Here is a 57,671-nt window from a genome sequence, read left to right as displayed (position 1 = left end):
GGCCTCACCTACTTTTGCAACTTCGTCTTTTTGTTTTAAAATTTTTACGATTTTCCCCGAAACCGGTGTCGGAACGTCTGAATCTACTTTATCTGTTGCAATTTCTACTACAGAGTCATCTTCTTTTACGTTATCACCTTCATTGAATAACCAAGTGATAATTGTCGCTTCCATAACCCCTTCTCCCATGGAAGGAAGCAATAATTTGTATTCTGCCATTTTTGATTTTTAGATTTTGACAAATATATAAAAAAAATCGGTTTTTTTATGAAATATATAATCTTAGCTGAATTCAATGTAGATATTTTCCCCTACATTCAATCCAAACAGGCTTTTCGCGCCGTTTTTCTTACTTCCTTTATAGATCGTAAGCTCCAATAACTGACTGTCATTGAAAATAGCGGCTGACTGCCCGTGAAATTCTGTCTCTCTTTCCCAGTCTGAAACTACTTCCGTATGGCTGGAAAATATCCTCGAAAGACTCAAGTTTCTGAATTTTATGGTAAAACCGTTGTATGCTTTGCTGATATTTTCAAAGAAATCTTTGTTGATATTTGAGATTATATTTCCGAAATTATCAATATAGGTAACCTCACCAATGATCATTCCCTCAGACTCATTATAAACGGCCCTTGGAAACATTAATTGCTTTGCGGTATCTATTTTTCTTCCGATAACTTCAGGAAGACCTCCATTGGCCAAATGTACGGCTGCCGGAACAAAAATGTCTGTGGAAGTAAAGTCGATGATATCATCAAAACGATTATTTAGCGTGAGTTCATAGATGGCTTCAGGTTTAATATCAAAAAATATAAGGCTCAAAAGCCCGTTGTCTGATGCCAGAAAGTAAGAACCGTCTGCTTTATAAATAATATTTTTCCTTGATTTATGGTAAAAACTATCCACAGAAAGAATATGAATACTTCCTTTTGGAAAGTATTTGTAAGCGTTTCTTACAATGTATGAGGTCTGTATAAGATTGAATGCCTGGATGTCGTGGGTTATATCAATAATATTAACCTCTGGATTTAGAGACAGAATCTTGCCTTTCACAGCGGCAACTCTGTAATCTAAATTTCCGAAATCCGAAGTAAGGGTAATAATTGACATGAGCAATTTTATAGAATAGTGTAGTATTGCAAAGTTATTTAAAATAAAAAGAAAGCCCGAAAGATTGTTGAAAAGAATTTAATATAAATTTGAAAAAAAGCTTTAATTTTAAAATCTAAAAATAAAAATATTGCATGTTTGAATTAAAATATGATTTGGAAGATATTGATGCGAAAATCTTCTATGGAGTTAGTAACCAATATTTCAACTTAATAAAATCAAGCTTTCCAACCCTTAAGATTACAGGAAGAGATCACGTTATCTTTGCCATGGGAAATCAGGAGGTTTTAGATATATTAAAGCAAAAACTGGACGATATTGTAAAGTTTATCTCTAAAAACAACTCAATAGGACTGAAAGATGTTGAAAATATTCTCAATATTAAAGATGAAAATGAGAAGCAGCTTATCTTCGATCAGGATATTATTGTAAAAGGGGTAAACGGGAAAATTATTAAGGCTAAGACAACCAATCTTAAAAAACTGGTAAAGGAGACCGAGAAAAAAGATATGGTTTTTGCCATTGGTCCTGCCGGAACCGGAAAGACATATACCAGTGTGGCATTGGCCGCAAGAGCTTTAAGGGATAAAGAAGTGAAAAGGATTATCCTGACAAGACCGGCTGTAGAAGCGGGGGAGAGCCTTGGATTTTTACCTGGAGACCTTAAAGAGAAGCTGGATCCGTATTTACAGCCTTTATATGATGCTCTTCGTGATATGATTCCTCATGAAAAGCTAGAGGGATTCATGGAGAAAAAAGTAATTGAGGTTGCTCCATTGGCTTTTATGAGAGGACGTACCCTTGATGATGCCTTTGTGATTCTTGATGAAGCGCAAAACACTACGCATGCTCAAATGAAAATGTTCCTGACAAGGATGGGAATGAATGCCAAGTTTATCATTACAGGAGACCCAAGCCAGATTGACCTTCCGAAAAATCAGCAATCAGGTTTGAAAGAAGCCATGAGGATTCTGAACGGAGTAAATGAGATTGGTTTTGTGCATCTTACAGAGGAAGATGTGGTAAGACACCCTGTTGTTAGAAAAATTATCCTTGCCTATAATGATGAGGATAAAAGAGTAAGAAATGACTAGTCTCAAATGAGTAAAAGCTTCTATTAACCTTTCATTAACCTATAGTTTACTTTAAAAAGTTTGTTAATTTGAAAAAAATAATTAGCTTTGCTGTCCTTAAAATATAACTAATAACAATGAAAAAACTTTTACTTACTGCAGCAGTCGCTGTACTGGGAATTTCTGTAAATGCACAAGAATTCAAATTCGGACCTAAGGCTGGATACTCTTTATCAATGCTTAAAGCAAGTGGAGAAGGGAAAACTTACAATTTCGATGCAAAGTCTACTTTCTACGCAGGAGCTATGGCTGAATATAAATTCAATGATAAGTTTGCTGTACAGGGAGAAGTTTTATACTCTCCAATAGGTGGTAAACAAGAAGAAGCGGTTTCTTATAACTTAATGGGTGTTGACGTTACAGGTACTGAAAAGTCCGATTGGAAATTAGGAACTGTACAGGTTCCTGTGAGTGCAAAATATTATGTAACTGAAAACTTAGCTTTCGGAGTTGGTCTTAATGTGGGTATTATCATTTCAGCGAAAATAAAAACTACAGCAACATTATCAGGAACAGCGCTAGGTCAACCTTTCTCTGACTCAACAAGTGAAACTGAAGATGTGAAAAGCCACATGAATAAGTTGAATTTAGCTCCTTTTGCTGGCGCTGAATACACTCTTGAAAACGGATTATTCTTTGACGCAAGATATAACTTAGGTGTTTCTAATCTTATGAAGAAAGAAGATGGAGAAAACGGAACGTTAAAAAATAGCTTCGTTCAAGTAGGTGTTGGTTTCAAATTTGGAGGAAACTAATTATTAGATTTTAGAAATAAAAATCATTATATAAAGCAGGACAAATTTTGTCCTGCTTTTTTATTGTAAAGAATAGGGTACATGAAATATATACTCTCAAGATGAAAATAATTAGTATTTTTGCACCAGAATTTAAGCTAAAAAAATGAAAAAGGTTTTATTAATAGGTGCTTTTGCACTTTTAGGAGGTGCTGCTCAAGCACAGGAAGGTTTAAAATTAGGTGGACACATTGGGGTTCCTGTGTCTGACGCAAGCAATGTATCTTCATTTACATTAGGAGTGGATGCTGCTTATATGTGGAATATCGCTAAAGGTTTTGACCTTGGGGTAACAACTGGGTACTCTCATTTCTTTGGAAAGGATCACTTTGATGATTTCGGATTTATCCCTGTGGCTGTTTCCGGTAAATATAAATTTAAAGGAGCACCTATCTTTGTAGGATTAGATTTAGGATACGGAATTTCTACAAAAGACGGAATTGATGGTGGGTTCTATGCTCAGCCAAAATTTGGATACCAAATGTCTAAAGGAGAGTTGTATATAGGATACCAGTCTGTAAGCAACAGACGTGACCACGGTTGGTACAGAGACAACTGGAATATTGGTGCTGTAAATTTAGGATATAATTTCTTTATTAAATAAGAACTTATTAAATAATATAGGGAACTCCGGCTGAAAGGCTGGAGTTTTTTATTAATACAGAGGTTATCAATAAGATGATGTTTTGATTTCTATGCTTAATATATTATTATTGTATCCTTTTGAGGCAGAAAAATAAGTTGAAATCATAAACATTTGTTTAAATTTTAAGACTTAATGTCTTAAATGTTAATATTTTAAGAAGCCGTTTTTAGCTGTATTAGGAGAATTCGAGGAAATTTTACTAAAATTAATAAATTTGAAAAGTCAAACATATTAGGCTCTGGTTGATAAATTTTAGTTTATTTATTCATAATATTGTGAAAAACTCAAAAGGCTCTAATGAATACGATTTATCTTTACAAAACGCTAAATTTTAACAATGATATTAATCACATTAACAAATTTTAATATTAGTGAGGACCACTGTAAATTTGCCTCCAGAAAGTATTAAAATTTTTTAAAATGAAAAAAATATTATTAGCGGGTGCTGTTGCACTTTTCGGTTTATCAAATGCTCAGATTGCTAAAGGTACTACATATGTTTCAGGACAATTAGGGTATTCTCAGAACGAAAATAACAATAACGATACTAAAATTGAGAGCTTCAAAGTTCTTCCTACAGTAGGTTATTTCGTAAACACTAACTTAGCAGTAGGTTTAGGTGTAGGTTACAAAAATGATAACAATACATTAACTACAACTACAGGAACTAACCCTTTATTTGTAAGTGAAAATAAAATTACTGAATCTGCATTCGTTGTAGCTCCATTTGTAAGAAAATACTGGACTTTAGCTGACAAATTATACATCTTTGGTCAATTAGAAGTTCCAATGGCATTTGGACAAAACAAAGTTGAAGGAACTACTACAGCTACAACTACAACAGGAGCTGGAACTACTGTAGCTACTACATCTGTATCTGACAAATCTAACTTCACTTCTATCGGAGTTAACATTAAGCCAGGTTTAGATTATTTCTTAAACAAGAACTGGACTATTGAAGCTACTATTGGTGAGTTTGGATACAATACTTACAAGCAAAATGTAGACGGAGCTAAGAGAGTTAACGATTATAACTTCGGATTGAATTTATCTTCTGTAACTTTCGGAGTTAAATATGTATTTGCTAAGTAATTAACAAAACATTTATAAAATAGAGCCCTAAGATTTTCTTGGGGCTTTTTTAGATTAAAAAAACTATATAATATATCATGAAAAAAATCTTATTGGCATCTGCAATTGCTTTATTTGCAGGATTGAATGCACAGACAAGTTTTGGGGTAAAAGGAGGCTATGCCTTATCCACATTAAATTCCAATGAAAATAGTTTCGAGCTTGATGAAGCAGGAGGTAGCTTAAAGTCTAAATCCGGATTTTATATCGGAGCATTGGTGGAACATAAAATCAATAGTAAATTTGCTTTTCAGGGAGAAGTAGAATACGCTAATCTTGGAGGAAAAATGGAGGTTTCAATTCCTGGGTTACCAGGTGTTAAAGTAACTGAAAAAATGAACTTTAACAGGATTGTAATTCCTATTTCTGCAAGATATTATGCAACACCTGAATTGGCTGTTTATGGAGGCCCTTATGTGAGCTTTAAAGCAAGTAATACGGTTAAGATTGATGTGAGTGGTGCGATGGTGACTAATCAGGCTGCACTTGATGAAGGAGAAAGAAGAATAGAAAACTTCTTGGATGATTCTCTAAAGTCTACAGATTTTGGTTTATTCTTCGGTGCTGATTATAAAGTGTACAAGGGTCTGTTTGTAGATGCACGCTATAGCTTTGGATTAACTAATATGATTAAAAATCCCGTTAATGACGAAAAACTAAAGATGAATTTCTTTCAGCTTGGAGTAGGGTATAAGTTTAAATAACCCGGCTTAGATAAAAACAAAAAACTCTCAGAAATTCTGAGAGTTTTTTTATGAAAATATAATTCGTTTTTAAATTATTTTCCAAACATTCCACCCATTCCAGGCATGTTTGGCATTTTGCTCATCATCTGCATCATTTGCTTTCCTTGAGGACCTTGCATCATCTTCATCATTTTACCCATTTGCTCGAATTGTTTCATCAGCTGGTTTACATCTTCAATCTTTCTTCCTGCACCTTTTGCAATTCTATTCTTTCTCTGAGTATTGATAATGGATGGTCTTCTTCTCTCATCAGGAGTCATAGAGTAGATGATTGCTTCAATATGTTTAAATGCATCGTCGCTGATCTCTACATCCTTAATTGCTTTTCCAACCCCAGGAATCATTCCCATAAGGTCTTTCATGTTACCCATTTTCTTGATTTGATTGATCTGCTTAAGGAAATCATCAAAACCAAACTCGTTTTTAGCAATTTTTTTGTGAAGTTTTTTAGCTTCTTCTTCATCAAACTGCTCTTGTGCTCTTTCTACTAAGGAAACAACGTCCCCCATTCCCAGGATTCTGTCTGCCATTCTTTCCGGGTAGAAAAGATCCAGGGCTTCCATTTTTTCTCCTGTAGATATGAATTTGATTGGTTTTTCAACAACAGAGCGGATCGTTAATGCGGCCCCCCCTCTTGTATCACCATCTAATTTGGTAAGAACAACCCCGTCAAAGTTCAGGGCCTCGTTGAACGCTTTGGCAGTATTCACAGCATCCTGACCTGTCATGGAATCCACTACAAAAAGTGTTTCCTGTGGCTTAATGAAGTAATGTACAGACTTAATCTCGTTCATCATCTGCTCATCAATCGCTAAACGACCTGCAGTATCCACAATTACTACATCGTGATTGTTTGCCTTTGCAAAATTGATGGCATTTTCAGCGATAGTAGAAGGATTAGTGGCTCCATCCTCTGTATATACAGGAACGTTAATCTGTCCTCCTAATACCTTAAGCTGGTCAATTGCAGCGGGACGATACACGTCACATGCTACCAATAAAGGCTTTTTATTTCTTTTTGTTTGTAAATAATGAGCAAGTTTTCCGGAGAAAGTGGTCTTACCGGAACCTTGAAGACCTGCGATAAGGATCACAGATGGTTTTCCCGAAAGATTAATTCCTTCGTGAGAGCCTCCCATTAGATCTACGAGTTCATCATGAACAATTTTCGTCATCAATTGTCCCGGAGTAAGCGAAGTAAGAACGTTTTCTCCTAATGCCTTATCCTGAACTCTTTTCGTAAGATCCTTTGCTACTTTATAGTTAACGTCGGCATCCACCAATGCTCTACGGATTTCCTTTACGGTTTCCGCTACATTGATTTCGGTAATTTTTCCACGTCCGGAAATATTATGTAATGCCTTGTCTAATTTATCCTGTAAACTATTAAACATATTTATTGTAAATTATAGGTTTGCAAAAATAAGGAATTTTTAAGAAACCTGAGTATTATAGACTTAATATTATAAGGATTAGGGTAAGATTTAGGGAAAGAAAAGAACAAAGAAGACGGAAACGAGGTGTTTTTAGAGTTTGCGATCGTGTTTCAATCTATTATTTTACCTTATCTATGGTTTTTATACCTTACCTTATATAATATGGAAGGAATTTTAGTTTTGTTTTGTTTGAAAAATTATAATCTTATTTTTGCAGCATGAATTTTCTAGATTGTTTCATTATTATATTATTAGCAGTATTTCTTAATATAATAGTATATATGATATTTAAAAAGTATTTCTTTGGTAAAGCTGATGCAGGAATGAAGTTTCTTGTTGTAAATATCACTAAAGATATTGTCTGGCTGGCTATTTCTTTATTAATTATAGAAAAGACCAAGTCTAATTTTCTCTTTATAGTGATCTGCTTTATAGTGGCTTCATTCCTCATTTATTTACCTATAATAAAACTCATTAATAAGTCTTGAATTTTTTGATGATAAAAATCAATTTTTAATATTGGTAAAGTTTAATAAAATCGATATATTTGCACACGATTAAAAAAGAGATATGAACAGAAAAATTTCTTCATTATTTTTCGCATTTTTATTTGTGTTTATTAGTGGTTTAGCTTCTGCGCAACACGAATCTGAAGGAGAAAAGTTAGCTGAAAAAGTAGAGAACAAAGAGGCACAGGATAGCTTCAATGCGACCAAGATGATCATGGAGCACATTGGTGATTCAAATGAATGGCATTTATGGACTACAAAAGATGATAGTGGTGAAGAACATCACGTTTCTATCCCTTTGCCTATTATCATTAAGGATAATGAAGGATGGCATACTTTTCTTTCAAGCAGTATAGCTCACGGACACGAACATGATGGGTATACTTTAGAGCACGGACAAGTAGTTTCTACTAAAGGTGTTGAAAAAGCAACTTTATTTTCAATCATCAGTGGGAAGCAAAAATCAAACGAAGTGTTTTTTGATCTTTCAATAACAAAAAACGCAGCTTCAATGTTTCTGTCAGTGATTTTTATGGCAGTAGTGTTCATAGGAATGGCGAGAAATTACAAGAAGTCACAACTTCCAAAAGGGATTGGGAAATTAATGGAGCCGGTAATTGTATTTATCAGAGATGAAGTGGCTATTCCAAACATCGGGTCAGTAAAGTATAAAAGATATATGCCTTATTTATTAACGGCTTTCTTCTTTATCTGGTTCAATAACCTATTCGGATTGGTGCCGTTCTTTCCTGGAGGAGCTAACCTTACTGGTAACATTGCAATCACAGCTGTATTAGGTATCATTACATTATTAATTACATTATTCAGTGCGAACAAAGATTACTGGAAGCACATCTTTATGCCACCAGTTCCAATCTTATTGTATCCAATCATGGTTCCAATCGAGATTATCGGAATCTTTACAAAGCCTTTCGCTTTGATGATGCGACTTTTCGCTAACATTACAGCAGGACACATTATGATCTTGGCGATCATTTCATTGATCTTCATTTTCAAATCTCCATTCTTAGGGTTTGCATCAGTTCCATTAGCATTATTTGTTTCTGTATTGGAATTATTAGTTGCTGCATTGCAAGCATATATCTTCACTGTATTATCCGCATTATTTATCGGTATTGCAGTTGCAGAACACGACCATGAGCACGGTCACGAAGAGCACGCTCACTAATTAAAATTAAAATAATTTTTTAACTAATATAATTTATTTATCATGGATTTATCAACAGGAGCAGGATTAATTTACGTAGGTATCGGTTTAGCAGTACTAGGTGTAGGTCTAGGTATCGGTAAAATCGGTGGTCACGCAATGGATGCTATCGCTAGACAACCAGAACAAGCTGGTAAGATTCAAGGAGCAATGCTTATTGCTGCTGGTCTTATTGAAGGTGCTGGTCTTATCGCGATCATCTTTGGTGCTTTCATCAAGTAATCTATCCTCAAAAAACATTCTTAGCAGTAAAGCGGTTGGCTGCTGCTAAGAATTTTAAAAAACAATCCATAAATAACACTTAAAAAAAGAATTTACAGATATGGGAATTATTGAACCTGGAATTGGACTTTTGTTTTGGATGACCCTTACTTTTGTTATCCTATTGTTTCTTCTAGCTAAATTCGCTTGGAAACCAATTGTTAGTGCTGTTAATGAAAGAGAAACTTCTATCGTTGATGCATTAAACCAAGCTAAATTGGCTAAAAAAGAAATGGAAGATCTTAAAGCTGACAACGAAAGAATCATTCGTGAAGCTAAAATTGAAAGAGATTCTATCCTTAAAGAAGCTAGAGAAATTAAAGACAGAATCGTAGGTGAAGCTAAAGATGCTGCTAAAGCGGAAGGAGATAAATTAATCGAAGCTGCTAAGCAAACTATCAATGCTGAGAAAAATGCTGCAATGGCAGACATCAAAAACCAAATCGGTGCTTTATCTGTAAACATTGCAGAATCTATCTTGAAGCAAAAGCTAGATAACACTGAGGCTCAAAATGAATTAGTTCAAAATTATATCAACAAATCTAACCTTAACTAAGAATGCTTACATCTAAAGTAGCGAAAAGATACGCACAAGGTTTACTTGATTTCACTAATGAATCAGGTCAGACAGCTGCCGTATTTTCTGAAATGAAAGATGTAGTGAAGATTATGATTGAATCTAAGGATTTGAACAAATTCTTCCTTACGCCTTACATTGATGCAAAAAAGAAAATAGAGGTAGCAAACGAAATTTTCAAAGGTTTCTCAACATCTTCCCAGAATTTGATCACATTGGTTATTAAGCACGGACGTGAAAACCAATTAAAAAATATTGCTCAGGAATTCATCAACAAAGTTGAAGATATCAACGGTGTACAAAGAGTAACGCTTACTACAGCAACACCTCTTTCCAAAGAGAATATTGATCAGATCCTAAGATCTACAGACTTGGTAAATGCTAATTCAAATTTTGATTTGAAAGTAAATATCAACCAGGATATTTTAGGAGGATACATCTTAAGAGTAGGTGATCAGCAGGTAGATGCGTCTGTGAAGACAAAATTGAACCAAGTTAAAAAAGATTTTCAATTAAATTAAGAAAAACAACCATACAATGGCAGAAATAAATCCGGCAGAAGTATCTGCGATCTTAAAACAGCAATTGGCCAACTTCGACACTCAATCAAACGTTGAGGAAGTAGGTACAGTTTTAACCATCGGTGATGGTATTGCTCGTGTATACGGGTTAGAAAACGTACAATACGGAGAGTTGGTGAAATTTTCTAGTGATGTAGAAGGTATTGTACTTAACCTTGAAGAAGACAACGTAGGTGTTGCTTTACTTGGTGAAAGTAAATTAGTAAAAGAAGGAGATACCGTAAGAAGAACAAACAGAATCTCTTCTATTAAAGTAGGAGAAGGTATGTTAGGAAGAGTAGTAGACACTCTTGGTAACCCTATCGATGGTAAAGGTCCTATTTCAGGGGATTTATATGAAATGCCATTAGAAAGAAAAGCTCCTGGAGTTATCTACAGACAACCGGTAACTGAACCTTTACAGTCAGGTATCGTTGCAATTGACTCTATGATCCCTGTAGGAAGAGGACAGAGAGAGCTTATCATTGGTGACAGACAGACAGGTAAAACTACTGTTGCGATCGATACGATCATTAACCAAAAAGAATTCTTTGATGCTGGGCAGCCAGTATATTGTATATATGTTGCTATCGGTCAGAAAGCTTCTACTGTAGCACAAATCGTTAAAACTCTTTCTGATAAAGGAGCTTTAGCTTATACTGTAATCGTTGCGGCTAATGCATCAGATCCAGTTCCAATGCAGGTATATTCTGCGATGGCAGGTGCTGCTATCGGTGAATTCTTCAGAGATACAGGTAGACCGGCACTTATCGTTTATGATGATTTATCTAAACAAGCTGTTGCTTACCGTGAGCTTTCTCTACTATTAAGAAGACCACCGGGCCGTGAAGCTTACCCTGGAGACGTTTTCTATCTTCACTCAAGACTATTGGAAAGAGCTGCAAAGGTAATCGCTGATGATAACATTGCTAGACAAATGAATGACTTACCAGAGTCTCTTAAGCCAATCGTGAAAGGTGGTGGTTCATTAACTGCACTTCCAATCATTGAAACTCAGGCTGGTGACGTTTCTGCGTATATCCCTACCAACGTAATCTCTATTACAGACGGACAGATCTTCTTGGAGTCTGATCTATTCAACTCAGGGGTTCGTCCAGCGATCAACGTAGGTATCTCTGTATCAAGAGTAGGAGGTAACGCTCAGATCAAATCAATGAAAAAAGTATCTGGTACATTAAAGTTAGACCAGGCTCAGTATAAAGAACTAGAAGCGTTTGCTAAATTCGGTTCTGACCTTGACGCTTCTACTTTAGCTGTAATCTCTAAAGGAGAAAGAAACGTAGAGCTTCTTAAGCAGCCGGTAAACTCTCCACTTCCTGTAGATAGCCAAGTTGCTATGATCTACGCTGGAACAGAGAACTTGCTAAGAAACGTTCCTATCAGAAAGGTAAAAGAATTCCAAACTGAATATATTGCGTTCCTAAGATCTAAGCACCCTGATACAATGGCGGCTATTAAAGCAGGTAAAATCGACAACGATATTACAAACGTTCTTAAGCAGGCAGCTAACGATTTAGCTTCTAAATACAACTAAAAAAATTCAATGTTTAAGGTTTAAAATATAAAGTTTTAAGCCTTAAACTTTAGACCTTAAACTTTGAACCCAAATTAATGGCAAACTTAAAAGAAATACGAGGCAGAATTACGTCAATTTCATCTACGATGCAAATCACCCGTGCTATGAAGATGGTTTCCGCTGCGAAACTTAAAAAAGCACAGGACGCAATTGTAATGTTAAGACCATATTCTGAAAAATTACAGGAACTTATCCAGAATGTGAATTCTAGCTCTGATCCTGACCAGGTTTCTGTATATGCTCAGAAAAGAGAGGTTAAAAGAATACTTTTCATCGCTGTTACTTCAAACAGAGGTCTTGCGGGAGCTTTTAACTCTTCAATCGTAAAAGAACTTAACCATCAGTTTCAGAACAATTCTCAGTATGAGATTGAAGTTCTTCCTGTAGGTAAAAAAGTATATGATGCTGTAAGAAGAAATCGTGCAGTATATGCTAACGGAAGTTCTGTTTATGATAACCTGAACTTTGATGTGGTTGCTAATGTTACAGAAGGTGTAATGACTAGCTTCAAGGAAGGTAAATTTGACGAAGTTTATATTATTTATAACAAATTCGTAAATGCTGCCACTCAGGAAGTAACTACAGAACAGCTTCTTCCAATCTCAATGCCTGAAAATACAGAGCCACAGGTTGAAACAGATTATATCTTTGAACCTAACAGAGCTGAGATCTTGGATAATTTGATTCCAAAGTCTATCAAAACTCAGGTTTTCAAGGCAATCTTAGACTCAGTAGCATCTGAACATGGAGCGAGAATGACGGCAATGCACAAAGCTACAGATAACGCAGAAGCGCTTAGAAATGATCTTAAGATCTTCTACAATAAAGCAAGACAGGCTGCAATTACCAACGAAATTTTGGAAATTGTTTCCGGAGCAGAAGCTTTGAAAAATTCGTAAGAATTATTTTAACATACTATCAAAAGCATCGATACTATCGATGCTTTTTTTGTTAAGGAAGAGGCTAAAACTCTTATTTAGCATTCAAAAATCTACTCTTTATATAGAAAATGAATACAGTGTCCGATTATTTTTTTAAATCTAAAATAAGTACATCCTGAAGCGTCATTTTTTACCCCAAAAATTACAGACTAAAATAACTTATCTCAGGTTATTTATATTTTGCATATCTTTGTACCTAATAAAATTTATATAACTTCTAAATGGACTCGGACATAGTCAGGCTTTTGCTGGCCTTATTTCTTGTATTACTAAATGGCTTTTTCGTAGCCGCAGAATTTTCAATTGTTAAAGTTCGTTACTCACAAATTCAATTAAAAGCCGCAGAAGGGGATTCTATGGCAAAGCAGGCAGAACATATCATCAAGCATTTGGATGAGTATCTTTCTGCTACACAATTAGGAATTACGTTGGCATCCCTTGCCCTGGGTTGGGTAGGAGAAAGTGCCCTGCATCATATTGTTGAAAACATCTTCCACTCCTTAAATATAGACTTAACGCAAACTACCATTACCACTATTTCAGTGGTGACTAGTTTTGTATTAATTACCATTATGCACATTGTATTTGGTGAGCTTATTCCAAAGTCAATTGCCATAAGAAAGGCGGAGGCAACTACAATGGCAACAGCTGTTCCATTGAGGGTTTTTTATACTGTTTTTAAACCATTTATTTGGTTGATGAATTTAATGTCCAATACATTTTTGAGATTGGTAAAGATTCATCCGGCATCAGAGCAGGAAATTCACTCTACAGAAGAACTGCAGCTTTTGGTAAAACAAAGTGCAGACAGTGGTGAGATTGAAGAAGAAAACTATGAGATCATCAAGAATGCATTTGATTTTACAGATCATTCTGCCAAGCAGATCATGGTTCCCAGACAGAACATTACGTCAATCGATTTCGAGGAAGACGTTAACGATATCATCAATACGATAATGGATAGCGGCTATTCCCGTATTCCGGTATATCTTGATTCTATAGATAATGTGATCGGTATTTTCTATACTAAGGAAATTATCAGGGAATTTGTAAAAAGAAAGGGAGATCTGGATCATGAAGATCTTAAAGATTTGATGCGTGATGCCTTTTTTGTGGTGGAAAGTAAAAAAGTTTCAGATTTGTTGAAGACTTTCCAACAGAAAAAACAGCACTTAGCAATTGTTATCGACGAATTTGGAGGAACTGAAGGAATTATTACTCTGGAAGATATTCTTGAGGAACTTGTAGGTGAAATTCAGGATGAAGAAGATGATGAAGAAAAAATAGTAGATAAAATAGCTGATAATACCTATTGGGTACAAGCTACACAACCTTTGGATGAGATCAATGAGCACCTGCCTAAAAAGTTACCGCTCTCCGAAGAAAGTGAATATAACTCATTGGCTGGCTTTATTCTTCACGCATTGGAAGAGATTCCTGAGGAAAATCAAGAGTTTGATCTTGAAAACTATCATTTCAAGATATTGAAGATGAACAATAAGAGTGTTGAACTTGTGGAATTGGTGTATGAGCAACCCAATGCCATTGATAATTTAGCAGATAAAATTGGAGAAGTTTAAAATAACTTATAATGAATTGTTATAATAGCATAAAAGACTACGAAAACCCGAAACGTCAGTATGAAGAAGAAGTCCTTGTATTGGATGATACGGATGATGTTTATAAACTAGTTTTGCATAATGATGATATCCACACATTTGACTATGTGATTGATTCTTTAATAGAAATATGCAAACATACCATGGAACAGGCAGAACAATGTACAATGCTTGTTCACTATAAGGGCAAATGCACCGTGAAAACAGGCTCATTAGATGTTTTGAAGCCTATGCACGAAAAATTAATTTCACGCGAATTAACAAGCGAAATCGTATAAAATAAAGTCCGGCAAATTTATTGTCGGATTTTTTTATTGAATTCTCAGGTGAAACATTCGTGATAACGCTATATAATAAAGGATAATAGCTTCTTCCGAAAACCTTTCAATCTTTTAATTATTTAATCTTTTAATTTCTCAATAGTCTTACATTGCCATATTTTATCTAAAATAGTATATTTGTACCAACTATAAAGAAACAAAAAAATAATGCTTGTAATAGGAATTGCCGGAGGTACAGGATCCGGCAAAACTACAGTTGTTGATAAAATACTTCAGCAGCTTGATATTGAAGGAATGAATATCCTTTCTCAGGATAATTATTATCACGACAATCAAAATCTAACATTGACGGAAAGAGAGGCTCTAAACTATGACCACCCGAAGTCCATCGATTTTGAATTACTGATAAAACACGTTAAAGCTTTAAAAAACAATGAGTCTATTGAACAGCCCATTTACAGCTTTGTAACGCATTCCAGAACAGGAGATCATGTAACTGTAGAACCTAAAAACGTATTGGTGGTAGAGGGAATTCTGGTTCTTACCAATAAAGAATTACTCAAAGAATTTGATCTGAAAGTATTCGTTCATGCAGATTCAGACGAAAGACTAATCAGGCGTATCAGAAGAGATACCCAGGAAAGAGGAAGAGATCTGAGCGAAGTATTACACCGTTATCAGACTACCTTGAAACCAATGCACCAGGAATTCATTGAGCCATCTAAAAATGATGCTGATCTTATTATCCCTAATATGAAACAGAATTCCGTAGCGATTGATTTTTTAACCACTGTTATTAAAAACTCGTTGAGAAAACATTAAAAAAATGGAAGAAAACAAACTTATCAAAGACATTCAGCCGAAATCTGAAACGTTTAAACTTATCCAGACATACATTCTGAATAAGTATACCATTACGATCTGTCTGTTTTTGGTATGGATGGTTTTCTTTGATAAAACCTCATTTCTTGTAATTAATGAACTGAATGGCGAGATTCATAAGTATGAAGAGCAACTGGAGTATTATAAAAAAGAATACGAAAAAAATGATGCTTTTTATAAAAAACTGATGAACAACAAGTCAGAAAAAGAAAAATATGCAAGAGAAAATTATTTTATGAAAAAACCGAATGAAGAAATCTTTATCTTGGTGGTAGACAGTACAAAAGTCGCGAAAAAATAATACAATTGAATAGAATACGGCAATAGTTAATTTTACTTACAAAGCAAAATTCACTATTGCTGATTCATAAATTAAATAAAACTAATGTTAGATACAGCTACACTTCCAACCTGGGAAAATTTAGTAAAAAAGCAACTTAAAACAGAGGATATTTACCCTATTTTAGAAAAGGAAAATCTGGAAGGAATAGAGGTAAGGCCTTTTTACACAGACGTTCAGAAACCTTTGGCAAACCTGCCGAAAGTGGAAGAAAGTACCCATTTGGTGGCTAAATACCACGAAAGCCTGGAAGATGAAGTATTTGCATTTCTGCTGGATCAGAATGTAGAAAATCTTGATGAGAAGACCATTTTTGTCAATAATAAAGATCTGGCGGGACATATTAGCCCTAGAGAAGAAGATCAGTATTTCTCACTTATTGATGTTTTTAATGAAAAAGAAGGAAGTATTGATGATCAGTTGGCGAAAGAATTACTTGCAAAAGGATTTAAAAGAAGTATTTGTGTAGATATTTCCTTACATCAGAATGCAGGAGCTGCCATCTATCAACAACTTGGTATTGCTTTGGCGAAAACTAAAGAGCTGGTGGAAGCATATGGGCCGGAAATTTTAAACAAGCTTATCTTCAAAATAGCTATAGGGGGTAACTATTTCTTCGAAATGGCTAAGTTGAGAGCCTTTAAAATGGTTTTTAATCAGCTTTCCAAGGAATATAATCTGGATGAAGTTCCTTATATCTTTACTGAAACTTCCTTTAGAAATAAGGCTATTTCAGACAATGAAAATAACCTGATTCGTTCAACTTTAGAACTCGCCGCAGCCATGATTGGTGGGGCAGATGCAGTATATACCAACAATTATCTGGTAAGCAGAAGTACAGACAATTCTGAAGAAATCTCTTTCAAACAACAGATTGTTTTAGCATATGAAAGTATCATCAATGTATTTGAAGATGCGTCCAACGGAAGTTATTATGTTGAAGATATTACTCAACAAATAGCAGATAAATCTTGGGCTTTATTTGTGGAAATGGAAGATGCAGGCGGATACCTTGAACTTTTAAAGCAAGGAATTGTCCAGAAAAAGATTTATGAACATGCCGTTCAGGAACAACAATGGATTGAAGAGGGAAGGATAAAGCTGATTGGAGTTAATTTATACCCTAAATTAGACGTTAAAAAGTCAATTGAAGAACTTTATAACGAAAAAGAAATTAAAGCGGTTCGTTGGGCTGAAATGTTCGAATAAGACTTAATTATTTTCCATAAATTTCTCAGATAACACAGATTAAATAGGCAAAGGTATTATCAGAAAATAAGCGGAAATATTAATTTGATCCTAAAAAGAATCCGTGTAATTTGTGAAATCTGTGGGGAACAAACTATTAAATAAAGACGTTCAAAACTATATCAATGCAAATCTGAATACAGATTTACATACATTACTGCTGAAAAAACCACCATTTCAGGAGGTTTCTATGCAGGAGATTGTGCAACAAATCAAAGGAAAGCAGGTTGCAGAGAAAAAGTTTCCTTTTTTATTGAAAGATGGAATTATTTTCCCTCCACAGCTTAGTTTAGAGCAGTCATCATCTGAAAAGACAGCCCTTTATAAATCTGAGATTTTAAAAGGAAAAAAGTTCATAGATCTCACAAGTGGTTTCGGAGTAGATGCTTATTATCTGTCTCAAAACTTTGACGATATTACCTTAGTAGAGCAAAATACAGAGCTTTTAGAGATTGTAGAGCACAATTGGAGTATATTAGGAAAGAAGGCAAGATTTATTAATCAGAAATTAGAGGATTTTTTAGATGAAAATCAGGAAAATTTTAATACCATTTATTTAGATCCGGCACGCAGGGACCAAAATAAAAATAAAGTCTTTCTTCTGGAGGATCTTTCTCCAAATATCCTTGATATCCAGGAAAAGTTACTATCAATATCGGATCAGGTTATCATTAAGCTTTCTCCACTAATTGATCTGAAATATCTTGTCTCAGCTTTACCCAATATTTTCAGGATTGATAGTATTGCCCTGAAAAATGATGTAAAAGAAGTTGTGATCTTTTTATCCAGGGAAAATAACAAAGATATTATTTGCAATTGTGTGAACCTTGAAAGTGGTGAATCTGCCTTTCGCTTTACTTTTGGGGAAGAGGAAAATGCCCAATCAGAGTATTCCGAACCTGAAAAGTTCATTTATATCCCAAATAATTCCATTTTAAAGACCGGAATCTTTAATTTAATATCAGAAAAATTTGGATTGAAAAAACTTCATCCTAATACCCATCTTTATACATCTGATGAAAAAAAAGAAGAATTTCCAGGGCGTATTTTTGAAATGGAAGTTATTGATTCTAAAAATGTTAAAAAGAAAAGCCAGTTTAATATTATCTCAAAAAACTACCCATTAAAGCCTGAAGAAATCAAGAAAAAATATGGATTAAAAGATGGCGGAAACGACTACCTTATTTTTACACAATCCAAAAAAGGGAAAATAATTTTAAAATCAGTATAAAAATGTTGCCGAAAAAAGCAGGATTTCTTAATTTTGGGCAATCTAAAATTTAAGCATGAGAAAATTAATTATATGTTTAGCGATTGCAACGGTAGCTGTAAGCTGTAAAAAAGTACCTGCTGGGGGGAATAAAAACACTCTGAAACTAGAAGAAGGAGTAGAAAGATATTCTGATGATGTACAGGGAGGAGGAGAAGCTCACGGACATGAAGCTGCTGCTGAACACAAAGAAGAGGCTGCTAAGCCTGAAGCTGCGGCTCCTAAAAAAGATAGTACTGCTGCTGCAAAGCCTGCTGAAACTACAGAAAAGGCTCCGGAAGCTAAACACTAATTATAAGTATACAATATACAATTGCCCTGTTCCTTTACAGGGCATTTTTATTTTAAAAAATTGGTTCATGGGCTCATTACAGTGGAATATCCTAATTGTTCAGAAAATCCTCTTTTTTTACTTGGTCCTGCGGGGCTTTTTTTTTAATTTTAACCAAACAAATTTTTACAATGCAAGAGACATTAAATTACATTAACGAAAACAAGCAGCGTTTCGTGGATGAATTATTTGAGTTATTGAGAATTCCTTCTATTTCTGCAGATCCGGCTTATAAAAATGACGTATTGAAGTGTGCAGATGTATGTGCAGAGCACCTTAGAAATGCAGGAGCTGATAATGTTGAAGTATGCGAAACAAAAGGCTATCCTATTGTTTTTGGAGAAAAAATTATAGATACAAACCTACCAACAGTATTGGTATATGGGCATTATGATGTGCAGCCTGCAGATCCGTTGGAACTATGGAGAAAACCTCCTTTTGAACCTTATATTGAAAAAACTGAGCTTCATCCGGAAGGAGCCATCTTTGCAAGAGGTTCCGCAGACGATAAAGGACAGTTCTTTATGCATGTGAAGGCTTTTGAGGCGATGATGAAAACCAATACGCTTCCTTGTAACGTTAAGTTTATCTTAGAAGGTGAAGAAGAAGTAGGTTCTGTAAGCTTAGGAGACTTTGTGAATGAAAATAAGGAGAAATTATCTTGTGATTGTATTCTAATCTCAGATACTCATATCTACAGCAACGAACAACCTACTGTTACTACAGGTTTAAGAGGATTAAGCTATGTAGAAGTAGAGGTGGAAGGACCAAACAGAGACCTTCATTCAGGGCTTTATGGTGGAGCGGTTCCAAACCCGATTCATGTACTTTCCAGAATGATTGCTAACCTTATTGATGAAAACGGGCATATTACCATTGATGGTTTCTATGACAATGTAGAGGTAGTTTCCGATTCTGACAGAACTGAAATGAATAAACTGAAGGATAATCCTGAAGAATTCAAAAAGTCAATAGGATTAAGCGGAGTAGAAGGTGAAAAAGGATATACAACGTTGGAAAGAGCTTCTATTCGACCTACTTTAGACTGTAATGGTATTTGGGGAGGATATACAGGAGAAGGAGCTAAGACGGTTATTCCATCAAAGGCTTTTGCGAAAATTTCAATGCGTTTGGTTCCTTATCAGACTCCGGAAGAAATTACAGAGAAATTCACGAAGTATTTTGAGAAAATTGCACCAGATACGGTAAAAGTAAAAGTAACTCCTCACCATGGGGGTATGCCTTACGTTCTACAAAGTGATACCAAAGAATTCTTGGCTGCTAAGCAAGCTATGGAAACTGCATTTGGTAAAGAAGTCTTGCCTTACAGAAGTGGAGGAAGTATTCCAATTACCTCTATGTTTGAAAAGGTTCTTGGCGCTAAATCAGTATTGATGGGCTTCGGGTTGGATTCTGATGCGATCCACTCTCCAAACGAACATTATGGATTATTTAATTTCTATAAAGGAATTGAAAGTATTCCATTGTTCTTTGAAAATTATTCAAAGTAATTAAATTCACTTACAATATAAAATAAGGTATTTCTGAAAAGAGATACCTTATTTTTTTATCTTGTTTTGAGTAGGATTATAGAGTTCAGGTAGCATTTTTTATAGTGTTTTTTAAATTAAATTCATTGAAATTTAAAGCTTTAATTATTATTTGATTAAAGATATTTCACTTTATGTAGAAAGTTCTTATTTTTATTCAAAACTTGAAACCATATGAAAACTTACTACTCAATTGCACTTTCGTTGTTTGTGATATTCTCTTCTGCCCAAACTATTTCCTTTGAAAATAATGAAGGGTTTATAAGCGGAAATATTCACGGACAAGGTTTGTGGATCAGCACTCCAACAGGAGGTATTCCAGAAAATATAACCCATCAGACCATCAGTGTAGATAATGCTACGCATGGCAACAACTCCCTGAAAATCGTCAGGGAGGCTACTTTCGGAGTTCAACCAGAGCCTATTATTGGTGGTTTTTATAATGTGCCAACGCCACTGGATTTCACCAATTTTTCAGTTTCTTTTGATATCAATATGTCCCAGATTAATGGGGCAACCTTCGGATTTCAAGGGGTAAATAGCCTTGAAGAAAAATATGTTGTAAGAGTGGATTTTGATAAAGCAGGAAAGATCGAAGTTTTAAATTCTGTGTCAGGCATTCTAGGGCTGATAGACACTTCTGGAGTTTGGAGTCCCAATACCTGGCATAGAATCAAGGTAGTGGGAACAGCTACTGATATTAGATATTACCTTAATGATGTATTGGTTTATACAGGAGCCGCAACTTCCACTTTTAATATTGATCAATTACGCTTTGTTCACAATAATGGATTGGGAACGGCTTATATTGATAATATTATGGTGAATAGTGAAACGGTAATGTCTGTTAAAGAAACAGGTGTAAATAAAAAGAAAGTAATACTGTATCCTAATCCTGTAGTCGACTTTATTCACGTTAATTCGTCAAATAAAATCAAAAATGTTAGAGCTTATGATCTGGTTGGGAAAAAGATTGATGTAACATTAAAAGATGGAAAAGTAGATGTAAGAAATTTAGCTGCTGGAGAGTATTTATTAAATATAGAAACGGAAATAGGAGATTTTACCGAAAAATTTATAAAAAAATAATTATCCTAACTTTTAATAACAATGAAGTGCTCCATATGGGGCGCTTTTGCTTTGTGTTTTTATTAGTCTGATAATGAGTGTGTAAGTATTGAATTCCGAAGTAGAATATCTTATTGGTTATAAAGAAGTGAATTTAAATAATATTATCTTTGGTTTGCGTGTATATTATTAATGTAAATTAGAATATTTATTGATTTTAAATTTTGTATTTATTATCATTTGTATATTTATTGTCTGTAATGTTTCTTTTAAATTGGAATGTATAATTTATTTTATTTAGTGTTTTTTTTGAAATTTTAATGGTTTATTTGGTTGTATGGTTCGGATTTTATATATTTACAATAATTAAAAAATAATTTATCATGAAGAAAATTTTACTATTGGGAGCCTTTTTAGGGTTATGCACTTTAAATGCTCAAACAGTGTACAGCTATGGATTTGATGGTGCTTTTCCTGCAGACTGGACGAGAACTAACCAAAGTACTCCTGCTACTACAGTTTTGTGGGGTCCGGGAAGCTTTACTCTTCCTTTACAGGATGCTATATTTGGTAGCGGAAATGTTAATACTCTTCCTGTAGGACAAGCTGGAGGTGCAAACTCTTTTGCCATTGTAAATTTTAACAGTACTTCAGGAGCTGGGAATATTAGCAATTGGTTAATTACACCAGCTATTAATGTAAAAGACGGCGATGAAGTAAGTTTCTATTCTAGAAAGGGAACAGACGGGACACTAGATTTCCCGGACAGATTAGAATTGCGCTATAGTACTGCAGCAACTACAGTGGTTCCTTCTACAGGGTCTACAGATGTAGGTTCTTTTACCAATCTTGGGGTTTCAATTAACCCAAATTTAGTAGGAGGATTTGTTTATCCTAAAACTTGGACGAAATACAGTTTTGTAATAAGTGGTGTAGGATCTGTTCCTGTGGCTACCAAGTTTGGATTTAGATATTTTATAACTAATGGAGGTCCAGATGGAGCAAACTCTGATATTATAGGAATAGATACATTCCTTGTTAATAGAGTAAATCTTGGAACTTCTGAAACAGCAGTTAAGAAAGAGAGTCTTACAGTTTCTCCAAATCCAACTTCAGATTACTTATCTATTAAAGGTGGAGAAAAAATCAACAAAGTTGAAGTATTTGATATGGGAGGAAGAAAAGTTGATGTAAACATTGTTGAGAATAAAGTTGATGTAAGAAGCCTTAGCGCAGGTAGCTATATCATAAATATTGAAACGAAAGCCGGTAAAACTACCGATAAGTTCATCAAAAAATAATACCTGATAAATCTTAGTATCAGTAAAACGCTCCAATTGGAGCGTTTTTGTTATTTTAGAGAAATAAATTGTAAACAATGTCAGAAAATAAAACAGCGTATATCACGGGAGGAACAAAAGGAGTAGGTTTTGGAATCGCTAAAATTTTACTCGAAAATGGAATCTCAGTGGCATTTTCAGGACGAAAAAGTGAGGATGTGCTGAAGGCCGAGGAAGAACTAAAGCAGTATTCAGAAAATGTACTGGGAATAGTATCTGATGTACGAAGCCTTGAAAATGAAGAAGCGGCAGTAAAACATATTACTGAAAAATTCGGAAGACTGGATTATGTGATAGCCAATGCCGGATTGGGAATATTTAAGCCCGTAGATGAACTGTCTGCTGAAGAATGGAATGACATGATAGAAACCAATCTTACAGGTGTTTTCTATACTCTAAAAGCTTCCGTAGAAGAACTGAAAAAGACAGAAGGTTATTATATTACCATTTCAAGCTTAGCAGGGGCCAACTTCTTTGAAAACGGTACAGGCTACAATGCTTCAAAATTTGGAGTCGTAGGTTTTACTCAGGCGGCCATGATTGATCTAAGAAAATATAATATCAAGTCTACAGTAATTATGCCCGGATCAGTAGCCACTCATTTTAATGGAAACATCCCGTCAGAAAAAGATAATTGGAAGATTCAGCCTGAAGATATGGGGAACCTGGTATTAGATATTTTAAAGATGAATTCAAGGGTTTTACCCAGTAAAATAGAGTTTAGGGCAACGAAACCAGCGAAGTAAATACATCTAATGTATTGAATAATAATTTAGTAAGTATTATGCATGCATAATATATTTTTTATTTATATTAGCAAAAATTAAATGAAACAAAATCTCTGCATAAACTGTCATGATTTTATGCATAAAAGAGAAAAAATAAAATAGTACACATGAAAATATTAGTTTGTATTAGTAGTGTTCCGGATACTACTTCCAAAATTAACTTTACAGCAGATAAGTCTGCATTTGACAAAAATGGAATTCAGTGGGTAATCAACCCGCTAGATGAATTTGCGTTGACAAAAGCGGTTAAACTTCAGGAATCTCAGGGAGCAACTGTAACAGTAATCAACGTAGGAGATGCTGGTACAGAACCTGTAATCAGAAAAGCTTTAGCAATCGGTGCAAATGATGCAGTAAGAGTAAACCTTGATCCAAAGGATAGCTATTCTACAGCCAAAGAAATTGCTGCTGTAGCTCAAAACGGAGGATATGATCTTATCCTTTGTGGTAAAGAATCAATTGATTATAACGGAGGTTCTGTTCCGGGAATGGTAGCTCAATTGCTAAACCAACCTTTCGTAAATGCATCTGTAGGATTAGATGTAAACGGAAGCGAAGCTACTGCAGTAAGAGAAATCGAAGGAGGAAAAGAAACTATTTCTGTTAAATTACCGGCAATTATCGCAGGTCAGAAAGGATTGGTAGACGAAAAAGACCTTATCATTCCAAACATGAGAGGAATTATGTCTGCAAGAACAAAACCTTTGCAGGTGGTAGAACCTACTTCATCTGAAGTAAAAGTTCAGGGAGTATCTTATGATAGCGTTCCTCCAAGAGCTGCTGTGAAAATGGTTTCTCCAGACAATTTAGATGAATTGGTAAGACTACTTCACGAAGAAGCTAAAGTGATCTAATCATTTAATCCTTTAATTTTTTAATCTTTAAATTTAAGAAAATGGCAGTATTCGTATACGCAGAAAATATAAATGGAGTTTACAAAAAAGCAGCTTTTGAGGCAGTTTCTTACGCTAAAGCTGTTGCAGATAAAGCGGGTGACACTGTTACAGCAATCTCTGTAAACCCTACTGATTCTTCAGATTTATTATACAAATATGGAGCATCAAATGTTATCAATATTAAGGACGAAAGTCTTAAAAGTTTTTCAGCTAAGGCATTTGCACAAGCTGTAAATGAAGTAGTAGATGGAAATATTATTGTTTTTCCTCACACTACAGATGCTTCTTCAGTAGCACCAATGTTGGCAATTATGAAGAACTATTCTTTAATTACCAACGTTTTGGAAGCTCCGGAAAGCATTTCTCCTTTTCAGGTAAAGAGAAGAGCATTCTCAGGAAAAGGATTCATGCATGCAAAAGCTGAAGGAAACGGAGTGATTATTACTGTTTCTCAGAACGCTTTTGGAGTTAAAGAAAATGCAGTATCAGGTTCAGAAGAAGTGAAAAACTTATCAGTAGCCAATGAAGATACTAAAGTGATTTCTCACGAACAAAGCTCAGGTAAATTAGACCTTAAAGAAGCAGAGGTTGTAGTTTCAGCTGGTAGAGGAATGAAAGGACCTGAAAACTGGGGAATGATTGAAGATTTAGCAAACGTTTTAGGAGCTGCTACAGCATGTTCTAAGCCTGTTTCTGACATCGGGTGGAGACCTCACACAGAACACGTAGGACAAACAGGTAAAGCTATTTCACCTAATCTTTACATTGCAGTGGGGATTTCAGGAGCAATTCAGCACCTAGCCGGAGTAAACTCTTCAAAAACTATTGTAGTAATCAATAGCGACGCTGAAGCACCATTCTTCAAGTCTGCAGATTACGGAGTAGTGGGAGATGCTTTCCAGATTATTCCTGCATTAACAGAGAAAATCAAAGCAATAAAAGGATAGATAAGAAATGGTGAATAGTCAATTCATTTTGTTTGTAAATTTTAATTATTCACTGGCAAATTAGAATTCACGATTGACCATCGACAATCATATACAATACAATAAAAGCTCGGCTTTCCGGGCTTTTATTTTTGTGTAAAAAAGTGAAATCACAATAAAAAATTAATCTATATTTGTAGCTATGGATTATAAACAGCTAATTATTCGCGGAATATCGTACAGCCAGACACAATCAGGGGCGTACGCATTGTTACTGGAGCATGAAGAAACACACATAAAATTACCTGTTGTTATAGGAAACTTCGAAGCCCAATCTATCTCTCTTGGACTGGAAAAAGATATCCATCCCCCGCGTCCTCTTACCCATGACTTATTCACAAAATTTATAGTTTCTGCCAATTATGAGCTGGTTTCTGTTATTATTTACCAGATTGTAGATGGCGTATTCTTTTCAAATATTAACTTTAAAAACAAGGTTAACGAAGAAGAATTAATCCTTGATGCAAGAACTTCAGATGCTGTTGCTATGGCCGTAAGGTTTGATGCACCCATCTTCACCACACAGCAAGTGTTAAACGAGGCCGGGATTTTATTAGAATTGGAAGATGTTTCGAAAGAAGAGCAGACTTTTTCAGAAACGGTACAAGCCGAAGATGCCTTAACGTCTCTTTCCATGGAAGAACTTCAGAAATTATTGGATGATGCCGTTAAAGAAGAAGATTATGATACCGCTCTTGAAATCCAGGAGGAAATTAAGAGGAGGAAAAAGAAAATTGACTAAAAGAGATACCTTATATAAACTATGAATTTAAAATTACGACTGACCATCCTCAGTTTTCTCCAGTTTTTTGTCTGGGGAGCATGGCTGATTACGATGGCAAACTTCTGGTTTGGCACAAAACATTGGGAAGGAACACAGTTTGGAGCTGTTTTCGGAACAATGGGAATTGCTTCCATATTTATGCCTACCATTACTGGAATTATCGCTGACCGTTGGATAAATGCTGAGCGTATCTTTTCAGTACTACATATCCTTTACGGGGTTATGCTTTTCATATTACCCCATTCTGTAGATCCGAATTCTTTTTTCTCGGTAATGCTTGTTGCGATGTGTTTTTATATGCCTACCATCGCCTTGGCTAATTCAATTTCCTACACGATTTTGAAGAATAATAATTTTGATGTAGTAAAAGATTTTCCACCGATTCGTGTATGGGGAACCATTGGTTTTATTGTAGCCATGTGGATTACCAATCTTAGTGGAAATAAAGCAACGGAAGGACAATTTTACATTGGTGGAGCTGTGGCCATATTTCTAGGGATTTACGCTCTTACTTTACCGAAATGCCCACCACAAAAATTAATCGATAAAAACTCACCACTATCAGAGCAATTAGGATTAAATGCATTTAAGCTTTTTGGAGACTATAAAATGGCATTATTCTTTTTGTTTTCAATGCTTTTGGGTGCTGCACTTCAGCTAACGAATGCGTATGGAGATGTATTCCTAAGTGAATTTGCCCACTTTCCGAAATATGCAGATTCATTCGTAGTACAGAGATCTACAATCATTATGTCCATTTCTCAGGTTTCAGAGACGTTATTTATCTTGGCAATTCCTTTTTTCCTGAAAAAGTTTGGTATCAAAAAAGTAATGTTAATGTCTATGCTGGCATGGGTGTTAAGATTTGGATTCTTTGCCTATGGAGTTCCGGACGGATTTGGATTATCTTTAATTATCCTTTCATGTATCGTATACGGAATGGCTTTCGACTTCTTTAATATCTCAGGATCACTTTTCGTAGAGACTACAACAGACAGGAAAATTCGTTCATCAGCACAAGGATTATTTATGATGATGACCAATGGTTTTGGGGCTGTTTTTGGCAGTTATATTGCAGGTTGGGCTATTGATAAATTCTTTACGCATAAGTTTACAACAGCTACAGATCTGTCTACCTATTTAGAAACTACTCCGGATAACCCTACATTCCTGGAAATTCTGAAAAGTAGCTTTAATGCAGTGGTAAACTCTGATGGTACACTTTCTTCCGTTGTTATGGTAAAAGATTGGCACCAGATATGGCTTTCATTTGCAATCTATTCATTGGTTCTTGCTATATTCTTTGCTGTTTTATTTAAGCACAAGCATAAGCCTGAAGACGTATCTTCAGTGAAGCATTAATTCAATTAAATAATAAAATATAAAATTGCACTTTCATAAGAGAGTGCAATTTTTTTATGTAAAAGCCATTTCATAATTAAGTTTACTTTCTGATTAGCATAAAAAGTGATTTAAAAATTATCGTATCAATAATTCTTGTTTTTAGATTAATCAATAAAACGCTTTTATTATTATTAATTATTTAAAACAAAAACCATTTTATTGTAACTAATGGTTGTTAGGAAAGCGAAACGTATGTTTGGAAACAGATGATTTAAAAATGTGTTTTTTTTTGTATTTTGGCACTTTAGTAAATATGAAAAATATTCAATTATTAGGATTGCTATTAGTAGTTATAGGGAGTTTTTTACCCTTGGTACATGTTCCTATCATAGGAAACTGGAACTATTGGAAGCTCGATCATTATTTGGCCATTGCATGTTGGATCTTTGCCGCATGTGCCGTCTTTGGAGTTGTAAATAACAGTGCTAAAATCGTAAGATTTTTTGGCATTCTGCTTATTGTTTTATTTGCATTCACCTTGGTAGCTGTCAAAATGCAGTCTTTAGAATACTTCAGCTTTTTACCCTTTAAATCCTGGAGAGAGACCTTTGCAGGAGTCGTTAAACTAAAATGGGGTTGGGCTGTAGAATTTTTAGGTGCTTTTATGATGATTTTAGCCGGAAATAGTAAAAAAGTAAATCAACGAACACAAATATAAGTATGAATCTTTTTAAAGTATTTTCAGTCGGGATTTTATTATCGGCGGGAACACAAGTCAAATCTCAGCAAGCTGAGCAGAAAAAACCAGATAACCCTGTTAAGTGTTCCAATATTAAGGACGGGAAATTTTTACGGGCTAATTATCCGGAAAGTATTTGGTATATGACCATTAAGGATAATGTTCAAACCGAATATTTAAACAATGGTAAAGATTATATAAAGTCCACATTGGTTTTTGTGGATGATTGCAATTATAAAGCAATTGTAATGGAAAAATCTGATAAAAATGATCCGGTTCAGATAGGAGATGTTTTTAATAATCAGGTGGTTGCCACTCAGGACAATCTTCTTAAAGTCAATATTAAGATTGAAAAATCCGAATTTAACGCAGTTTACATAAAAGTAAAATAAATTTAATTATTAAAATGAAGCAGTAGTTTCATTTTAGCTAAAAATAAAAATTATATACATGAAAGAAGTATTCATTGTTTCCGCAGTAAGAACACCTATGGGGAGTTTTATGGGAAGTTTGTCAACAGTTCCAGCTACAAAATTAGGAGCTACTGCCGTAAAAGGAGCATTAGATAAAATCGGTTTAGATCCTGCAAATGTTCAGGAGATTTATATGGGGAATGTTTTGCAGGCAGGAGAAGGACAGGCGCCAGCTCGTCAGGTTGCTTTAGGAGCAGGTCTTTCAATCAATACACCTTCTACTACAGTAAATAAAGTTTGTGCTTCAGGAATGAAGGCTGTAACAATGGCAGCACAGGCTATCAAGGCTGGTGATGCAGAAGTAATTGTTGCCGGAGGTATGGAAAACATGTCTTTAGTTCCTCACTACTATAATGCAAGAGTTGCTACAAAACTAGGCGATATCAAAATGTTGGATGGTATGGTACTGGACGGTCTTACAGACGTTTACAACAAAGTACATATGGGTGTATGCGCAGAGAAATGTGCAGAGGATTACAGCATCACAAGAGAAGATCAGGATAATTTTGCTATAGAATCTTATAAGAGATCTGCAAAAGCTTGGAGCGAAGGAAAATTTAACGAAGAAATAGTTCCTGTTTCTATTCCTCAAAGAAAAGGAGAGCCTGTAATCTTTGCTGAAGACGAAGAATATAAAGCGGTAAACTTTGACAGAATTACAACGCTTCCTACTGTTTTCAAAAAAGAAGGAGGAACAGTAACTGCAGCTAATGCTTCTACATTAAATGATGGAGCTTCTGCATTAATTCTTGTTTCTAAAGAAAAAATGGAAGAACTAGGCCTTAAGCCATTAGCAAAAATCGTTTCTTATGCTGATGCAGCACAAGAGCCTGAAAACTTTACAACTGCACCAGCTAAGGCATTGCCTATCGCTCTTAAAAAAGCAGGTTTGGAAGTGTCAGATATCGATTTTTTCGAGTTTAATGAAGCTTTCTCTGTAGTAGGATTGGCAAACAATCAAATCCTTAAACTAGACGCTTCTAAAGTTAATGTAAACGGAGGAGCTGTAGCATTAGGACACCCACTGGGAAGTTCAGGTTCAAGAATCATCGTTACATTAATCAACGTATTGAAGCAAAATAATGCAAAATACGGTGCCGCAGCTATCTGCAACGGTGGTGGAGGAGCTTCTGCTATCGTTATTGAAAATATCTAATATTCTGTTTCAGAATATATTACCATTAAGAAATGTATAATTTTTTTAAAAAATAACCCATTTCTTAATGGTTTTTCTATTTTTGTGCTACTAATATTTAATTGAAATGTCTGAAACTGAGAATCGACAGCCTAAAAACATAAAGAATAATCCAAAGATTATGAAGGCTTGGGCTGTATATGACTGGGCAAACTCCGTGTATTCCCTGGTTATTACCTCTACCATTTTCCCTATTTATTACTCTATTCTTACCACAGCGTATGAGAAAAAGGAATATGTAGCAGAAACAAAAAAGTGGATTGATGTCCCGGTGAGGCACATGATCAAGATCTTCGGAAATGAATACCAACCGGATGCGGTATATGGGTATTCATTAACAATATCATTCTTTATCGTTGTATTGCTGTCTCCGTTTTTATCTTCCCTGGCAGATACCATCGGAAATAAAAAATCATTCCTGCAATTCTTCTGCTATTTAGGAGCAACATCTTGTATGGGATTGGCTATGTTCACCGGAATGCATAACGTATTTCTCGGGCTTCTTTTCAGTATCACGGCGAGCGTCGGGTTCTGGGGAAGTTTGGTATTCTACAACTCGTTTCTTCCGGATATTGCAACACCTGATAGGCAGGATGCACTTTCTGCAAGAGGGTATGTGTATGGGTACATTGGCTCGGTAGTTTTAGTTGTGATTTGTTTAGTATTGATTCAGGTTTTTGCTAAAGGAGCAGCACAGCAGCTATTATTTACAAGAATCAGCTTCCTGTTAACTGGGGCGTGGTGGTTTGGCTTTTCACAATACACTTTCAAGCATCTTCCACAGTTTGGAGATGTAAAAGATAAGCTTCCTAAGGATCTTGTATTACTGAATTACAAGAATATCTTTAAAAGACACGAAGAACAAGGCGGATTTTTTGAAGTATTAAAAGATAACATGAGCTTTTACAAGGATATTGCCAAGGAGAGTTTCCATGAATTGTATAAAGTAGGTGGAGAACTTTTTAAGGATAGAAACCTAAAATTCTTCCTATCGAGTTTTTTCTTTTACAGCGTAGGAATGCAGACAATTTTCCTTATGGCAACCTTATTTGGAAAAAGTGAAATTAATCTTGCACAGGATAAATTAATCGGAACCCTTTTGGTGATTCAGATTGAAGCTATTATCGGTGCTGTTATTTTCTCCAGATTATCCAAAAAGATAGGAAACAGAAACGTAATCTCAATAGCAATTTTTCTATGGATTGTGGCTTGTTTATGGGCTTATTTCTTAAATAAAGAAAACCCAACGGTAGAATATCAGTTCTACGGAGTGGCTGCAGTAGTAGGATTGGTAATGGGAGGTCTTCAGGCGATGTCCAGATCTACTTACTCAAAGTTGCTTCCGGAAAACTCCATGGAAAACACTACCTATTTCAGTTTCTATGATGTACTGGAAAAGATTGCCATCATTATTGGTACATTTATCTTTGCAACATTGATTGAGCATTTTAATAACATGCGTATTGCAGCCCTATCTATGACAGTGTTTTTTGGGGCAGGATTAGTATTGATCCGATTCCTGAAAGTTACGATGCGAAAAGACAGAGAAACATTATAAAAAATTAAAAGACGTTATTTTTAACGTCTTTTTTTTGCTTGATTAGATCTTTTTAATAAATAAATCTTGAAATATGAAGCTTTTTTCGTATTTTTAATAGTAATTGAATGGAATAAAAGCAAAACAGTTGATAATTCGGCCTGGGTTTTGCTTATATTCAGTGGAATAATTTTTAACTTTGCAAAAAGATTTATTGTCAAGATGACCAACCCTCTATTTTATGCAAAAATAATTCTGTTTGGAGAATATGGAATGATTGAAGATTCCCAGGGGCTTGTAGTACCTTACAGTTTCTATAAAGGAACTTTGAAATTCTCAGATTTAAGTTCTGAATTTGAACTTAACTCGAACAGGCATCTGCAGAAATATTCAGACTTTCTTACAACGCTTGATCTTTCTGATGATTTTACATTGGATATTGAAAGCTTCAAAAATGATATTTCAAACGGACTTTTCTTCGATTCTAATATCCCTCAGGGGTATGGAGTAGGAAGTTCAGGAGCTTTAGTAGCTGCTATCTTTGAAAAATATTCAGTTAGTAAACTGAATCCTGAAAATATTTCAAAGGAAAATCTAAAGAAATTAAAAGCTATTTTCGGTGAAATGGAAAGCTATTTTCATGGTAAAAGTTCTGGAATGGATCCATTGATCTGTTACATGAATCTGCCTATTCTTATCGAAAACAAAGAAAATCTGGACAGAGTATCAATTCCTGAAGGACAAGAAGGAAAAGGAGCGATCTTCCTTATCGATTCCGGAATAACAGGAGAAACCGGCCCCATGATACAAATCTTCTTTGAAAAAATGAAGACCGAAGGATTCCGTAAAACATTGAAAGAAGAGTTTATCCGCTACAATAATGCTTGTATTGATGCTTTCCTGAAAAAAGATATGAATCCGTTCTTTAGAAACCTTAAAAAGCTTTCTCACTGGGCTTACGAACATTTCCGTCCAATGATTCCTGAAAGTATTTTTAAAATCTGGAAAAAAGGTCTGGATTCCAATGCATATTACTTAAAACTCTGCGGAAGCGGGGGTGGAGGTTATATTCTGGGCTTTACTCAAGATTACGAAAAAGCAGAAAAAATGCTTGACGGCTTCCAAAAAGAAGTGATTTACAGATTTTAAATAGATTGGAATGAATTCTGAAAAAGAAACTTTCCAATCTAAAAACTATATTTCGAAATCTCTATCTTATAGATTTTCACAATTCGTGGGCTTTCTGCTCGGCGCGCGCTTTTTTGTAGCAGCCTTGTTGACATTTGCCCTTTACGTTTCCACTTTTTTCCTGTTCAATCAGGATGAATCTTTCAAGAGTTTTGTCTTTGACTTTAAGGTACACGGCATTATTTTCTGTACCGTTCTTACCATTTTAGCAGGTGGAATTATCAACCAGTTTTATGATCTTGAAAAAGATTCGGTAGTAAAACCTTTCAGAACCCGGGTACAGAGTTTTATCAAACAAAAGTATTTTTTATATGCCTATTTGGGGCTTAGTGCTATTTCCTTGGGAGTAGCATGGATGATTTCCCATAATGTGTTTATCTTTTTTGTGGTTTATCAATTTTTCATGTGGTTTTACAGCCATAAGTTAAGTCGGGTACTTATAGTCAATAACCTTACTTTTGTCAGCCTTACCCTTTATCCGTTCTTTGGAATGATGGTGTATTATGAGACCTTTTCCAAAAAGGTTTTTCTGATGGCTGTCTTTCTTTTTCTGATCCTTTTATGTATTGATATCGTAAAGGATACGCTTACAAGAAGTGTAGATAAAACCTTTGGATACACTACTATTCCCAATTACTTTAAGGGAAGAAATACCAAGATTATTCTGATTTCTTTACTGATTGTAACCATGACTGTTTCTATGAAGATTATTACCAAAACCGGAGTGGTTGGCTTTATGGCCTATTACTTTGCCGGTGGGTTATTTGTAATGATTTTTTGCGTCTTTCTTCTTTTGAAAGCTTCTCGACGAAATAACTTTCTTATACTGAGTGTATTACGCTTATGGGTTTTTGTTGGAATCATTGCGATGCTTCTCAATGGAATTGAGCATAAATTGTAAAAAAAATCTTTAAATAAACTGAGGTTATTATTACCTTTGCATAACTAAATTTAATAAATAGGAATGCCCATTTTTAATGATACAAAAGTTGCGTTTGCAGATAAGTCAGATGCACAATTGAGAAAGGCTTACTGGATGTTTAAAATGATTGAACAGCCCGCTCTTACAAGCCTAGGAACCTCTGTTCTTAATTTCACAGTACACAATAACTTTCCGTTCGTTACAGGAATTGTAAAAAAGACCTTATTTGAGCAGTTTTGCGGAGGAGAAACCCGTGAGGAAAGTATGAAGGTTGTGAAGCAGCTTTTCAAGAGAGGAGTTGGAAGTATTTTTGATTATTCCATAGAGGGTAAGGAAGATGAGGAAACCTTTGATGCGGTATGCAAGGAGATTAAGGACATTGTAAGATTCTCAGTAGGAAATCCGGCAATTCCTTTTATCGTATTTAAGCCTACAGCATTCGGAAGAATTGATCTTTATGAAGCTGTTGGAAAAGGAGCAGAGCTTACTACAAGTCAGAAAGAAGAATGGGAAAGAGTAGTAAAAAGATTTGATGAAGTATGCAGTCTTTGTCATGAAAATGATAAAAAAGTAATGGTAGATGCTGAAGAAACCTGGATGCAGGATGCAGCAGATCACCTTTGCGAAGAGATGATGGAGAAATATAACCAGGAAAAGCCTATCGTTTGGAATACCATCCAGATGTACAGAACAGGAAGACTGGAGTATATGGAAGCCAATCTTCAGAGAGCAAGAGAAAAGAATTATTTTATCGGATATAAGATTGTTCGTGGTGCTTATATGGAGAAAGAAAGAGCCAGAGCTGCAGAAAAAGGATATCCGGATCCAATTCAGCCTAGCAAAGATGCTTCAGATAAAAACTATAATGCAGGAATTGACTTTGTCATGAACCATTTGGATAAAGTATCTGCATTCTTTGGAACCCATAATGAGATCTCTTCAGAATTAATTATGGATAAGATGAAGACTAAGTCTCTGGAAAGCGGAAATCCACACGTTTATTTTGGACAGCTTTACGGGATGAGTGATAATATTACTTTCTACTTATCAGATAAAGGCTATAATGTGGCTAAATATCTTCCTTATGGACCTGTAAAGGATGTTGTGCCATATCTTACGAGAAGAGCTCAGGAAAACACTTCTGTAGCCGGACAGACCGGAAGAGAGCTTGGATTGATTAAAAAGGAATTGGAAAGAAGAAAGAAATAATAAAACTTCTAAAAAATAAAGAGGAAAACCTGCAAAATTTGCAGGTTTTTTTATTTGGGCTAATCTATAGTTTTTGCGATCTTTAAAACAATCTAAGAATTAATGATTTTTAACCTATTTATTTATAGTATTAATTATTTGTTAAAATAATTTGATTTTTATTGTTGATTTGGTTTTAAATTTTTATATTTGGTAAAACTATAAAAAACTAATACCAATCTGCAACGTAGCATAAATATTCAAACCTGATTGCAAACATCAGTTCTACAAAATCGAAAATATAAACCGTAAAATGTTCAGAGGCTTATACTGATGTACAGATGATGGTAGAACTCAATGGATGATTCACATAAATTTTAAAAAACAAATAAAGCAAATAGCTTTAGTTTTCTTCTTCAAATATTTTTTAGCCCGGCCATTTTCTTTGACCGGGTTTTTGCAGTTTTAGGGTTCAAAGCTCTCAAACTTTCCGTTTTCGTAGAACAGAACGATGCGTTTTATTTTATTTGTTTGATTTCCAATTACTTGACTAAGTATTTCTTCAGGCGAATTTCCTAATCGCTGAGAATCGGATATTTTTTCCGAAGCTTTATCTTGGGATGATATAAAAGATTCTCCAGAACCAGATTGAGGAAGTTCCATTTCTGTTTCTTCTGCCCCAAAATCGTCATCATTATTCATCATGGTAAAAAGATCTGGCAGAGGGGTAGGCCTTACCTTATCTTCTTCCGTTTGGCCCTCTAAAATCTCTACTTCTGGTAATTCGGATTTAAGCATTTCACCTTCACCTGTAACCAACCAATCCCAAAGAAGTTCAGGGAAACGAGATTTTATTTTTATGATAAACTCCAGAGAGGGTTTGTTTCTTCCGGACGTAATGTGCGAAATTGAGGAACGCTGTACATCAATCTCATCTGCAAATTCAGATGGAGTAAGATTAGAATACTCTATAACCTTTGAAATTCTTTCGTTTAAACTCATAAAATAAGCCTTTAATTATTTTACAAATGTAAATAATATAATTTACAAAAGCAAAATACAAATGTAAACAAATTGAAATATTATTGAAATACATTTGTAAACTATAATTAATAGTATAATAATCAGTTAATTATAAATGAATTACAATTGTATTTAACCAATTAACCTTATAGTACTAGCTAAACTTCAAATCATCATTTCATCCAAATTTTGCGTTTTAAGATTGGTTATAAATGTAAATTCGAGGAAATATATGCCATTTTTGACCCTTAAATTTCCTTATTAGCTCTGTTTACATCATTAATCTGCTATAAAACAGAATGAGAGAGTATATATTACATAAATAACGGTTTAATGTGCATTTAAATGCATAATTGCACTGTATACAAACGTAAATTACTCTTGTAAATCCCTTTTTTTAAGCATTCTAATCAATATTTATAGCTAAATATCTTTTCTGCACTAGATTAATTTTTTGTAAACTTTACAATTGAATAGAAAGACATCAGTTTGGAATAAATTATAGCTAAATCTCAAAATTCTCATCGTTTTACATATGTATAACTGTGTAAGCAACTCGTTTTTCCACATTATTTTTGTTTAAAAAAAATATGCTCAATTGGCTTAAAACAGGCTTTTTATGACTTCAAGTATCCTTACAAATAGAATTGAGATGAATTTTGTAACTAATTGAATTTGTGTTATTTAAATGTATTGAATTAAATTATTCGCAATTCACAATTTTATCAACAGACAACTTGTCAACTCAGTCTGTTTAGCAATGTTACGTATGTTAATAGTGTTCTTATAAGCATAACTGCTATATTTAACTTATGTAAATTACAATATTAAACATAAAATTTACGGTGTTTACATAGTTTTGATGGTATTTACATTTGTTAATGTTTATTTTTTGCCTTAAAATTGTTAAATTTGATTCTTGTAAATTATTTCCAACAATGAATTTTGAACAGATCTATTCTCCAAGCCCTGATTTCTCTAATCGCTATATTTCCCCTGAAAAATTATTTTCCTACCTACAGACGAATCTCGGCGATTATATTCAAGAGATCGGAAAATCATATTTAAATAAGCCAATTTATCAGTTAAGCATCGGAAGCGGAAACATTCAGGTACTGGCATGGTCACAAATGCACGGGAATGAATCCAATGCTACTCATGCAATGATCGATCTTTTGACAAGCCTTGATAAGGCACCTGAAATGAAAGAAGATTTATTCAGTAAAATCAGGTTAGACTTTATCTTTATGCTAAATCCTGACGGATCCGAAAGATGGACAAGATTGAATGCAACTGATATAGATCTGAACAGAGATTTTCACAATGAGGCAAGTAAGGAAATTAAGTTTCTAAAAAATGCGGCATCTTCAAAGAAGTATGACTATGCCCTAAATCTCCATGAGCAGAGAACCATTTTTACAACAGATGGTATTCATCCGGCTACACTTTCTTTTCTGGCTCCTTCTGAAAATGTAGAACGAACCGTAACTGAAAACAGAAAAAAATGCATGGCTGTAATCGGAAATGTTTATAATCATCTTAAGGAGATGATTCCTGATCAGATTGGAAGATATTCTGATGAGTTCTATCCAACCTCTACAGGTGATAATTTTATTAAGGCAGGGATGCCTACCATATTATTTGAGGGTGGACATTTTGTAAATGATTATACAAGAAAGGGAACAAGAAAGTATTATACAATTGCTCTTTATTATGCATTAAAGGCGATCAGTGAACTGAATTCTGATACTACAGGATGGGAAACCTATCTTGAAATTCCGGAAAACAAGGAAACTCATTATGATATTATCTATAGAAATGTAAAGCTGAATACAGAGCACGAATGCATTCTGGACATTGCTGTTCAATACAGGGAAATGAAAGAAGAAGGGAAAGGTGAAATTTCGTTTATTCCTTTTGTAATGGAAGCAGGAGATGTGAAAAAAAGAAAAGGCTGGCTGGAAGTAGACTGTACAGGAAAGAAGTTTGTTTCTGCCAATAAATATCCAAAACTTGATGCAGTAGTGGATTTTACAATAGAAGATTAAAAATATCGGCAATCCAAAGATTGCCGATATTTGTTTTTTTAGATCTGTATTACCGGCATTATCTGCGGTAAGCCTATATTCAATAATATCTGAACTTTAGTTTACGACTTTAATTCCGCTTGCTAAGAATCTGATTTCTTCTTTAGGTTGTGTAATGGCATCAATTTCAGATTGAGGCTTTTTCCCATCTTCTGCATAATGCTTTTGTTCATCCACAGAAATAACTTTTCTTTCTGCATTTCCTTCCAATACTACATTTTTTCCTTTCAAAGCAGTTGGAACAAAGAATGCATAATCTTTCATTTTTACGAAAAATTGTGAATTATCTTCAGTTTGGATGGTAAGCCAACATCCTTTTTTCTCACATACATCCGTTACCTTTCCTTTGATGGCAATATTTTCCAGCTTCTTATTCTCTTTTTTAAGCTTTTTTCCAAGTTTTTCTATTGTGATGGCCTTAGATTCTGTACCGGAAGCAACACCTGCTCCATAAGTATCGCCTACTAAGGCATTTCCAGTGGGAGGGGAGAATTTCTTTTGAGATGTTTCCTGAGCAAAAGCAAGACTGGAAGCACTTACAGCAACTGCAAATAATATAGCTTTGAATTTCATTGTTAATATTTTTTCCAAAAATACTAATTAAAATCGAATCATAAATCGATAAAAATTAATAATAAACAGGTGCTTCTGTAAATTTTTAATAAAATTCAAAATGAAAGGGAGATTTGTTTATATTTGACGCCTATACTTGACTATGCAAAAAAAACTGAAACTATGGGACGCCATTATGCTTGTAATGGGGTCTATGATCGGAAGTGGGATCTTTATTGTAAGTGCTGATATGATGCGCAACCTGGGCTCTGGATATTGGATGATTGTTGTATGGATTATAACAGGAGTAATGACGGTAGCTGCTGCAATAAGCTATGGAGAGCTTTCGGCATTGTTTCCCAAAGCTGGTGGACAATATACTTATCTGAAGGAGATCTTTGGACGAAGAATGGGATTTCTTTATGGCTGGGGGCTTTTTACGGTAATACAGACCGGAACTATTGCTGCAGTGGCAATGGCTTTTGGAAAATTTACAGCTTACCTGATTCCGTCTCTTAATGATGCAGCTCCCATTTTTCAAAGCGGAGAATTTAAAATTACATGGATACAAATTTTAGCTATTGCTGTGATTTTACTGCTTACCTATATTAATACTAGAGGAGTACAAAGTGGCAAGATTTTGCAGAATGTATTCACAGGATCTAAAATCATAGCTTTAGTAGGTTTAATTGCATTAGGTTTTATACTGGTTGATTTCTCTCATTTATCGGAAAACTTCAGTTTAGGAACAGGGGCTTTTAGTAATCTTAAAAAGGATTTGAGCGGAAACTTCCTGAAAGAGGGATGGGAACCCATTGGAGGAATGACCTTATTGGGTGGTATTGCTGCCGCAATGGTAGGATCTGTTTTTAGCTCTGTAGCTTGGGAAAGTGTAACTTTTGTATCCGGAGAAATTGAGAATCCGAAGAGAAACGTTGTAAAATCAATGATCTATGGTACTTCTGCCGTAATGATTCTTTACATAGCCGTTAACTTTGTATATTTAAATGCTTTAGATAAAGACGGAATTGCATTTGCTGCCAATGACAGGGTAGCAGTAGCAGCCTCGCAGAATATTTTTGGAAGTGCGGGAACAATTATCATTGCTTTATTGGTAATGGTTTCTACTTTCGGATGTGATAACGGATTGATTCTCGCGGGAGCGAGGGTTTTCCAGACTATGGCAAAAGATGGAATGTTCTTTAAATCTGCCGAAAAAAACAATAAGAATGAAGTGCCGGAAAATGCATTATGGATGCAGGGAGTCTGGGCTTCTTTATTATGTTTGAGTGGACAATACGGAAACCTGTTGGATATGATCTCCTTTGTAATTGTTCTATTCTATATGATTACCGTTTTTGGAGTTATTTATTTAAGAATTAAACAACCTGCACTGGAAAGACCATACAAAACGTGGCTATATCCGGTAACTCCGATTATTTATCTGGTAATAGGAGCGTGTTTTTGTATTTTACTATTAATATATAAACAACAATACACATGGCCTGGATTCGTATTGGTTCTACTGGGACTTCCGGTATACTATTTTATTAACCGAAAAAATGCAGACAGTTAAAATAATGAATATAATATAGATAATGGTTTCAGGGCTATCAATTCAGTTTGGTAGCCCTGATCTTTGAATAATATTTTAATTTATTATGACAATTATTTAGTGAAAATGTGTATTTTGGTATTTCGTTTTTAAGTAAACGGAACCATGAAGTAAAAACTATAAGTTATGGATACACCAAATTACAGAATGCCTTTCGTGCCATCTACTCTAATGACCGAAGGAGGAAGTATCGATACCTGCGATATGGGGGAAAGTATTGCCCACAATATTATGCTGCTGATCACCACCAAAAAAGGAGAGAACAGATATGATGAAAACTATGGAAACGACGTTTGGAACTTGGAATTCGATAATGGAGTAACAAGTGCCATCTGGGAAAACGTTTTTGTCAAAAGTCTTAAAAGACAGATCCAGGAGTATGAACCTCGCATTGTACAACCGCAGATCGATGCCAACATACAATTTGTAGAACACAGCTACGATACAAAAGAACACACCGAAATCAAAAAGAAAGTAAGAATTGCCATCAATGCCAAGATGGAGGAAACAGGAGAGCGTTTCAGTTTTTCAACGGAACTGTTCCTGAGCCCGATGTCTATTGATTAATATTTTTAACCGCAAAAGAAATTATGAATTTAGATCAGAATATTTATTCTAAAGAATCTGTAAAAGCAAGAATGCTGCAGAATGCAACTAAGGTCTGGGGATTGAAGAGTCCACAGTCTTTGGATCCGTTTGTAAAGTTATTGATAGACGCATTCAGTACAGAAGTTTTTAAAGCGAATAATGAAATACAGACAGTAAATGCCCGAATTCTAGAAAAACTGGCAAAATTGTTGACCCCATCCATCTATACTCATCCTATTCCTGCTCATGCTGTTGCCTTTACACAGCCTTATGAGTCTACCGAAGTATTGTTGGAGCATACGGAGTTTTTCTTCCGTAAGCAGATGACCTCCACTGTAAAATCAGAATCAGATAAACAAGTGAATATTCCTTTCACTCCTGTGGGGAATGTAAGAATTAATAAAGTTCACACTTCAGTAATGTTTGTAGGAAATACCTGTTATAGTATTGATGACAGGTTTAATAAAATTCCTATTGCTAGATTTAACGGAAGACCTGAAGACTACAGAAAGATTACAGTAGGAGTAGATGTAAGTAAATATGCAAGTGAGAACTTTCCTAAATACATGAGTGTATTTTGTTCCAATCCTGCTTTTGAACATTTGGATTTTGTATATAAATTATTGCCTTATATTACCGTATCAAGTAATGGGAATCCTTTATTTGTAAGAGAAGGGCTAAGTTATCTTACAGAAAGCAATCCGGATGGATATGAGCAGATGTTCAAGGAGCAATCTATCAGAAATAAAGTTATTGAAGATATCAAAAGTATTTATCGTCATAAATTTATTGAAATTACAGGGCTTTCCAGCAGTTTGTTTTCAGAACCCGGACAGCTTCCGCAGAATCTGGATTTCCTTGTAGGAAAAGAAGAGATTATAAAATATCTAGATAACAAGTGTTACCTATGGCTTACCTTTGAATTCCCACCACAGTTCTCAGCAGAAATTCTTGATAATTTCTCATTTGTACTGAATGCCTTCCCGGTTTATAACAGAGGTTGGAAAAAAACAGAGTATAGCCTTGACATTATGGGAAATAATATTCCTTTAGTAACCGATGAAGGAGAACATTTCCTATACGTAGATGAAGTACAGGATGGAGATGGAAGAAGATACACAGAGATCCCATTTACTCCGGCCGATGATCTTAAAAAAGGATTGTATACCGTAAGAAAAGGAGGAATGGAACGTTTCACCAACAGAAATGCGGTAGATATGATCGCCAATGTTTTGGAGCTGACAAGAGACGAAATTGCAGCATTCTCTCTTTTAAACAGGGATAATGTAAAAGGCGTTCTTAGCGAAATGTCTGACAAGATGAAATCTATGGTGCAAAAAGTGAATAATGCCAAAAGAAACATCAGACAGGAACTGAACTATGTAATTATGGAACCTGTAGAAAAAACAGACCATACCTACGCTGCTTTTTGGATCACTCATTGTACACTAGCCAATCATATGCGTCCGGGAACAGAGCTTTCCAACCAGTTGAAGTCACAGACCGTTGTTCTGCTTACTGAAACCTTGGGCGGAGCCGAAGAACAGAAAGGTACAGACAGTATACAGGCCTATAAATATGCTTTAACAACAAGAGATAAAATTATTTCCCTTGAAGACGTTAAAAATTATTGCCGAATGGTACTGAAAGATGAGCTAAGAGAAGTAAGAGTAAGAAGAGGAACCATGATCAGCAACAAACCTAAGGAAGGTTTTGTAAGAACCGTTGAGGTAGAAATCATTCCACAGAACTATTCTTTCTACGGAAGAGCTTACTGGGAAAACATGGCGAATATTACAAGAAATCAGATTATTGCCAAAGCTATAGATGGTATAGAATATCTTGTGAAAGTAAGTAACGAGGATATTGAATTCCAGGATATGTAGGACTTCAATAAATAATTTAAAATATAAAATGCCGTAGGAAATACGGCATTTTTAGTACATCACACTCATACAAACAACTTTATTATTTCGATGAAAAAAGCTTCACTTTTTATATCACTTTGTCTTTTTAGCCTTCAAGTAAAAAGCCAGACAATACAAGATTTAAGAAATAAGATCAATACAATTACATCAACAAAAAACGCCACTGTAGGAATATCTGTAAAGGGAATAGAAGATAAAGATACGCTTAGCATTAACGGAAACAAGGAAACTCCGCTGATGAGTGTTTTCAAATTCCATATTGCATTAGCAGTCTTAAATAGAGTTGATAAAGGAAAATTAAAGCTTAACCAGAAGTTTTTCATTAAAAAAGAAGATCTGATGCCAGAAACATGGAGCCCAATCAGAGAAGAATATCCTGAAGGGAATATGTACCTGACACTAGATCAGTTATTAAGATATACAGTTTCTCACAGTGATAATAATGGTTGTGATATTTTGCTCAATATTATTGGAGGAACAGACTCTGTTCAAAAATTCATTAATCAACAAGGAATAAAGGATTTTACTATAAAAGTGAACGAACAGCAAATGTCTTCCTTTGATAAATTCTATCTGAACACCACAACACCTTTAGCCACCACAGATCTCTTAGAAAAATTCTATAAGGGAAAGGTTTTGAAAAAAGAAACCACAAAATATCTATATCAGATCATGGTAGAAACCTCAAGAGGGTTGACCTGGATGAAGGCCGGTCTGCCCGCCGGAACAGAGCTGGCACATAGAACAGGAATCTCCAGTAGAAATGAAAATAATCTACGAGCAGCAATGAATGACGTAGGAATTGTAAAGCTAACCAACGGGAAACATTTTATTCTTTCAGTATATCTGAAGAACATTAATGAAGAAATGGCAGTCACAGAAAAAATTATTGCAGACATTAGTCATGCAGTTTGGGAATATTATACAAACAAAAAATAAATTCAATAGAAACGGGCTAAAGCCCGTTTTTTTATATAGAAATAATCCATTGGCTAAAGCCAAAACCTAATAGCAAGCCCTACAGCTAACCCTCTATAAAAATTAGAGTTTAAAAACGTCCCTTGAGAAAAGCAAAGTCTTTTTTATGAAATTTTTATACCCCTTATAATAAAAAAAATTCCATAAAATTCCGTATTTTTGCACGTTGTGATTTTCAGGCAAAGTCACTCCAAATTATGAGCAAATCAACAGAATATATAGAAGTTTACGGAGCACGTGAACACAATCTAAAGAATATTAATGTTAAAATTCCGCGTAACGAACTGGTTGTAATTACCGGGCTTTCCGGAAGTGGAAAGTCTTCATTGGCATTCGATACCATTTTTGCAGAAGGCCAACGTCGTTATATAGAAACCTTTTCTGCCTATGCACGTCAGTTTTTGGGTGGATTGGAACGTCCTGATGTAGATAAAATTGAAGGACTTTCGCCCGTTATTGCCATCGAGCAGAAAACAACCAATAAAAATCCTCGTTCTACCGTAGGAACTGTTACAGAATTGTATGATTTCCTACGTCTTTTATATGCAAGAGTTTCAGATGCTTACTCTTTGTCTACCGGACAAAAACTGGTAAGCTATACAGAAGATCAGATCCTTGATACCATTAAGGGAAACTATAAAGGAGAAAAGATTATGCTATTGGCTCCCGTTGTACGTTCCAGAAAAGGGCATTACCACGAACTTTTCGTACAGATGGCCAAAAAAGGGTACGGACAGGCAAGAATTGATGGTGAGCTGCAGGATATTGAATATGATTTAAAACTTGACCGTTATAAAACCCACGATATTGATATTGTCATCGATCGTTGGATTATCGGGGAAAGCGCTTCCGAAGGCAGAATGGAAAAATCCTTACGAACTGCCATGGAAATGGGAGAAGGAATTATCGGAATTCAGAAGTTAGGAAGTACAGATATTGAATATTTCTCCAAAAACCTGATGGATGCAGAAACAGGGCATTCACTGGCATTACCGGAACCTAATACATTCTCTTTCAACTCACCAAAAGGAAGTTGTCCGAATTGTAAAGGATTGGGAACAATAAAAAAGATCAATACAGACTACTTTATCGACAATCCAAAACTATCAATCAATCAGGGAGGATTATTGCCATTGGAAGATATCAAGTCGAATAAATGGATCCTTGCACAGATAAAAAATATTCTGGAGATCTTCGGACTGGGAATGACAACGCCATTGCAGGATATTCCTGAAGAAGCTTTGGATTACATCTATAACGGGTGTCACAAAGAATTCAATAAAGACCTGAAATATGCAGGAATTACCAAGAAAATAAAAATTAGTTTCGATGGTTTGATTGCTTTCATGGAAGAAATTATTGATGAAAAAGAATCCTACGAAGCTATTTTGCTGGAAAGACATTTTACAACAGAAGAAACATGCCCAGAATGTAATGGAACCCGTCTTCAGCCGGCAAGCTTAAGCTTTAAAATCGATGGTAAAAACATTGCTGAGGTTAATGGATTAAGCTTGGCGGATCTAAAAGACTGGCTGGCTGATGTTAAAGATAAGTTTTCAGAGAAAAATAAGATCATTGCCCACGAAATATTAAAGGAAATTGAAACAAGACTTCAGTTTCTGTTAGATGTTGGTTTAGATTATCTGAGTTTGAGCAGAAGTTCCAAGACCCTTTCAGGAGGAGAGTCTCAAAGGATTCGTTTGGCAACACAGATTGGATCTCAGTTGGTAAACGTACTCTATATTCTGGATGAACCAAGTATCGGGCTTCACCAAAGAGATAACGAAAGACTGATTCATTCATTGAAGAACCTTAGAGATATCGGAAACTCAGTATTGGTGGTAGAACACGATAAGGATATGATTTTGGAAGCTGATGAGGTTCTGGATATCGGTCCAAGAGCCGGAAAATTTGGAGGCGAGATACTTTGGCAGGGAAAACCAAAAGATCTTTTAAAAGCTGATACCATTACAGCCCAATATATTAACGGAAAAAGGAAAATTGAAGTTCCTGCCGAAAGAAGAGTCGGTAGTGGAAAAAATATCCTGTTAAAAGGAGCTACAGGAAACAACCTTAAAAATGTTACCCTGGATATTCCTTTGGGAAAACTGGTTGTAGTAACCGGAATTTCAGGAAGTGGAAAATCTTCCCTGATTAACGGAACATTATATCCAATCCTTAACAAGCATTTCTACAGAGCAGTTCAGGAGCCTTTACCTTATAAAAAGATTGAAGGACTTGATAATATAGATAAAATTGTAGACGTTGACCAGACTCCGATCGGAAGAACACCACGTTCAAATCCGGCAACTTACACAGGTATGTTTACAGATATCAGAAATCTTTTTGCAGAACTACCGGAAAGTAAAATCCGTGGATACAAACCTGGAAGATTCTCTTTCAATGTAAAAGGAGGAAGATGTGAAACCTGTCAGGGTGGAGGATTGAAAGTAATCGAGATGAACTTCCTGCCGGATGTATACGTTCATTGTGAAACCTGCAACGGAAAACGTTTCAACAGAGAAACTCTGGAAGTACGTTACAAAGGAAAATCCATTTCCGATGTATTGGATATGACCATTGATGAAGCGGTGGATTTCTTCCAGCCTATTCCTAAGATTTTTGCAAAGGTAAAAACATTGCAGGATGTAGGATTAGGGTACATTACATTGGGACAGCAGTCGACAACGCTTTCGGGAGGAGAAGCACAACGTATTAAGCTGGCAACAGAATTATCAAAAAGACAAACCGGAAACACCTTGTATATTCTGGATGAACCTACCACAGGACTTCACTTTGAAGATGTAAAAATCCTGATGGATGCCATTAATCAATTGGTAGAGCTAGGAAACTCATTCATTATTATTGAACATAATATGGATGTCATCAAGTTAGCAGATCATATCATTGACGTAGGCCCGGAAGGAGGAAAATATGGTGGACAGATCGTAGCACAAGGAACTCCTGAGGAAATTATAAAATCTAAGAAAAGCTTAACAGGAAAGTTCTTGAAGAGAGAATTGGAGTAAATAAAGTTAAAAAGGGTGAAAGTTAACTTTCACCCTTTTTAACTTTATTTAGAGATTCTAAATATAATTGTGAATTAATATATAATTGAGTTTCATTAGCTAAACGTCTACCTTGATTTAAATCTTTTTTTTCTTTCTTTAATTTCTTAATATTATTAAAAGTATTTTCTTTAAGTTTTTGCAAAGATTTTATCAATGATTCATTATCTGGACTAATATCATTTTTTTGAAAAGTATTGAAGATTATTCTTTCTTTAAAATTAGCTTCATTTAGTTTTAATTCTATCGAATTCTTAGAGTTAAGCAAAATTTTAGTTTCCTCAGCCCCTAATATGATATATCCATATTCATGAGCTGTTTCACCTTTAGGTAAAAATCGATCCTCGATAATAATTAAATAACCATTGAGATTTAGAGAGTCCTTAATTATATTTAAAGATTCAATCCAATTGTCGGGATTTATTTCATGAAGAACGTTACACAAAATAATACAGTCGAAGTTATTTCTTGGAATTTCATTTGCAGTAGAGTATAATGTATCTAAATTAGGAACTTTTGATAATAGTTCAAAATTTGACTTGTCAATTTCATAGGCATTATATTTTATTCTCTCAGAAACGGTCTCATCTTCCCCAATAGTATAGCCGATACGCCCTTTTCCTGCACCAAAATCAAGTAATTTTATATCTGATTTATTTTGGATAAACTCTTTAAATAATTTAAATTGAGGATCATTAATATTAGTTCCAAAAATAACTTCAGGATCTTTAAAACATTGAACCATAAAATTACTATATGCCCATTCTGAAATAGAATTAATAAAGGATATTAATTCCATCACATGTTCTTCTAAGCCCATTAATTCATTAAAAGAATTGCCAGGTGTTGTTCTTGAAGGTGATATTATTTCATCATCTTTTACCATTAGAATTTCATCGAAGTCTAGATGAGATAAAATATGGACTGAATGGGTAGCAATCCATAATTGTCCATTTTTACTTACAATATCTTTTAGAGCATCTAATAGTTTGATCTGTGCTTCGGGGTGTAAGTGTTTTTCAGGCTCATCAATAATTATTATACTTTCTCTAATATTTGTCTTTGAATTAGTGTCTAAATAAAAGAATAGAATGGCATATGCAAATAACATTTTTTGCCCAGGAGATAATAAATCAACATTAAAGGGCTCATTATTAAAATGTAAAATACTATTTACGGTACCACCTTCAGCTGTTTGACTATATGAAAAATCTTTGCCTAGAAACTTTTTAACATATTTTTGAAAATTATTAAACAATTTATAAGATTCATTTTCTTTCATCTGTTCTATAATTATGGCAGTATTTTCTCTATTTTTCAGATACAAATTAAACTCATAAGACACTATCTCAGTTGATAGTTTCTTTAGGTAATTAACAGTTGTCTTATTGTTTATAGCTGTAAACTGATTTAATTGTGATAATGGAGCAGCTTGTGGGTTTTCAATTAAATTTGGTATTTTAGAGTCTATGTTTCCAAAATCACCTTTTAGAATTGTTTCAAAGTCTAAATTATTATTTATTTTATCTTTAATAATTTTTAAATCATCATTGTCAACTACTTTTATATAAGCAGGAGCAATTTGTGAGAATCTTCTTATAAATCTTTGTAATTGATCTGTTATGCTATTATTAATCTGTTGTGGAGAAATTTTTTGTTTTATAAGACTTTCATATATTCCTTTTGCTTGATTTAGATCACTTTCAAAAGGAAGTATTAAACTTAATGGTAAATTTGTGATATGTTCCTCATTAAATTTATCAAAATTAATAGAGGAGGAATAGTTTTCTACAAATTTTAAAATTCTTGATTTTCCTGCTCCATTTTTCCCAACCAAAGCAACTGTTGATCCTAAAGGTTTTTTAGTTAAATCAATTTCTTTTAAATTTACTTTTTTTGTTTCTTCTTTGGAGATTTTGATTTTTGAAATTTTCATTTAAATAGTTATTGTTTTTACTAAAATATTAAGTTTTTATTTAAAATTCAAATTTGTAGTTAAAATAGCTTCCAATATTAAATTTTCAATTATTTTTAAAATATATTGTATTGATTATTAGTATTTTATATTCTAATGTTAACTCAATGTTAACTGAAAGTGAATTTAATATGAATTATTTTTAATAACTTTGGGTAAGAGATACAAAATAAGGTTAGTATAACATTTAAAACCAACTAGTTATGAAAAATAGAATTCAAATATTATTGGCGTCACTTTTTGTTGTTGGATTTGCTACTGTAATGAATACAACTCAGGCACAAACTACAGATCATAATACCATCCAGGAAATTCAACTGAATAAGAGCGAGACTTTTAACGATATCAGAACTCGATTGATGTCAAACTTTGATCTGGATAATCCTGAATATAGACAAGGAACAGTCAATTCCGTAGTGAAATTTGATATCGCTAAAAACGGAAAAATCGTGAATGTTCATTCAACAGGTGATTGCAAAACCGTAAGCAAAGAAATTGAAGCGGTTTTAAGTGATCTTGATTATAGAGTAGATCAAAGAAAAATGAGTGATAATATGGTTGCTTATACCTACGTAATGCCTGTAACCGTGGAGATTCATAACAGATAACCCTCAAAAAAGCTTTAAAAAAATCGTATCTGTCTTTAATTGATTGAGTTATATATTAGAATCTGTTTTATTTTTATATTATAGATGAAAATTCTGTAAAATTAATAGGCAAATTTGTAATATGTCAGAAAATAATTCGTTTTAATTTTATCAAACCATAAATTAAAACTATATGAAAAATTTAAAGAAACTGACTAAGACAGATTTGAAGTCAGTGTACGGAGGGCAACCAAAACAATATTGTACGTATTGCGAATGGGCAGACAAAGTTTTTTGCAGCGAAATTCCAATCGTTCAATGTCCATAAAAAAAATTAAGACCGCTTATTATAAGCGGTCTTTTCTATTCATGTATACTTTTCGTAAATTCAATCAGGCTTGCTTTAAGATCCTTGGAACTCCCTATGGAATCAAAAGTAATGTTATCTATTTTCCATCCTTTATCGGAGTCAATAAGATGTACTGTATCTACCCATGATACTTTTGGAGAAGCCATATTATATTCAAAATGAACCATTACATCTGCTGTTTTTCCATTCACCGCAATGGATTGAATTTTATAACTTGTATATCCCTCGTATAAACTGGAAAAAATAGCTCCTTCAAATAGCAAAGGCTTTTCATCAGGGTGATTACTGTTTTTTACTTTTTCAATATCTGCTTTTGATGCATTAATGGCATTTTCTAAAGTCTTTTTTAGATCTTGGGAAAATAATTTATCTAGAATAGGTTGGTTATAAACAGCATCATTAGACTTACCATATTTTGTGTAAAGCTCATTTACTTTGCTTTCAATGGTGGTATTGGAAGATGTTGTACTTTGTGATTTATTTTTTTCACAAGAAACAAAGAATAGTAGAATACCAAGATATAAGAAGAGTCGCTTTTTCATTAATAGGTTTTGAGGCATAAGCGGCAAATCTTATACCAAGGCCCTGGATTTATTAATGAATGATATGGTTATTATACATTTTGCATGAACACATCAATACAATAACAAAAAATCAATACATTTGAATTAGATAAAAAAATTGTGGATTCTATTCTTAATGTTGCGGTTCGTTCCCTTTGCGTTTACCTTTTCATGGTAATCGCGATTCGTTTGTTTGGCAAAAATCAGCTTTCCCAACTTAACGCTGGAGATGTTGTTTTACTGCTTCTTATTTCCAATGCTGTTCAGAATGCCATGGTAGGGCCTGATACTTCATTGCAGGGCGGAATCGTAGCGGCATTAGTTTTGTTTGCAGCTAACTTTATCTTAAAAAGATTAATGTTTTCCAATCGTTCCTTTGAATCATTTATGGAGGACGATCCCGTGATTTTGATAAGAGATGGTGTGGTGGATCAGGCAGCATTGAACAGAGTAAAGATTACACAGGGCGAGTTGGAGGAGGCAATCAGAGAACATGGGATAGAACAAATTAAGAATGTAAAACTATCCGTTCTGGAGGTAGATGGAAATATCAGTGTGGTTTCTGAGGATGAAAAAAGTAAGCAGACCCACTATTCCAGAATCAAGAGAAAAAGTAAACGAAAATACCATTAAATACAATGAATTACGAATTAAGAGAAATGCTTCCCAATGACGAGGCAAGGGTCCTGGAGATTTTCAGGCAGGGAGTAGACGGTGGTATTGCCACTTTAGAAACAGAAGTTCCCACTGTTGAAGCCTGGAGTATGGCTTATTTCAATGACTGCCGTTGGGTGCTTGAAAATGAAAGTAATGAAGTAGTAGGATGGTGCGCCCTAAAACCGGTAAGTAAAAGAGAGTGCTTCAAAGGAGTGGCAGAAGTGAGTATTTATTTTGATAATGAATACCAAGGCAAGGGTTTGGGTTCGGTTCTGCTTAAAAAGCTGATTTTGGATAGCGAGGATCACGGATTCTGGACTTTACAGACCAATATTTTTCCGGAAAATGAAATTGCCATCAAGGCTCACCAGAAAAACGGCTTCACAATAGTAGGGGTTCGCAAAAAAATCGGAAAACTCAACGATGGGTGGAAAGATCTGGTGATGATGGAAAGGAGAAGTGAAATCGTCTAAATAGTAACCAATAGAAATATAAATTCTCAAAAGAAGTTTACAATAACTGTAAACCTTGAACCTTAAACTTTGAATTATTTGGCATCAACATTGTTATATTCTATACCTAAGTTTGAAAAAGAGAAAATAATGAAAAGTATGTTTAAAATTACAGGCGCCCTTGTTGTGGTGTTTATGTTGGCATCATGTGTTGTTCACGATAATGGACGTGGGAATGGAGCTAAGCCACTTCCGCCAGGACAGGCGAAGAAAATATATGGAGGGAGCGCCAAAGATTATGCACCTGGACAGGTTAAGAAAAGAAATAGATATTAACAGTACAAAATGTATCGTTATAAAAATAAAAACCCCTGAAATTTCAGGGGTTTCCTATTTTAAAGTCTGCTTTTCTTAGGATTTAAAAAAGTATTGAAGATCATTACTTCCTGCCCAAATTTATTCTCAACATGTTCAGCTATATTTTTTAGCTCACTTTCAATAAAGTCATTTCTAAGCTCATCATTATCAAACATAAGAAGGAGGTTGTAATTTTTACCCTCGTCAATATAATCGCTGTGTACTTCAGAAAGAATATATTTGCTGACATCCATTAAATTTTCGGTCATTAAAACCAATGTTTCATCAATATAATTTTCCCATTCTTCCAGATTATTTTTCGTACAGTGGAAAGTTATACTTAATAGGCTCATATTTTAAGAATTTTTAAGATTTTGTGGATAAATTCTAACGCAAAAATCGGCATTTTTTTCGTAAATTAGCCCGTTAATAAAAATTCAAAATAAATAATTTTCAGACTTTCAGCTAAGGGTCTGACTATCATTATAATAAAATTTGTTTATGCAAAAAGAAGGAGAAAGACTAATTCCTATCAACATTGTTGATGAAATGAAGTCGTCTTATATCGATTATTCGATGTCGGTTATCGTTTCAAGAGCGCTACCTGATGTAAGAGACGGCTTGAAGCCCGTTCATAGAAGAGTACTTTACGGTATGTATGGACTAGGGGTTTTTTCGAATAGAAAATATTTAAAATCTGCGAGAATTGTTGGGGATGTTTTGGGTAAATATCACCCGCACGGAGACTCCTCTGTATATGATGCAATGGTGAGGATGGCTCAGGACTGGAGCTTACGTTATCCTCAGGTAGATGGGCAAGGTAACTTTGGATCCATGGATGGTGACCCGCCGGCAGCAATGCGTTACACCGAAGCAAGATTGAAAAAAATCTCAGATGAGGTTCTTTCTGATTTAGACAAAGAAACAGTTGATTTTCAGAATAACTTTGACGACAGCTTGCAGGAGCCAACGGTAATGCCTACTAAGGTTCCAAACCTTTTGGTAAACGGTACTTCTGGTATTGCAGTAGGTATGGCAACCAATATGGCGCCTCACAACCTGTCAGAGTCTGTAGATGCAATCTGTGCTTACATCGATAATAAAGAAATTACGATTGATGAGCTAATGCAGCACATTATAGCACCAGATTTCCCTACAGGAGGTATTATCTATGGTTATGACGGAGTAAGAGATGCTTTCCATACCGGTAGAGGTAGAGTAGTCTTAAGAGCTAAGGTTAACTTTGATGAAATCGGAAACAGAAACGCAATTATCGTTACTGAAATCCCTTATCAGGTTAACAAGGCAGAAATGATCGCAAGAACAGCCGAGCTTGTTAAAGATGAGAAAATCCCTGGTATCCACGAGATCAGAGACGAATCGGATAGAAAAGGACTTCGTGTTGTTTACGAATTGAAAAACGACGCCATTCCAAACGTTGTTCTAAACCTTTTATATAAATATACATCACTTCAGACTTCTTTCAGCGTTAATAATATTGCGTTGGTACATGGAAGACCGGAGCAGTTGAACCTAAAGGATATCATTCATCACTTTGTAGAGCACAGACATGAGGTAATCGTAAGAAGAACTCAGTATGAGCTTAAAAAAGCAAAAGAAAGAGCACACATCCTTGAAGGGTTCATGAAAGTAATTGGAACTCAGGATTCATTAGATAGAGCTATTTCTATTATCCGTCATAGTGCTAACCCTCAGGCTGCAAAAGAAGGCTTGATCGAAGCATTTGAACTTTCAGAAATTCAAGCTCAGGCGATTCTAGATCTTAGATTAGCTCGTTTGACAGGAATGGAGCTTGATAAGATCCGTGATGAGTATGATGCTATTATGAGAGAGATTGGTGATTTAGAAGATATCTTGGCTAATGAACCAAGAAGATTCCAGATCATTAAGGATGAATTAATCGAAATCAAAGAAAAATACGGCGACGAAAGAAGAACTGAAATTGATTATTCAGGAGGGGAAATGTCCATCGAAGACATCATTCCGAACGAAGCAGTGGTTCTTACCATTTCTCATGCAGGATATGTAAAGAGAACTTCGCTTTCAGAATATAAGATTCAAAGTAGAGGTGGCGTAGGAAATAAAGCAGCAACTACAAGGGATTCTGACTTCCTTGAGTACATTGTTTCTGCAACCAACCACCAATATATGTTGTTCTTTACAGAAAAAGGAAGATGTTACTGGTTAAGAGTATTTGAGATCCCTGAAGGTTCAAGAACAGCCAAAGGAAGAGCAGTACAAAACCTGATCAACATTGAACCGGATGATAAAATTAAGGCCTATATCAGAACCAATAACCTTAAGGATTCCGAATATGTAAATCAAATGAGTGTAGTGATGGTAACCAAGAATGGTACAATCAAGAAAACATCATTGGAAGCTTATTCAAGACCAAGAGTAAATGGGGTGAATGCAATTGAAATTAGAGATAATGACCAATTATTAGGAGCTTACCTTACCAATGGTACTTCAGAGATCATGATTGCTACTAAAAATGGTAAATGTATCCGTTTCCCTGAAGAAAAAGTAAGAGAAGTAGGTAGAGGTTCTATCGGGGTTCGTGGTATTGCAATGGAAGATAATGATGAGGCTATTGGTATGATTGTTGTGAATGATGTAGAAAACGAAACCGTTCTTGTGGTATCTGAAAAAGGATATGGAAAGAGAACAGCAGTAGAAGACTACAGAATTACGAACAGAGGAGGAAAAGGAGTAATCACTCTAAACATTACTGAAAAAACAGGAAATCTGATTGCTATTCAAAACGTAACAGACGAAGATGGATTGATGATTATCAATAAATCCGGTGTTGCCATCAGAATGGGGATGGACGAAATGAGAGTAATGGGAAGAAATACACAAGGTGTAAAACTGATTAATCTTAAGAAGAATGACGAGATTGCAGCCATTGCAAAAGTAGCCATGGATAAAGATGTAGAAGAAGATTCTGAAGAAAATGAAGAAGGAACAGAAATAATAACTGATAACGAGGAAAACACTGAACTACCTCAGGCTGAAAATGAAAATACAGCAGAGGGAAATGAGAATTCTGATTCTGAAGAATAAATGTACAATTAATATAAAATAGTTATTATGAAGAAACTAATTTTAGGTATGGCTATCGTAGCCTCCGCTTTTGCTTTTGGACAAAAGGGTGATGTGAATGCCCAGCTTCAGGCTACTAACAAAGCTGCTATGGATGCGTACAACGCAAAAAACTATGCAGCAGCGGCACCTAAGTTTATAGAAATCTATGACTTACTGAAAGCAAACGGTCAGGATAATAAAATGTATATGTATTATGCAGGTCTTAGCCACGCATTGGCAAATAACAATGACGCAGCAATCAAAATATATACAGATTTAATTAACTCAGGGTATACTGGAGTAGAGACAACTTATACTGCAAAAGAAAAAAAATCCGGACAGACAGTAAACCTTGATAAGGCTACTTGGGATCTTATGAAGAAAAATGCAGATTATTCTGATTTCAAAACTGAGCAGACACCAAGTGTAGAACCTGATTTGTATGAAACTTTAACTACTTTGCTTATTAATGCAAAGAAAGGAAATGAAGCACTTGTAATCATTGAGAAAGGATTAGCTAAATTCCCTAACAATACAAAATTGAAGGAAGCTCAAACCAATGCATATCTTCAGTCTGGAAACATGGACAAATTTGTTGCAGGTTTGAAAGAGCAATTGGCTAAGAACCCTAACGATGCTACAAACTGGTATAATCTTGGAGTAATGCAGGCTAAAACTCCTGCTACTGTTGAAGAGGCGATAGCATCTTTCAAGAAAGCAATAGAGCTTAAACCGGACTTTGCTAATGCTTATCAGAATATAGTGTATACAACCATTGGAGATGATCCTAAGGTAGTAGCAGAAATCAACGCAACCAGAAAAGATAAGCCGGACGCTGCTTCCAAATTAATTGATGCAAGAAGAGAAAGATTTGCTAAGGCTTTACCATATGCAGAAAGCTGGTACAAAGTAGATCCGAAGAACATTGATGCAGTTACTACACTTAAAGAAATCTATGTTGTAACAAAAAACATAGATAAAGTTAAGGAAATGAAAGCTAAAGAAGCTGAGCTTAGCGCTGGAGCAAAATAAGCATTTTGTAACTCAATAATAATAAAAACCGAAGCAGTAATGCTTCGGTTTTTTGTATTAAGAGATGAAATTTGTATGTATTTTTTATGAAGTGGATCCATAAATTTAACCCCGAAATTCTCTGTAATTCCGTATCTTTGAGAAAAATTTTAATAAGATGATTGAGTGGAAAACCGCCAAGGAATACGAAGATATTACCTATAAAAAATGTAATGGTGTAGCAAGAATCGCTTTCAACAGACCGGAAATACGTAACGCTTTCAGGCCTAAAACAACTTCAGAATTATATGATGCTTTTTATGACGCATCCGAAGACCCATCAATAGGGGTAGTTTTACTTTCAGGAGAAGGGCCAAGTCCCAAGGACGGAGGTTGGGCTTTCTGTAGTGGAGGAGACCAAAAAGCAAGAGGGCATCAGGGGTATGTAGGAGAAGATGGAAGACACCGTTTAAACATTTTGGAAGTTCAACGTTTGATCCGCTTTATGCCTAAAGTTGTGATTGCTGTAGTTCCAGGATGGGCAGTTGGTGGTGGACACTCACTTCACGTAGTTTGCGATCTTACTTTAGCAAGTAAAGAACATGCTATTTTCAAGCAAACAGATGCAGATGTTACAAGTTTTGACGGTGGGTACGGATCTGCTTACCTTGCTAAAATGGTTGGACAGAAGAAAGCTCGTGAAATTTTCTTTTTAGGAAGAAACTACTCAGCTCAGGAAGCTTTTGAAATGGGGATGGTAAACAAAGTAGTTCCCCACGCAGAATTAGAAGATACAGCCTACGAGTGGGCACAAGAAATATTAGCAAAATCTCCAATGTCAATCAGAATGCTGAAGTTCGCCATGAACCTTACCGATGATGGAATGGTAGGTCAGCAGGTTTTCGCAGGGGAAGCAACCCGTTTGGCTTATATGACAGAAGAAGCTCAGGAGGGAAGAAATGCATTCCTTGAAAAAAGAAAGCCAAACTTCGGAGAAGATAAATGGATATCGTAAATATTGTAAGGAGGTATTCATGTAAAGAGTATTAATGACATAGGTGTCGTTTTTTATCATTTTATATGAATACATTTTACATGAATACATGAAAATAATATGACTGATTGGATAAAAGCCGCAAGGCTAAGAACTTTGCCGCTTTCCCTTAGCGGAATTATAATGGGAGCATTCATTGCAAAGTGGAGATTATACAGAGAAGGAGGAATCTGGGACTGGAAAATTTTTGCACTGGCACTTTTGGTAACACTATTGTACCAAATTTTATCAAACTATGCTAATGACTATGGCGATGGAATAAAAGGAACTGATGCAAAGAGAATTAATGAAGCAGAAGCAAGGGCCGTAGCATCAGGAAAAATTACGGCCAAGCAAATGAAAAATGCAGTGATTTTGTTCTCGGCATTATCTTTCATTGCTACCATTGCACTATTATACGTTGCTTTCATTCCAAACTATATGAATGAATTTTACATTTTCATAGGATTGGGAGTAGCAAGCATTTTAGCAGCAATTGGATATACAGTAGGGAAAAAACCTTATGGTTATATGGGACTGGGAGATATCTTCGTGTTTATCTTCTTTGGACTTGTTTCTGTATGTGGTAGCTATTTCCTATTTACAAAAACTTTCAGCTGGGATATGTTATTACCCGGAACTGCAGTAGGGATGATGAGTATGGCCGTTTTAAACCTTAATAATATGAGAGATATTGAAAGTGATAAACTATCAGGAAAAAATAGTTTTGCATTAAGAATCGGATTCAAAAATGCAATGATCTACGAAATGATCCTGTTGCAGCTTCCTTTGGTATTGATCCTTATTTTTTTAGGAGTAAACGGTTTTATACAGGCGCAAGACTATTATGCTTTCATCGTAATGATTCTGTTGTTTCCATTGGCAAAACTGAGAAGAAGTATCATGTCAGTTAAAGAGCCCAAAGAATTAGATCAATATTTAAAGCAGGTTGGGATCATGACATTTATAATGGCAATTCTTACAGCAGCCGGACTTAATTTATTTAACTAAATCTAAAATAGTATATCATGAGTCCTACAATCTATGTTGAAGCGCAAATGCTTATCAGAAAACCGATTGA

The 57,671-nt window shown here is 34.9% G+C and carries 57 protein-coding genes (2 of these 57 cut by a window edge); 49 read left to right on the top strand and 8 right to left on the bottom strand.

Annotated elements, in window-relative coordinates:
- Positions 1-219, bottom strand: partial view of a dihydrolipoamide acetyltransferase family protein gene (locus EG359_RS04065; protein WP_076351675.1) — the 5' portion only. The gene continues 1,089 nt to the left of window position 1, outside the view; 219 of the gene's 1,308 nt are visible here — the first part of the coding sequence; it begins with the start codon at positions 217-219; its stop codon lies off the left edge, out of view.
- Between the two features lie 63 nt (positions 220-282).
- Positions 283-1,110, bottom strand: a complete 828-nt coding sequence (locus EG359_RS04060) for an SAM hydrolase/SAM-dependent halogenase family protein (protein WP_076351677.1) — start codon at positions 1,108-1,110, stop codon at positions 283-285.
- Between the two features lie 134 nt (positions 1,111-1,244).
- Between EG359_RS04060 and EG359_RS04055 the strand changes: the two genes are divergently transcribed.
- The 5 genes from EG359_RS04055 (at position 1,245) to EG359_RS04035 (ending at position 5,518) form a co-directional block, all read left to right on the top strand.
- On the top strand, positions 1,245-2,204 hold the full coding sequence (locus tag EG359_RS04055; protein ID WP_076351679.1) for a PhoH family protein: 960 nt from the start codon (positions 1,245-1,247) through the stop codon (positions 2,202-2,204).
- Between the two features lie 116 nt (positions 2,205-2,320).
- Entirely contained in the window at positions 2,321-2,998 is a 678-nt protein-coding gene (locus EG359_RS04050; protein WP_076351681.1) for a porin family protein, read from the top strand.
- Positions 2,999-3,143: 145 nt separating this feature from the next.
- Positions 3,144-3,641: a hypothetical protein gene (locus tag EG359_RS04045; RefSeq protein WP_076351683.1), complete on the top strand. Its 498-nt coding sequence runs from the start codon at positions 3,144-3,146 to the stop codon at positions 3,639-3,641.
- Positions 3,642-4,103: 462 nt separating this feature from the next.
- Positions 4,104-4,775, top strand: a complete 672-nt coding sequence (locus tag EG359_RS04040; protein ID WP_076351685.1) for an outer membrane beta-barrel protein — start codon at positions 4,104-4,106, stop codon at positions 4,773-4,775.
- 77 nt (positions 4,776-4,852) lie between these two features.
- Complete coding sequence (locus EG359_RS04035; protein ID WP_076351687.1) at positions 4,853-5,518, top strand: porin family protein; 666 nt, start codon at positions 4,853-4,855, stop codon at positions 5,516-5,518.
- 74 nt (positions 5,519-5,592) lie between these two features.
- Here EG359_RS04035 and ffh read toward each other — a convergent pair whose 3' ends face one another.
- Entirely contained in the window at positions 5,593-6,954 is a 1,362-nt protein-coding gene (ffh, locus tag EG359_RS04030; RefSeq protein WP_076351689.1) for a signal recognition particle protein, read from the bottom strand.
- A 612-nt stretch (positions 6,955-7,566) separates the two neighbouring features.
- Here ffh and atpB point away from each other — a divergent pair.
- The 28 genes from atpB to EG359_RS03890 all read left to right on the top strand — a co-directional run bounded on the left by atpB (position 7,567) and on the right by EG359_RS03890 (position 34,659).
- Complete coding sequence (gene atpB, locus EG359_RS04025; protein ID WP_076351693.1) at positions 7,567-8,694, top strand: F0F1 ATP synthase subunit A; 1,128 nt, start codon at positions 7,567-7,569, stop codon at positions 8,692-8,694.
- Positions 8,695-8,736: 42 nt separating this feature from the next.
- A complete protein-coding gene (locus tag EG359_RS04020; protein WP_007844726.1) occupies positions 8,737-8,955 on the top strand; it encodes an ATP synthase F0 subunit C in 219 nt (72 codons plus the stop codon).
- Positions 8,956-9,055: 100 nt separating this feature from the next.
- Positions 9,056-9,550: a F0F1 ATP synthase subunit B gene (locus EG359_RS04015; RefSeq protein WP_076351695.1), complete on the top strand. Its 495-nt coding sequence runs from the start codon at positions 9,056-9,058 to the stop codon at positions 9,548-9,550.
- 2 nt (positions 9,551-9,552) lie between these two features.
- Positions 9,553-10,092, top strand: a complete 540-nt coding sequence (gene atpH, locus EG359_RS04010) for an ATP synthase F1 subunit delta (protein WP_076351697.1) — start codon at positions 9,553-9,555, stop codon at positions 10,090-10,092.
- 16 nt (positions 10,093-10,108) lie between these two features.
- Positions 10,109-11,686 (top strand): F0F1 ATP synthase subunit alpha, encoded by a 1,578-nt coding sequence (gene atpA, locus EG359_RS04005; RefSeq protein ID WP_076351699.1) that lies wholly within the window; start codon positions 10,109-10,111, stop codon positions 11,684-11,686.
- 77 nt (positions 11,687-11,763) lie between these two features.
- Entirely contained in the window at positions 11,764-12,627 is an 864-nt protein-coding gene (gene atpG / locus EG359_RS04000; RefSeq protein WP_076351701.1) for an ATP synthase F1 subunit gamma, read from the top strand.
- A gap of 263 nt (positions 12,628-12,890) precedes the next feature.
- Positions 12,891-14,249 (top strand): hemolysin family protein, encoded by a 1,359-nt coding sequence (locus tag EG359_RS03995; protein WP_076351703.1) that lies wholly within the window; start codon positions 12,891-12,893, stop codon positions 14,247-14,249.
- Between the two features lie 11 nt (positions 14,250-14,260).
- Positions 14,261-14,566: an ATP-dependent Clp protease adaptor ClpS gene (locus EG359_RS03990; protein ID WP_076351705.1), complete on the top strand. Its 306-nt coding sequence runs from the start codon at positions 14,261-14,263 to the stop codon at positions 14,564-14,566.
- A 210-nt stretch (positions 14,567-14,776) separates the two neighbouring features.
- A complete protein-coding gene (gene udk, locus EG359_RS03985) occupies positions 14,777-15,391 on the top strand; it encodes a uridine kinase (RefSeq protein ID WP_076351707.1) in 615 nt (204 codons plus the stop codon).
- Positions 15,392-15,395: 4 nt separating this feature from the next.
- Positions 15,396-15,752: an FtsB family cell division protein gene (locus EG359_RS03980; protein WP_076351709.1), complete on the top strand. Its 357-nt coding sequence runs from the start codon at positions 15,396-15,398 to the stop codon at positions 15,750-15,752.
- A gap of 84 nt (positions 15,753-15,836) precedes the next feature.
- Positions 15,837-17,000 (top strand): methylmalonyl-CoA mutase family protein, encoded by a 1,164-nt coding sequence (locus EG359_RS03975; protein WP_076351711.1) that lies wholly within the window; start codon positions 15,837-15,839, stop codon positions 16,998-17,000.
- 121 nt (positions 17,001-17,121) lie between these two features.
- Positions 17,122-18,270: a class I SAM-dependent methyltransferase gene (locus EG359_RS03970; RefSeq protein WP_076352084.1), complete on the top strand. Its 1,149-nt coding sequence runs from the start codon at positions 17,122-17,124 to the stop codon at positions 18,268-18,270.
- A gap of 55 nt (positions 18,271-18,325) precedes the next feature.
- The gene (locus tag EG359_RS03965) at positions 18,326-18,601 is read left to right on the top strand and encodes a hypothetical protein (protein WP_076351713.1); all 276 of its coding nucleotides are present in this window, start codon (positions 18,326-18,328) and stop codon (positions 18,599-18,601) included.
- 170 nt (positions 18,602-18,771) lie between these two features.
- On the top strand, positions 18,772-20,151 hold the full coding sequence (locus tag EG359_RS03960) for a dipeptidase (protein WP_076351715.1): 1,380 nt from the start codon (positions 18,772-18,774) through the stop codon (positions 20,149-20,151).
- Positions 20,152-20,364: 213 nt separating this feature from the next.
- Positions 20,365-21,279 carry a T9SS type A sorting domain-containing protein gene (locus tag EG359_RS03955; protein WP_076351717.1) on the top strand — a complete coding sequence of 305 codons (915 nt, stop codon included), beginning with the start codon at positions 20,365-20,367 and terminating at the stop codon, positions 21,277-21,279.
- 362 nt (positions 21,280-21,641) lie between these two features.
- Positions 21,642-22,559 (top strand): T9SS-dependent choice-of-anchor J family protein, encoded by a 918-nt coding sequence (locus tag EG359_RS03950; protein WP_076351719.1) that lies wholly within the window; start codon positions 21,642-21,644, stop codon positions 22,557-22,559.
- 77 nt (positions 22,560-22,636) lie between these two features.
- Positions 22,637-23,344 carry an SDR family oxidoreductase gene (locus EG359_RS03945; protein ID WP_076351721.1) on the top strand — a complete coding sequence of 236 codons (708 nt, stop codon included), beginning with the start codon at positions 22,637-22,639 and terminating at the stop codon, positions 23,342-23,344.
- Positions 23,345-23,493: 149 nt separating this feature from the next.
- Positions 23,494-24,240, top strand: coding sequence for an electron transfer flavoprotein subunit beta/FixA family protein (locus EG359_RS03940; protein ID WP_076351723.1), 747 nt, complete (start codon positions 23,494-23,496; stop codon positions 24,238-24,240).
- A gap of 41 nt (positions 24,241-24,281) precedes the next feature.
- On the top strand, positions 24,282-25,229 hold the full coding sequence (locus EG359_RS03935; protein ID WP_076351725.1) for an electron transfer flavoprotein subunit alpha/FixB family protein: 948 nt from the start codon (positions 24,282-24,284) through the stop codon (positions 25,227-25,229).
- Between the two features lie 181 nt (positions 25,230-25,410).
- The gene (locus tag EG359_RS03930; RefSeq protein WP_076351727.1) at positions 25,411-26,010 is read left to right on the top strand and encodes a bifunctional nuclease family protein; all 600 of its coding nucleotides are present in this window, start codon (positions 25,411-25,413) and stop codon (positions 26,008-26,010) included.
- A gap of 21 nt (positions 26,011-26,031) precedes the next feature.
- Complete coding sequence (locus tag EG359_RS03925; protein WP_076351729.1) at positions 26,032-27,414, top strand: nucleoside permease; 1,383 nt, start codon at positions 26,032-26,034, stop codon at positions 27,412-27,414.
- Between the two features lie 295 nt (positions 27,415-27,709).
- Positions 27,710-28,114: a hypothetical protein gene (locus EG359_RS03920; RefSeq protein ID WP_076351731.1), complete on the top strand. Its 405-nt coding sequence runs from the start codon at positions 27,710-27,712 to the stop codon at positions 28,112-28,114.
- A gap of 2 nt (positions 28,115-28,116) precedes the next feature.
- Entirely contained in the window at positions 28,117-28,527 is a 411-nt protein-coding gene (locus EG359_RS03915) for a hypothetical protein (RefSeq protein WP_076351733.1), read from the top strand.
- 58 nt (positions 28,528-28,585) lie between these two features.
- On the top strand, positions 28,586-29,764 hold the full coding sequence (locus EG359_RS03910) for an acetyl-CoA C-acyltransferase (protein ID WP_076351735.1): 1,179 nt from the start codon (positions 28,586-28,588) through the stop codon (positions 29,762-29,764).
- A gap of 106 nt (positions 29,765-29,870) precedes the next feature.
- Positions 29,871-31,361, top strand: coding sequence for an MFS transporter (locus EG359_RS03905; protein WP_076351737.1), 1,491 nt, complete (start codon positions 29,871-29,873; stop codon positions 31,359-31,361).
- Between the two features lie 201 nt (positions 31,362-31,562).
- The gene (locus EG359_RS03900; RefSeq protein WP_076352085.1) at positions 31,563-32,489 is read left to right on the top strand and encodes a mevalonate kinase family protein; all 927 of its coding nucleotides are present in this window, start codon (positions 31,563-31,565) and stop codon (positions 32,487-32,489) included.
- A 10-nt stretch (positions 32,490-32,499) separates the two neighbouring features.
- A complete protein-coding gene (locus EG359_RS03895) occupies positions 32,500-33,429 on the top strand; it encodes a UbiA family prenyltransferase (RefSeq protein ID WP_076351739.1) in 930 nt (309 codons plus the stop codon).
- A gap of 63 nt (positions 33,430-33,492) precedes the next feature.
- Entirely contained in the window at positions 33,493-34,659 is a 1,167-nt protein-coding gene (locus tag EG359_RS03890; protein ID WP_076351741.1) for a proline dehydrogenase family protein, read from the top strand.
- 444 nt (positions 34,660-35,103) lie between these two features.
- On the opposite strand, the gene EG359_RS03885 is transcribed toward EG359_RS03890, so the two are convergent.
- Positions 35,104-35,640 carry a helix-turn-helix transcriptional regulator gene (locus EG359_RS03885; protein WP_076351743.1) on the bottom strand — a complete coding sequence of 179 codons (537 nt, stop codon included), beginning with the start codon at positions 35,638-35,640 and terminating at the stop codon, positions 35,104-35,106.
- Between the two features lie 959 nt (positions 35,641-36,599).
- On the opposite strand from EG359_RS03885, the gene EG359_RS03880 reads away from it, so the two are divergent.
- Complete coding sequence (locus tag EG359_RS03880; protein WP_076352086.1) at positions 36,600-37,709, top strand: M14 family zinc carboxypeptidase; 1,110 nt, start codon at positions 36,600-36,602, stop codon at positions 37,707-37,709.
- Between the two features lie 96 nt (positions 37,710-37,805).
- Here EG359_RS03880 and EG359_RS03875 read toward each other — a convergent pair whose 3' ends face one another.
- Positions 37,806-38,321, bottom strand: coding sequence for a DUF4920 domain-containing protein (locus EG359_RS03875; protein ID WP_076351745.1), 516 nt, complete (start codon positions 38,319-38,321; stop codon positions 37,806-37,808).
- Positions 38,322-38,463: 142 nt separating this feature from the next.
- Here EG359_RS03875 and EG359_RS03870 point away from each other — a divergent pair, with 142 nt between their 5' ends.
- From EG359_RS03870 to uvrA, 5 genes are all read left to right on the top strand, one after another.
- Positions 38,464-39,876 carry an APC family permease gene (locus EG359_RS03870; RefSeq protein ID WP_076351747.1) on the top strand — a complete coding sequence of 471 codons (1,413 nt, stop codon included), beginning with the start codon at positions 38,464-38,466 and terminating at the stop codon, positions 39,874-39,876.
- A gap of 165 nt (positions 39,877-40,041) precedes the next feature.
- Positions 40,042-40,482, top strand: a complete 441-nt coding sequence (locus tag EG359_RS03865) for a GPW/gp25 family protein (protein WP_076351749.1) — start codon at positions 40,042-40,044, stop codon at positions 40,480-40,482.
- Between the two features lie 23 nt (positions 40,483-40,505).
- Positions 40,506-42,389, top strand: coding sequence for a type VI secretion system baseplate subunit TssF (locus EG359_RS03860; protein ID WP_076351751.1), 1,884 nt, complete (start codon positions 40,506-40,508; stop codon positions 42,387-42,389).
- A 90-nt stretch (positions 42,390-42,479) separates the two neighbouring features.
- Entirely contained in the window at positions 42,480-43,370 is an 891-nt protein-coding gene (gene bla, locus EG359_RS03855; RefSeq protein ID WP_076351753.1) for a class A beta-lactamase, subclass A2, read from the top strand.
- A gap of 236 nt (positions 43,371-43,606) precedes the next feature.
- Entirely contained in the window at positions 43,607-46,438 is a 2,832-nt protein-coding gene (gene uvrA, locus EG359_RS03850) for an excinuclease ABC subunit UvrA (RefSeq protein WP_076351755.1), read from the top strand.
- Between the two features lie 22 nt (positions 46,439-46,460).
- On the opposite strand, the gene EG359_RS03845 is transcribed toward uvrA, so the two are convergent.
- Complete coding sequence (locus EG359_RS03845) at positions 46,461-48,413, bottom strand: AAA family ATPase (RefSeq protein WP_076351757.1); 1,953 nt, start codon at positions 48,411-48,413, stop codon at positions 46,461-46,463.
- A 242-nt stretch (positions 48,414-48,655) separates the two neighbouring features.
- On the opposite strand from EG359_RS03845, the gene EG359_RS03840 reads away from it, so the two are divergent.
- Both EG359_RS03840 and EG359_RS22980 read left to right on the top strand, forming a co-directional pair.
- The gene (locus tag EG359_RS03840) at positions 48,656-49,060 is read left to right on the top strand and encodes a hypothetical protein (protein ID WP_076351759.1); all 405 of its coding nucleotides are present in this window, start codon (positions 48,656-48,658) and stop codon (positions 49,058-49,060) included.
- 172 nt (positions 49,061-49,232) lie between these two features.
- On the top strand, positions 49,233-49,367 hold the full coding sequence (locus EG359_RS22980; protein ID WP_076351761.1) for a bacteriocin-like protein: 135 nt from the start codon (positions 49,233-49,235) through the stop codon (positions 49,365-49,367).
- A 35-nt stretch (positions 49,368-49,402) separates the two neighbouring features.
- On the opposite strand, the gene EG359_RS03830 is transcribed toward EG359_RS22980, so the two are convergent.
- Positions 49,403-49,951, bottom strand: a complete 549-nt coding sequence (locus EG359_RS03830; RefSeq protein ID WP_076351763.1) for a hypothetical protein — start codon at positions 49,949-49,951, stop codon at positions 49,403-49,405.
- Between the two features lie 141 nt (positions 49,952-50,092).
- Between EG359_RS03830 and EG359_RS03825 the strand changes: the two genes are divergently transcribed.
- The 3 genes from EG359_RS03825 to EG359_RS03815 all read left to right on the top strand — a co-directional run bounded on the left by EG359_RS03825 (position 50,093) and on the right by EG359_RS03815 (position 51,417).
- Positions 50,093-50,605 carry a DUF421 domain-containing protein gene (locus tag EG359_RS03825; protein ID WP_076351765.1) on the top strand — a complete coding sequence of 171 codons (513 nt, stop codon included), beginning with the start codon at positions 50,093-50,095 and terminating at the stop codon, positions 50,603-50,605.
- A 5-nt stretch (positions 50,606-50,610) separates the two neighbouring features.
- Complete coding sequence (locus tag EG359_RS03820) at positions 50,611-51,102, top strand: GNAT family N-acetyltransferase (RefSeq protein WP_076351768.1); 492 nt, start codon at positions 50,611-50,613, stop codon at positions 51,100-51,102.
- Between the two features lie 174 nt (positions 51,103-51,276).
- Positions 51,277-51,417, top strand: coding sequence for a quinol oxidase subunit 4 (locus tag EG359_RS03815; RefSeq protein WP_228434912.1), 141 nt, complete (start codon positions 51,277-51,279; stop codon positions 51,415-51,417).
- Between the two features lie 59 nt (positions 51,418-51,476).
- On the opposite strand, the gene EG359_RS03810 is transcribed toward EG359_RS03815, so the two are convergent.
- On the bottom strand, positions 51,477-51,791 hold the full coding sequence (locus EG359_RS03810) for a DUF4286 family protein (RefSeq protein ID WP_076351770.1): 315 nt from the start codon (positions 51,789-51,791) through the stop codon (positions 51,477-51,479).
- Positions 51,792-51,939: 148 nt separating this feature from the next.
- Between EG359_RS03810 and gyrA the strand changes: the two genes are divergently transcribed.
- The 5 genes from gyrA to EG359_RS03785 form a co-directional block, all read left to right on the top strand.
- Positions 51,940-54,525 carry a DNA gyrase subunit A gene (gene gyrA / locus EG359_RS03805; RefSeq protein WP_076351772.1) on the top strand — a complete coding sequence of 862 codons (2,586 nt, stop codon included), beginning with the start codon at positions 51,940-51,942 and terminating at the stop codon, positions 54,523-54,525.
- Positions 54,526-54,552: 27 nt separating this feature from the next.
- On the top strand, positions 54,553-55,578 hold the full coding sequence (locus EG359_RS03800; RefSeq protein WP_076351774.1) for a tetratricopeptide repeat protein: 1,026 nt from the start codon (positions 54,553-54,555) through the stop codon (positions 55,576-55,578).
- A 157-nt stretch (positions 55,579-55,735) separates the two neighbouring features.
- Positions 55,736-56,572, top strand: a complete 837-nt coding sequence (locus EG359_RS03795) for a 1,4-dihydroxy-2-naphthoyl-CoA synthase (protein WP_076351776.1) — start codon at positions 55,736-55,738, stop codon at positions 56,570-56,572.
- Positions 56,573-56,671: 99 nt separating this feature from the next.
- On the top strand, positions 56,672-57,601 hold the full coding sequence (gene menA, locus EG359_RS03790; protein WP_076351778.1) for a 1,4-dihydroxy-2-naphthoate octaprenyltransferase: 930 nt from the start codon (positions 56,672-56,674) through the stop codon (positions 57,599-57,601).
- 17 nt (positions 57,602-57,618) lie between these two features.
- Positions 57,619-57,671 carry the beginning of an SRPBCC family protein gene (locus EG359_RS03785; protein WP_084180281.1) on the top strand. Its footprint extends 394 nt past the window's final position, so 53 of the gene's 447 nt are visible here — the first part of the coding sequence; its start codon is at positions 57,619-57,621; its stop codon lies off the right edge, out of view.

It is taken from the genome of Chryseobacterium joostei (assembly GCF_003815775.1).
GTDB classification, from domain to species: Bacteria; Bacteroidota; Bacteroidia; order Flavobacteriales; family Weeksellaceae; genus Chryseobacterium; species Chryseobacterium joostei.
Note: the sequence above shows the minus strand (reverse complement) of the source record. Positions and strands in the feature narration are given on the sequence as shown.

Bases quoted from the DNA above. Each gene is read 5' to 3' on its own strand.
- EG359_RS04060 (WP_076351677.1), bottom strand. From the start codon at position 1,110: ATGTCAATTATTACCCTTACTTCGGATTTCGGAAATTTAGATTACAGA.
- EG359_RS04055 (WP_076351679.1), top strand. From the start codon at position 1,245: ATGTTTGAATTAAAATATGATTTGGAAGATATTGATGCGAAAATCTTC.
- EG359_RS04050 (WP_076351681.1), top strand. From the start codon at position 2,321: ATGAAAAAACTTTTACTTACTGCAGCAGTCGCTGTACTGGGAATTTCT.
- EG359_RS04045 (WP_076351683.1), top strand. From the start codon at position 3,144: ATGAAAAAGGTTTTATTAATAGGTGCTTTTGCACTTTTAGGAGGTGCT.
- EG359_RS04040 (WP_076351685.1), top strand. From the start codon at position 4,104: ATGAAAAAAATATTATTAGCGGGTGCTGTTGCACTTTTCGGTTTATCA.
- EG359_RS04035 (WP_076351687.1), top strand. From the start codon at position 4,853: ATGAAAAAAATCTTATTGGCATCTGCAATTGCTTTATTTGCAGGATTG.
- ffh (WP_076351689.1), bottom strand. From the start codon at position 6,954: ATGTTTAATAGTTTACAGGATAAATTAGACAAGGCATTACATAATATT.
- atpB (WP_076351693.1), top strand. From the start codon at position 7,567: ATGAACAGAAAAATTTCTTCATTATTTTTCGCATTTTTATTTGTGTTT.
- EG359_RS04020 (WP_007844726.1), top strand. From the start codon at position 8,737: ATGGATTTATCAACAGGAGCAGGATTAATTTACGTAGGTATCGGTTTA.
- EG359_RS04015 (WP_076351695.1), top strand. From the start codon at position 9,056: ATGGGAATTATTGAACCTGGAATTGGACTTTTGTTTTGGATGACCCTT.
- atpH (WP_076351697.1), top strand. From the start codon at position 9,553: ATGCTTACATCTAAAGTAGCGAAAAGATACGCACAAGGTTTACTTGAT.
- atpA (WP_076351699.1), top strand. From the start codon at position 10,109: ATGGCAGAAATAAATCCGGCAGAAGTATCTGCGATCTTAAAACAGCAA.
- atpG (WP_076351701.1), top strand. From the start codon at position 11,764: ATGGCAAACTTAAAAGAAATACGAGGCAGAATTACGTCAATTTCATCT.
- EG359_RS03995 (WP_076351703.1), top strand. From the start codon at position 12,891: ATGGACTCGGACATAGTCAGGCTTTTGCTGGCCTTATTTCTTGTATTA.
- EG359_RS03990 (WP_076351705.1), top strand. From the start codon at position 14,261: ATGAATTGTTATAATAGCATAAAAGACTACGAAAACCCGAAACGTCAG.
- udk (WP_076351707.1), top strand. From the start codon at position 14,777: ATGCTTGTAATAGGAATTGCCGGAGGTACAGGATCCGGCAAAACTACA.
- EG359_RS03980 (WP_076351709.1), top strand. From the start codon at position 15,396: ATGGAAGAAAACAAACTTATCAAAGACATTCAGCCGAAATCTGAAACG.
- EG359_RS03975 (WP_076351711.1), top strand. From the start codon at position 15,837: ATGTTAGATACAGCTACACTTCCAACCTGGGAAAATTTAGTAAAAAAG.
- EG359_RS03965 (WP_076351713.1), top strand. From the start codon at position 18,326: ATGAGAAAATTAATTATATGTTTAGCGATTGCAACGGTAGCTGTAAGC.
- EG359_RS03960 (WP_076351715.1), top strand. From the start codon at position 18,772: ATGCAAGAGACATTAAATTACATTAACGAAAACAAGCAGCGTTTCGTG.
- EG359_RS03955 (WP_076351717.1), top strand. From the start codon at position 20,365: ATGAAAACTTACTACTCAATTGCACTTTCGTTGTTTGTGATATTCTCT.
- EG359_RS03950 (WP_076351719.1), top strand. From the start codon at position 21,642: ATGAAGAAAATTTTACTATTGGGAGCCTTTTTAGGGTTATGCACTTTA.
- EG359_RS03945 (WP_076351721.1), top strand. From the start codon at position 22,637: ATGTCAGAAAATAAAACAGCGTATATCACGGGAGGAACAAAAGGAGTA.
- EG359_RS03940 (WP_076351723.1), top strand. From the start codon at position 23,494: ATGAAAATATTAGTTTGTATTAGTAGTGTTCCGGATACTACTTCCAAA.
- EG359_RS03935 (WP_076351725.1), top strand. From the start codon at position 24,282: ATGGCAGTATTCGTATACGCAGAAAATATAAATGGAGTTTACAAAAAA.
- EG359_RS03930 (WP_076351727.1), top strand. From the start codon at position 25,411: ATGGATTATAAACAGCTAATTATTCGCGGAATATCGTACAGCCAGACA.
- EG359_RS03925 (WP_076351729.1), top strand. From the start codon at position 26,032: ATGAATTTAAAATTACGACTGACCATCCTCAGTTTTCTCCAGTTTTTT.
- EG359_RS03920 (WP_076351731.1), top strand. From the start codon at position 27,710: ATGAAAAATATTCAATTATTAGGATTGCTATTAGTAGTTATAGGGAGT.
- EG359_RS03915 (WP_076351733.1), top strand. From the start codon at position 28,117: ATGAATCTTTTTAAAGTATTTTCAGTCGGGATTTTATTATCGGCGGGA.
- EG359_RS03910 (WP_076351735.1), top strand. From the start codon at position 28,586: ATGAAAGAAGTATTCATTGTTTCCGCAGTAAGAACACCTATGGGGAGT.
- EG359_RS03905 (WP_076351737.1), top strand. From the start codon at position 29,871: ATGTCTGAAACTGAGAATCGACAGCCTAAAAACATAAAGAATAATCCA.
- EG359_RS03900 (WP_076352085.1), top strand. From the start codon at position 31,563: ATGACCAACCCTCTATTTTATGCAAAAATAATTCTGTTTGGAGAATAT.
- EG359_RS03895 (WP_076351739.1), top strand. From the start codon at position 32,500: ATGAATTCTGAAAAAGAAACTTTCCAATCTAAAAACTATATTTCGAAA.
- EG359_RS03890 (WP_076351741.1), top strand. From the start codon at position 33,493: ATGCCCATTTTTAATGATACAAAAGTTGCGTTTGCAGATAAGTCAGAT.
- EG359_RS03885 (WP_076351743.1), bottom strand. From the start codon at position 35,640: ATGAGTTTAAACGAAAGAATTTCAAAGGTTATAGAGTATTCTAATCTT.
- EG359_RS03880 (WP_076352086.1), top strand. From the start codon at position 36,600: ATGAATTTTGAACAGATCTATTCTCCAAGCCCTGATTTCTCTAATCGC.
- EG359_RS03875 (WP_076351745.1), bottom strand. From the start codon at position 38,321: ATGAAATTCAAAGCTATATTATTTGCAGTTGCTGTAAGTGCTTCCAGT.
- EG359_RS03870 (WP_076351747.1), top strand. From the start codon at position 38,464: ATGCAAAAAAAACTGAAACTATGGGACGCCATTATGCTTGTAATGGGG.
- EG359_RS03865 (WP_076351749.1), top strand. From the start codon at position 40,042: ATGGATACACCAAATTACAGAATGCCTTTCGTGCCATCTACTCTAATG.
- EG359_RS03860 (WP_076351751.1), top strand. From the start codon at position 40,506: ATGAATTTAGATCAGAATATTTATTCTAAAGAATCTGTAAAAGCAAGA.
- bla (WP_076351753.1), top strand. From the start codon at position 42,480: ATGAAAAAAGCTTCACTTTTTATATCACTTTGTCTTTTTAGCCTTCAA.
- uvrA (WP_076351755.1), top strand. From the start codon at position 43,607: ATGAGCAAATCAACAGAATATATAGAAGTTTACGGAGCACGTGAACAC.
- EG359_RS03845 (WP_076351757.1), bottom strand. From the start codon at position 48,413: ATGAAAATTTCAAAAATCAAAATCTCCAAAGAAGAAACAAAAAAAGTA.
- EG359_RS03840 (WP_076351759.1), top strand. From the start codon at position 48,656: ATGAAAAATAGAATTCAAATATTATTGGCGTCACTTTTTGTTGTTGGA.
- EG359_RS22980 (WP_076351761.1), top strand. From the start codon at position 49,233: ATGAAAAATTTAAAGAAACTGACTAAGACAGATTTGAAGTCAGTGTAC.
- EG359_RS03830 (WP_076351763.1), bottom strand. From the start codon at position 49,951: ATGAAAAAGCGACTCTTCTTATATCTTGGTATTCTACTATTCTTTGTT.
- EG359_RS03820 (WP_076351768.1), top strand. From the start codon at position 50,611: ATGAATTACGAATTAAGAGAAATGCTTCCCAATGACGAGGCAAGGGTC.
- EG359_RS03815 (WP_228434912.1), top strand. From the start codon at position 51,277: ATGTTGGCATCATGTGTTGTTCACGATAATGGACGTGGGAATGGAGCT.
- EG359_RS03810 (WP_076351770.1), bottom strand. From the start codon at position 51,791: ATGAGCCTATTAAGTATAACTTTCCACTGTACGAAAAATAATCTGGAA.
- gyrA (WP_076351772.1), top strand. From the start codon at position 51,940: ATGCAAAAAGAAGGAGAAAGACTAATTCCTATCAACATTGTTGATGAA.
- EG359_RS03800 (WP_076351774.1), top strand. From the start codon at position 54,553: ATGAAGAAACTAATTTTAGGTATGGCTATCGTAGCCTCCGCTTTTGCT.
- EG359_RS03795 (WP_076351776.1), top strand. From the start codon at position 55,736: ATGATTGAGTGGAAAACCGCCAAGGAATACGAAGATATTACCTATAAA.
- menA (WP_076351778.1), top strand. From the start codon at position 56,672: ATGACTGATTGGATAAAAGCCGCAAGGCTAAGAACTTTGCCGCTTTCC.